The sequence below is a fragment of the Telluria sp. ZT3P39 genome (genome assembly GCF_059685935.1).
Genome location: NZ_JCASIH010000009.1, coordinates 111,198 through 160,273 on the forward strand (window position 1 = coordinate 111,198; position 49,076 = coordinate 160,273).

Annotated in this window: 50 protein-coding genes; 35 read left to right on the plus strand and 15 right to left on the minus strand. The window is 65.0% G+C overall.

Translation table 11 applies throughout. The features are described from left to right. Positions 1–80 precede the first annotated feature (80 nt). Positions 81–1,730 (plus strand): response regulator, encoded by a 1,650-nt coding sequence (locus tag AC56LR_RS11485; RefSeq protein ID WP_497130422.1) that lies wholly within the window; start codon positions 81–83, stop codon positions 1,728–1,730. On the opposite strand, the gene AC56LR_RS11490 is transcribed toward AC56LR_RS11485, so the two are convergent. Both AC56LR_RS11490 and AC56LR_RS11495 read right to left on the minus strand, forming a co-directional pair. Further along, positions 1,712–2,167, minus strand: a complete 456-nt coding sequence (locus AC56LR_RS11490; protein ID WP_497130424.1) for a response regulator — start codon at positions 2,165–2,167, stop codon at positions 1,712–1,714. The two genes, AC56LR_RS11485 and AC56LR_RS11490, sit on opposite strands and share 19 nt — an antisense overlap. A 7-nt stretch (positions 2,168–2,174) precedes the next feature. Further along, on the minus strand, positions 2,175–4,436 hold the full coding sequence (locus AC56LR_RS11495) for an ATP-binding protein (protein ID WP_497130426.1): 2,262 nt from the start codon (positions 4,434–4,436) through the stop codon (positions 2,175–2,177). A 183-nt stretch (positions 4,437–4,619) separates the two neighbouring features. Here AC56LR_RS11495 and AC56LR_RS11500 point away from each other — a divergent pair, with 183 nt between their 5' ends. Beyond that, positions 4,620–6,530: a hybrid sensor histidine kinase/response regulator gene (locus tag AC56LR_RS11500; protein ID WP_497130428.1), complete on the plus strand. Its 1,911-nt coding sequence runs from the start codon at positions 4,620–4,622 to the stop codon at positions 6,528–6,530. 29 nt (positions 6,531–6,559) lie between these two features. Here AC56LR_RS11500 and AC56LR_RS11505 read toward each other — a convergent pair whose 3' ends face one another. Next, positions 6,560–7,744 (minus strand): esterase/lipase family protein, encoded by a 1,185-nt coding sequence (locus tag AC56LR_RS11505; protein ID WP_497130430.1) that lies wholly within the window; start codon positions 7,742–7,744, stop codon positions 6,560–6,562. A 201-nt stretch (positions 7,745–7,945) separates the two neighbouring features. Beyond that, complete coding sequence (locus AC56LR_RS11510) at positions 7,946–9,199, minus strand: dienelactone hydrolase family protein (RefSeq protein ID WP_497130432.1); 1,254 nt, start codon at positions 9,197–9,199, stop codon at positions 7,946–7,948. Between the two features lie 222 nt (positions 9,200–9,421). Between AC56LR_RS11510 and AC56LR_RS11515 the strand changes: the two genes are divergently transcribed. After that, positions 9,422–10,063: a tRNA-uridine aminocarboxypropyltransferase gene (locus tag AC56LR_RS11515; RefSeq protein ID WP_497130433.1), complete on the plus strand. Its 642-nt coding sequence runs from the start codon at positions 9,422–9,424 to the stop codon at positions 10,061–10,063. Positions 10,064–10,168: 105 nt separating this feature from the next. Continuing rightward, a complete protein-coding gene (locus AC56LR_RS11520; RefSeq protein WP_497130500.1) occupies positions 10,169–11,290 on the plus strand; it encodes a PA0069 family radical SAM protein in 1,122 nt (373 codons plus the stop codon). A gap of 42 nt (positions 11,291–11,332) precedes the next feature. Here the strand turns inward: AC56LR_RS11520 and AC56LR_RS11525 are convergent, their stop codons facing one another. From AC56LR_RS11525 to AC56LR_RS11535, 3 genes are all read right to left on the minus strand, one after another. Continuing rightward, a complete protein-coding gene (locus tag AC56LR_RS11525; protein WP_497130434.1) occupies positions 11,333–11,806 on the minus strand; it encodes a YciI family protein in 474 nt (157 codons plus the stop codon). A gap of 116 nt (positions 11,807–11,922) precedes the next feature. Beyond that, a complete protein-coding gene (locus AC56LR_RS11530; protein ID WP_497130436.1) occupies positions 11,923–12,501 on the minus strand; it encodes a gamma-glutamylcyclotransferase in 579 nt (192 codons plus the stop codon). A 45-nt stretch (positions 12,502–12,546) separates the two neighbouring features. Further along, positions 12,547–13,446, minus strand: a complete 900-nt coding sequence (locus AC56LR_RS11535; protein ID WP_497130437.1) for a LysR family transcriptional regulator — start codon at positions 13,444–13,446, stop codon at positions 12,547–12,549. A 95-nt stretch (positions 13,447–13,541) separates the two neighbouring features. Between AC56LR_RS11535 and AC56LR_RS11540 the strand changes: the two genes are divergently transcribed. Together AC56LR_RS11540 and maiA are read left to right on the plus strand one after the other, a co-directional pair. Continuing rightward, a complete protein-coding gene (locus tag AC56LR_RS11540; RefSeq protein WP_497130439.1) occupies positions 13,542–14,561 on the plus strand; it encodes a fumarylacetoacetate hydrolase family protein in 1,020 nt (339 codons plus the stop codon). Between the two features lie 11 nt (positions 14,562–14,572). Continuing rightward, complete coding sequence (gene maiA, locus AC56LR_RS11545) at positions 14,573–15,217, plus strand: maleylacetoacetate isomerase (protein ID WP_497130441.1); 645 nt, start codon at positions 14,573–14,575, stop codon at positions 15,215–15,217. A 50-nt stretch (positions 15,218–15,267) separates the two neighbouring features. Here maiA and AC56LR_RS11550 read toward each other — a convergent pair whose 3' ends face one another. Continuing rightward, positions 15,268–15,702, minus strand: a complete 435-nt coding sequence (locus AC56LR_RS11550; RefSeq protein ID WP_497130442.1) for a CBS domain-containing protein — start codon at positions 15,700–15,702, stop codon at positions 15,268–15,270. 162 nt (positions 15,703–15,864) lie between these two features. On the opposite strand from AC56LR_RS11550, the gene AC56LR_RS11555 reads away from it, so the two are divergent. The 12 genes from AC56LR_RS11555 (at position 15,865) to AC56LR_RS11610 (ending at position 25,112) form a co-directional block, all read left to right on the plus strand. After that, a complete protein-coding gene (locus AC56LR_RS11555) occupies positions 15,865–16,635 on the plus strand; it encodes a uracil-DNA glycosylase family protein (RefSeq protein WP_497130444.1) in 771 nt (256 codons plus the stop codon). 200 nt (positions 16,636–16,835) lie between these two features. Beyond that, a complete protein-coding gene (iscR, locus tag AC56LR_RS11560) occupies positions 16,836–17,327 on the plus strand; it encodes a Fe-S cluster assembly transcriptional regulator IscR (protein ID WP_497130446.1) in 492 nt (163 codons plus the stop codon). Beyond that, entirely contained in the window at positions 17,327–18,583 is a 1,257-nt protein-coding gene (locus AC56LR_RS11565; protein ID WP_497130448.1) for an IscS subfamily cysteine desulfurase, read from the plus strand. The genes iscR and AC56LR_RS11565 overlap by 1 nt, the downstream gene beginning before the upstream one ends. A gap of 24 nt (positions 18,584–18,607) precedes the next feature. Beyond that, positions 18,608–18,997 (plus strand): Fe-S cluster assembly scaffold IscU, encoded by a 390-nt coding sequence (iscU, locus tag AC56LR_RS11570; RefSeq protein WP_497130450.1) that lies wholly within the window; start codon positions 18,608–18,610, stop codon positions 18,995–18,997. Positions 18,998–19,023: 26 nt separating this feature from the next. Beyond that, on the plus strand, positions 19,024–19,347 hold the full coding sequence (gene iscA / locus AC56LR_RS11575) for an iron-sulfur cluster assembly protein IscA (protein WP_497130452.1): 324 nt from the start codon (positions 19,024–19,026) through the stop codon (positions 19,345–19,347). A 6-nt stretch (positions 19,348–19,353) separates the two neighbouring features. Continuing rightward, a complete protein-coding gene (gene hscB, locus AC56LR_RS11580) occupies positions 19,354–19,869 on the plus strand; it encodes a Fe-S protein assembly co-chaperone HscB (RefSeq protein WP_497130501.1) in 516 nt (171 codons plus the stop codon). A gap of 55 nt (positions 19,870–19,924) precedes the next feature. After that, a complete protein-coding gene (hscA, locus tag AC56LR_RS11585) occupies positions 19,925–21,814 on the plus strand; it encodes a Fe-S protein assembly chaperone HscA (protein ID WP_497130454.1) in 1,890 nt (629 codons plus the stop codon). A gap of 68 nt (positions 21,815–21,882) precedes the next feature. Beyond that, positions 21,883–22,224 (plus strand): ISC system 2Fe-2S type ferredoxin, encoded by a 342-nt coding sequence (gene fdx, locus AC56LR_RS11590; RefSeq protein WP_489873244.1) that lies wholly within the window; start codon positions 21,883–21,885, stop codon positions 22,222–22,224. Between the two features lie 25 nt (positions 22,225–22,249). Then, positions 22,250–22,444: a Fe-S cluster assembly protein IscX gene (iscX, locus tag AC56LR_RS11595; protein ID WP_497130455.1), complete on the plus strand. Its 195-nt coding sequence runs from the start codon at positions 22,250–22,252 to the stop codon at positions 22,442–22,444. Then, complete coding sequence (locus AC56LR_RS11600; protein WP_497130457.1) at positions 22,431–23,324, plus strand: class I SAM-dependent methyltransferase; 894 nt, start codon at positions 22,431–22,433, stop codon at positions 23,322–23,324. Before iscX ends, AC56LR_RS11600 begins: the two co-directional genes overlap by 14 nt. Positions 23,325–23,331: 7 nt before the next feature. Beyond that, complete coding sequence (ltaE, locus tag AC56LR_RS11605) at positions 23,332–24,363, plus strand: low-specificity L-threonine aldolase (protein ID WP_497130458.1); 1,032 nt, start codon at positions 23,332–23,334, stop codon at positions 24,361–24,363. Then, entirely contained in the window at positions 24,360–25,112 is a 753-nt protein-coding gene (locus tag AC56LR_RS11610; RefSeq protein ID WP_497130460.1) for an rRNA pseudouridine synthase, read from the plus strand. The genes ltaE and AC56LR_RS11610 overlap by 4 nt, the downstream gene beginning before the upstream one ends. 47 nt (positions 25,113–25,159) lie before the next feature. Here the strand turns inward: AC56LR_RS11610 and AC56LR_RS11615 are convergent, their stop codons facing one another. The 4 genes from AC56LR_RS11615 to AC56LR_RS11630 are packed head-to-tail and all read right to left on the minus strand — an operon-like array spanning position 25,160 to position 27,399. After that, on the minus strand, positions 25,160–25,672 hold the full coding sequence (locus AC56LR_RS11615) for an RDD family protein (protein ID WP_497130462.1): 513 nt from the start codon (positions 25,670–25,672) through the stop codon (positions 25,160–25,162). Continuing rightward, positions 25,659–26,345 (minus strand): DUF3106 domain-containing protein, encoded by a 687-nt coding sequence (locus AC56LR_RS11620; protein WP_497130463.1) that lies wholly within the window; start codon positions 26,343–26,345, stop codon positions 25,659–25,661. The genes AC56LR_RS11615 and AC56LR_RS11620 overlap by 14 nt, the downstream gene beginning before the upstream one ends. Before the next feature lie 53 nt (positions 26,346–26,398). Next, positions 26,399–26,833, minus strand: a complete 435-nt coding sequence (locus AC56LR_RS11625; protein ID WP_497130464.1) for a DUF3619 family protein — start codon at positions 26,831–26,833, stop codon at positions 26,399–26,401. Then, positions 26,830–27,399, minus strand: coding sequence for an RNA polymerase sigma factor (locus AC56LR_RS11630; RefSeq protein WP_171081391.1), 570 nt, complete (start codon positions 27,397–27,399; stop codon positions 26,830–26,832). Before AC56LR_RS11630 ends, AC56LR_RS11625 begins: the two co-directional genes overlap by 4 nt. 474 nt (positions 27,400–27,873) lie before the next feature. Between AC56LR_RS11630 and AC56LR_RS11635 the strand changes: the two genes are divergently transcribed. The 6 genes from AC56LR_RS11635 (at position 27,874) to AC56LR_RS11660 (ending at position 34,122) form a co-directional block, all read left to right on the plus strand. Next, the gene (locus tag AC56LR_RS11635) at positions 27,874–29,601 is read left to right on the plus strand and encodes an acetolactate synthase 3 catalytic subunit (protein WP_497130466.1); all 1,728 of its coding nucleotides are present in this window, start codon (positions 27,874–27,876) and stop codon (positions 29,599–29,601) included. Continuing rightward, complete coding sequence (gene ilvN / locus AC56LR_RS11640) at positions 29,601–30,092, plus strand: acetolactate synthase small subunit (protein WP_171081384.1); 492 nt, start codon at positions 29,601–29,603, stop codon at positions 30,090–30,092. Before AC56LR_RS11635 ends, ilvN begins: the two co-directional genes overlap by 1 nt. 73 nt (positions 30,093–30,165) lie before the next feature. Continuing rightward, entirely contained in the window at positions 30,166–31,182 is a 1,017-nt protein-coding gene (ilvC, locus tag AC56LR_RS11645) for a ketol-acid reductoisomerase (protein WP_497130468.1), read from the plus strand. A gap of 242 nt (positions 31,183–31,424) precedes the next feature. Then, positions 31,425–32,195, plus strand: a complete 771-nt coding sequence (locus tag AC56LR_RS11650) for an SIMPL domain-containing protein (protein ID WP_497130469.1) — start codon at positions 31,425–31,427, stop codon at positions 32,193–32,195. Positions 32,196–32,268: 73 nt separating this feature from the next. Beyond that, on the plus strand, positions 32,269–33,132 hold the full coding sequence (gene pssA / locus AC56LR_RS11655) for a CDP-diacylglycerol--serine O-phosphatidyltransferase (protein ID WP_497130470.1): 864 nt from the start codon (positions 32,269–32,271) through the stop codon (positions 33,130–33,132). Positions 33,133–33,216: 84 nt separating this feature from the next. Then, positions 33,217–34,122: an alpha/beta hydrolase gene (locus AC56LR_RS11660; RefSeq protein WP_497130471.1), complete on the plus strand. Its 906-nt coding sequence runs from the start codon at positions 33,217–33,219 to the stop codon at positions 34,120–34,122. On the opposite strand, the gene AC56LR_RS11665 is transcribed toward AC56LR_RS11660, so the two are convergent. Next, positions 34,123–34,623 (minus strand): hypothetical protein, encoded by a 501-nt coding sequence (locus tag AC56LR_RS11665; RefSeq protein ID WP_497130472.1) that lies wholly within the window; start codon positions 34,621–34,623, stop codon positions 34,123–34,125. 176 nt (positions 34,624–34,799) lie between these two features. On the opposite strand from AC56LR_RS11665, the gene rpsO reads away from it, so the two are divergent. The 9 genes from rpsO (at position 34,800) to AC56LR_RS11710 (ending at position 44,058) form a co-directional block, all read left to right on the plus strand. Further along, positions 34,800–35,069, plus strand: coding sequence for a 30S ribosomal protein S15 (gene rpsO, locus AC56LR_RS11670; protein ID WP_171081371.1), 270 nt, complete (start codon positions 34,800–34,802; stop codon positions 35,067–35,069). A gap of 181 nt (positions 35,070–35,250) precedes the next feature. After that, positions 35,251–37,353, plus strand: a complete 2,103-nt coding sequence (pnp, locus tag AC56LR_RS11675; protein WP_497130474.1) for a polyribonucleotide nucleotidyltransferase — start codon at positions 35,251–35,253, stop codon at positions 37,351–37,353. Between the two features lie 301 nt (positions 37,354–37,654). Then, positions 37,655–38,518: an STAS domain-containing protein gene (locus AC56LR_RS11680; RefSeq protein WP_497130476.1), complete on the plus strand. Its 864-nt coding sequence runs from the start codon at positions 37,655–37,657 to the stop codon at positions 38,516–38,518. A 9-nt stretch (positions 38,519–38,527) separates the two neighbouring features. Further along, the gene (locus AC56LR_RS11685; protein WP_497130478.1) at positions 38,528–38,884 is read left to right on the plus strand and encodes an STAS domain-containing protein; all 357 of its coding nucleotides are present in this window, start codon (positions 38,528–38,530) and stop codon (positions 38,882–38,884) included. Next, complete coding sequence (locus AC56LR_RS11690; protein WP_497130480.1) at positions 38,884–39,351, plus strand: anti-sigma regulatory factor; 468 nt, start codon at positions 38,884–38,886, stop codon at positions 39,349–39,351. Before AC56LR_RS11685 ends, AC56LR_RS11690 begins: the two co-directional genes overlap by 1 nt. Further along, a complete protein-coding gene (locus tag AC56LR_RS11695) occupies positions 39,348–40,385 on the plus strand; it encodes a SpoIIE family protein phosphatase (RefSeq protein ID WP_497130482.1) in 1,038 nt (345 codons plus the stop codon). Before AC56LR_RS11690 ends, AC56LR_RS11695 begins: the two co-directional genes overlap by 4 nt. Then, complete coding sequence (locus AC56LR_RS11700) at positions 40,382–41,761, plus strand: ATP-binding protein (protein ID WP_497130483.1); 1,380 nt, start codon at positions 40,382–40,384, stop codon at positions 41,759–41,761. The genes AC56LR_RS11695 and AC56LR_RS11700 overlap by 4 nt, the downstream gene beginning before the upstream one ends. Further along, positions 41,758–43,659, plus strand: coding sequence for a hybrid sensor histidine kinase/response regulator (locus tag AC56LR_RS11705; protein ID WP_497130485.1), 1,902 nt, complete (start codon positions 41,758–41,760; stop codon positions 43,657–43,659). Before AC56LR_RS11700 ends, AC56LR_RS11705 begins: the two co-directional genes overlap by 4 nt. A gap of 81 nt (positions 43,660–43,740) precedes the next feature. Then, entirely contained in the window at positions 43,741–44,058 is a 318-nt protein-coding gene (locus AC56LR_RS11710) for a DMT family transporter (RefSeq protein ID WP_497130486.1), read from the plus strand. Positions 44,059–44,180: 122 nt separating this feature from the next. On the opposite strand, the gene AC56LR_RS11715 is transcribed toward AC56LR_RS11710, so the two are convergent. Together AC56LR_RS11715 and AC56LR_RS11720 are read right to left on the minus strand one after the other, a co-directional pair. Beyond that, the gene (locus AC56LR_RS11715; protein WP_497130488.1) at positions 44,181–45,593 is read right to left on the minus strand and encodes a M16 family metallopeptidase; all 1,413 of its coding nucleotides are present in this window, start codon (positions 45,591–45,593) and stop codon (positions 44,181–44,183) included. Between the two features lie 10 nt (positions 45,594–45,603). Next, entirely contained in the window at positions 45,604–46,998 is a 1,395-nt protein-coding gene (locus tag AC56LR_RS11720; RefSeq protein ID WP_497130490.1) for a M16 family metallopeptidase, read from the minus strand. 373 nt (positions 46,999–47,371) lie between these two features. Here AC56LR_RS11720 and AC56LR_RS11725 point away from each other — a divergent pair, with 373 nt between their 5' ends. Both AC56LR_RS11725 and AC56LR_RS11730 read left to right on the plus strand, forming a co-directional pair. Next, entirely contained in the window at positions 47,372–48,157 is a 786-nt protein-coding gene (locus AC56LR_RS11725) for a GIN domain-containing protein (protein WP_497130492.1), read from the plus strand. 115 nt (positions 48,158–48,272) lie between these two features. Continuing rightward, complete coding sequence (locus AC56LR_RS11730; RefSeq protein WP_497130494.1) at positions 48,273–48,884, plus strand: tetratricopeptide repeat protein; 612 nt, start codon at positions 48,273–48,275, stop codon at positions 48,882–48,884. Positions 48,885–49,076: the final 192 nt, after the last annotated feature.

Genomic DNA, 49,076 nt, shown 5'->3' on the forward strand with positions numbered 1-49,076 from the left:
GTGTCGTAAATCACGAGACATGTTGTAGAATTAATGCTTACCCTTTTGCAATTTCGTGTTCCATTCCTGACCATGACGCAATGATAGACGATCGTCCTGACTGCTCCATTCTCCTCATCGACGATGAGCCCTTCGCGCAGGACATCATTGCTCACGGACTGAAGGGATGCGTCAGGCATTCCCTCTGCTATGAATCGAGTGCCGCGCGCGCCGTCGAGGTAGCGCGCATGGCAGGCGCCACCGTCGTGCTGGTCGACCTGCGCATGCCCGACCTGGACGGCTTCGAAGTCACCGCGCTGCTGCGCGCCCATCCCGACACCGCGGACGTCGCGGTCATCATGCTGTCGTCCGAAGACGATGCCGACGTCAAGGCGCGTGCCTTTGCCGCGGGCGCCAACGATTACCTGGTCAAGTGGCCGGACCCGCGCGAGCTGGTGGCGCGCGTGCGCTACCACAGCGATGCCTGCATTGCGCGGCGCGAGCGCGACGCCGCGTTTGCCTCGCTGCGCGTGAGCCAGGAGCAGCTGGCGGCCAGCCAGTCGGCGCTGCACCAGGCGCAGAAGATGGAAGCGATCGGCCAGCTTACCGGCGGCGTCGCCCACGACTTTAACAACGTCCTGCAGATCATCGGCGGCAACCTGCAGCTGCTCAAGCTGGTCGGCAACCTGAACGAGAGCGCCCGCACTCGCGTGGACATGGCCCTCACCGGCGTCGAGCGCGGCGCCAAGCTGGCCGCGCACCTGCTGGCCTTCGCGCGCCGCCAGCCGCTGCAGTCGGTGGTGGTCGATCCGGCCCACCTGCTGCGCCAGATGGACGACATGATGCGCCGCGTGCTGGGGCCGAGCGCGCGCGTGGTCACCGAGATCGAGCCGGGACTGGGCAGCACCACGGTCGATCCGGACCAGCTCAATAACGTCTTGCTGAACCTGGCCATCAATGCGCGCGACGCCATGGCCGGCAGCGGCACCCTGACCATCCGTGCCGCGAACGCGAATGGCGGCGCCGCGCTGCCGCCGGAAGTGCCGCCGGGCGACTATGTGATGCTCGAAGTGGCCGATACCGGCAAGGGCATGCCGCGCGAGGTGCTGCTGCGGGCCTTCGAGCCCTTCTTCACCACCAAGCCGACCGGGCAGGGCACGGGACTGGGCCTGTCGATGGCCTATGGTTTTGTCAAGCAATCGGGCGGCGAGATCGTGCTCGAGAGCGAAATCGGCGAAGGCACCAGCGTGCGCATCTACCTGCCGCGCAGCGATGCCGCGCCCGCCGATATCGAACAGGTGGCCAGCCAGCCGCTGGCCGGCGGCCTGGAAACCATCCTGGTGGTCGAGGACGAAGACGCCGTGCGCGATTGCACCTCGGCCATCCTGTCGGCGCTGGGCTACGAAGTGCTGGAAGCGCCGGATGCGGCGGCGGCGATCGACATCATCGAAAGCGGCCGCCACGTCGACCTGGTGTTCTCCGACGTGATCATGCCGGGTCCCGTGACCAGCCTGCAGCTGGGCGAGGTGGTGCGCGAGCGCCTGCCCGGCGCCAAGCTGCTCTACACCTCGGGCTATGCCGAGGGCCTGCTGTCGCACGAAGGCAAGGTGGATGCCTCGGTGCACCTGCTGCAGAAACCCTATCATCCGGACGCGCTCAGCGCCCGCATCCGCCACCTGCTGCGCAGTCCGCGCCCCCAGCGCGAGGGCGCCGGCAAATCAGGCGGCCAGGCTCACTTGGGCTTGATGTAGCGGCGCGAGCCCGGGGGCGGTTCGTTCAGGACCGCCCAGAAGATGCCAAGGTCGGCGATCGCGCGCACGAATTCACCGAAATCCACCGGCTTGACCACATAGGCATTCACGCCCAGTTCGTAGCTGCGCAAGACATCCTGTTCTTCCTTCGACGAGGTCAGCATGACCACGGGGACGCTCCTGAGCGCCTCGGTATTGCGGATTTCCTTGAGCACCTCGAGCCCGTCCACCTTCGGCAGTTTCAGGTCGAGCAGGATGACGGCCGGATTACCGACCGCACGCTGGGTGAATTCGCCACGGCGGTGCAGGTAGTCGAGCGCCTCGGCGCCGTCGCGTACGACCACGACTTCGTTAGCCAGCTGGCTCTTGGCCAGCGCGATCAGCGTCAGTTCCAGGTCGTGCGGGTTGTCTTCGACGAGAAGAATGGGTTTGAGCATCTGGGCCTCAAATAATTGGGTGTTTCGGGATACTGAACGAGAAGGTCGCGCCTTCTCCCTGCACGGAGTTGGCCCAGACACGGCCGTTGTGGCGCTCGATGATGCGGCGCACGTTGGCAAGACCAATGCCGGTGCCCTGGAAGTCTTCCATCCGGTGCAGGCGCTGGAAGACGCCGAACAGCTTGTGCACGTAGTCCATGTTGAAGCCGGCGCCGTTGTCGGCGATGTGGAACACGGTCTCGTTGCCCGCGTCTTCGGAGGTGATGGTGATGATCGCCGGGTCGCGCGCGCCGGTGAATTTCACCGCGTTCGAGAGCAGGTTGAACACGGCCAGGTGCAGGAAGGTCGGGTCGGCGCAGACCGAAGGAAGCCGCTCGATGTGCCAGTCGACGTTACGGTTCGCCATCTCGACGCCGAGCTTGTCGATGCAGCCGGCCACCAGGTCGTTCATGTCGACCCTGGTCGGGCGCAGTGCGGCACGGCCCATCTGCGAGAACGACAGCAGGTCGTCCACCAGCTTGCCGGCCAGGCGCGCCGATTCCTTGATGTTCTTCAGGAAGCGCTGGCGCCGCACCGGGTCTTCCACGCCGCTTGATTCGATCAGGAGGTCGGAGAATCCGACGATGTGGCGCAGCGGCGCGCGCAAATCGTGCGAGACCGAGTACGAGAAGGCCTCGAGCTCCTTGTTGGCGCGGCCCAGCTCCTCGGCCAGTTCGGCCATCTGCTCGGCGCGCTCGAGCGCAATGCCCAGCAGCGCGGTGCGGAATTCTTCGGTCAGCTCGACTTCGGCCACATGCCACGGCTGGCTGCGGCCATGGATGGTCTCGCGCCAGGAGTGGAAGCTCAGGCGCGGCGTCAGCTGGGCAGGGCTGCCGGCAGTCGCCGCCGTCGCGGTGGCCTCCTTTTCATACGGGTTGCCGGCCCATTCGATGGTCTGCACCACTTCCGGGCGGAACCACAGCAGGTAGTGCTGGTGGATGCGCGAGATCGGCAGCGCCAGCAGGCCGCTGGCGTTGCGGACCATGCTTGCCGCCGGCGGATACTCGCCCATCAGGTGATCGGTATGGAACACCCCGGAATGGCCCTGCGCCGCCAGCCAGCCGGCCAGCGCACGAATCTGCGGCTCGGCCGGGGTGTCACCATAGCTCAGTACGCGGTCGTCGACCACGATGGCCACGCCGCCGGCGCGCCCGAAGCGCAGCAGCTCGGGAAACACGGAGCTCATGTTCTCGAGGAAGTCGGCGCCTTTGGTGAGGTGGCCGAGCACCTCGACCATGATCCGGCGTACCTCGAGGCGGAACTGCAGTTCGCTGGCGTCTTCACGCGACTCGATGCACAGCGCCAGGATCTGTCCCAGCTGCTCGCAGGCGGTGCGCTCCTCGACCGGGACCGGGCAAGGCGTGGCGTTATGGCAGGAAATCAGGCCCCACAGCTTGCCCTTGACGATCAGCGAGACCGACATCGAGGCCAGCGTGCCCATGTTGCGCATGTATTGCAGGTGCACCGGCGAGACGCTGCGCAGCGCCGCGAACGACAGGTCGTTGCGCTCGCCGCTGGTGGGGTTCAGTTCGGGCACCAGCGGCGCGGCGACGTAGTTGGCGTCCTGGATCACGCGGATCGGCGAGAGCGTGTACAGCGCGCGCGCCTGGCCCGGGATGTCGCTGGCCGGGAAGTGCTGGCCCATGTACGAATCGTAATCGTCTTCTTTTGATTCGGCCACCACATGGCCATGGCCATCCGGGTCGAACTGGTAGACCATCACGCGGCCGTAGCCGGTCACTGCGCGCACGTGGCGCGCGGCCAGTTCGGACAGGGACGGAATCGATGCCGACTGGTTCACCTTGAGCAGGAAGTCGCCGATCAGCGGATACAGGTGGCGGAAGTCGGCTGCGCCGGGACGTCCCACATGTTCGAACTCGAGGATGACCAGGCCGTCCCAGGCATGCGCCAGCACGTCGAAATGGACGCCATTGGCGCCATCGACCGTGCCGATATAGGCCGGGCGCGAAGCCAGTTTGCCGGCGTCGAGTGCGGACCTGAGCAGGGCGGCGGTCGCCTCGCCCACCACCTGCGCGAGCGCGGCGCCCGCGGCGTCGTCTGCGGCCATTCCGGTCCAGTGCCCGAGGTTGGCGCTGGCTTGCAGCACCGTCAGGGCGGGGCCGGGCGAGAGCGTCAGCATGAAGCCGTGCGGCTGGATGCTTCCGGGCGTGCGGATCGGCTCGTTGGCGCAGGAGCGGAGGTCGAGGATGTCGGGGGAGGCCTGGGTCATATGCGAACGAAAAGGGCGTGGGCGTTACAGTTTGGCATTGTAGCGTCAATTCCGGCGAATCCACCGGCAAGCTGGCCGCTTGTCCAATAATTTCTTGCATAGACGAGCCAGGCGTGCGGAGAATATTGCCCAAGAGCGATATGATAAGACATTTGCTGCAATAAATATGGAAGTGCCCGGCACATGAACACGCACCAACCTGCCAAGCCCTCTCTGACAGAGGAGCAACGGTTCCAGTACCTGATCGCCGGCATCAGCGATTACGCGATCTACATGATCGACCCGGCCGGCCACGTCAACAGCTGGAATGCGGGCGCCCAGCGCTTCAAGGGCTACAAGCCGCACGAGATCCTCAACGAGCACTTCTCGCGCTTCTACACCCCCGAAGACCGTGCCAGCGGCCTCCCGGCGCGCGCGCTTGCGCAGGCCCTCCAGCACGGCAAGTACGAAGCCGAGGGCTGGCGCGTGCGCAAGGACGGCACCCGCTTCTGGGCCCACGTGGTGATCGACCCGATCTACGACGAGCACCAGGACCTGCTGGGCTTTGCCAAGATCACGCGCGACGTCACCCAGCGCAAGCTGGCCGAGGACGCGCTGCGCGAGAGCGAGCAGCGCTTCCGCCTGCTGGTGCAGGGCGTGACCGACTACGCGATCTACATGCTCTCGCCCGAAGGCGTGGTCTCGAACTGGAACGTCGGGGCCGAGCGCATCAAGGGCTACAGCTACGATGAAGCCGTGGGCAGCCATTTCTCGCGTTTCTATACCCCCGAAGACCGCGGGGCCGGCATGCCGGTGCGCGCGCTGTCGACCGCCGCCACGGTCGGGCGCTACGAGGCCGAAGGCTGGCGCGTGCGCAAGGACGGCACCCGTTTCTGGGCCCACGTCATCATCGACGCCATCCACGGCGACGACGGCCAGTTGATGGGCTTTGCCAAGATCACGCGCGACCTGACCGAAAAGAAGCTGGCCGCCGAAGCGCTGGAACAGGCCCAGCTCGCACTGTTCCAGTCGCAGAAGATGGAATCGATCGGCCAGCTCACCGGCGGCATCGCGCACGACTTCAACAACCTGCTGTCGGTGCTCTCCAGCGGCCTCGAAGTGCTGGGCATGAGCCGCCACAGCGGCGCCGAGGCCAAGACCCTCGACAGCATGCGCCGCGCGATCGACCGCGGCGCCACCCTGACCCAGCAGCTGCTGGCCTTCGCGCGCCAGCAGCCGCTGCAGCCGGAGACGCGCAGCATCAACCGCGTCATCTCCGGTTTCGAATCGGTGCTGCGCCGCGCCGCGCATTCGGGCATGGAGTTCGAGCTGAACCTCGACCCGCAGGCCGGCAGCGCGGTGGTGGACGCCGCCCGCTTCGAATCGGCGCTGCTCAACCTGGTGGTGAATGCGCGCGACGCCATGCCCGAGGGCGGCCGGCTGACCCTGGACACGGCGCCGGTCACCTTGTGCGAGGGCGAAGTCCCGGGGCTGGAGCCCGGCTCCTACGTCTGCATTTCGGTCACCGATACCGGCACCGGCATGTCGCCCGAAACCGTGCAGCGCGCCTTCGAGCCCTTCTACACGACCAAGGAAATGGGCAAGGGCACGGGCCTGGGGCTGTCGCAGGTGTACGGCTTCATCAAGCAGTCGGGCGGCGAGGTGGTCATCCAGAGCACCGAAGGCCGCGGTACCTCGATCACGATCTACCTGCCGGCCGTCGCCACGCTCGAGCGCGAACAGGCGGCGCATGGCGACTCCGAAACGGTGCTGATCGTCGAGGACGAGATCGATTTGCTGGACGTGGCCTCGGCCCTCTTCATGAGCATGGGCTACGAGGTGATGACCGCGGCCAACGGCCAGGACGCGATGAACCTGCTGGCCAGCCGCGACGTCGACATTTTATTTACCGACATCGTCATGCCGGGTGGCCCGAACGGTATCGAGCTGGCCGAATACACGCGCGAGAACTACCCAAGCGTCAAGGTGATGCTGGCCTCGGGCTACCCGCAACCGGCGCTCAAGCTGGACCAGCACAAGCTGGGGGATTTCACGTTCGTGAGCAAGCCGTATCGCTTGTCGGATCTGGCGCGCAGTTTGCGCAGTGTGCACTGACCACGGAAGCAGGCGCCCGTCCAGCCCGGTCACAAGCCAAAAATGATATCGCTCACCCGCTCATACAAGGGGTTGGCCGACGGCCCGCCGTTAGGCCAGTTGAGAATATCGAAGTGGTCATACCCCCGGTACTCCCCCAGGTAATTCCACGCCCCCTTCACCGAGCGCCCGTCGTAGTCGCGCACCGGGTGCCCGAAGGGCGCGCGCATGCTCACCGTATTGACCACCCCATCGTTCGGGAACCACTCGCTGCCGATCTGCACCCGGCCCGGCGCGGCCTGGGTATAGCCGCCCAGGCCATGCTGGAAGTTCGACGGCACGATCCATTCGCCGGCCGTGCCCTTGAAGACGGGGATCATGTCCTGGCGCGCATACTGGTTCGAGACCGTCTGCACCGGCGCCACGGCGCGGTCGGTGCCGTTGCAGCACCAGCTGCCGGCTTCGGTCGCCACCGTGCCCACCGAGTAGTAATAGATATCGGGCGAAGTGCGCGCCCACAGGTTGAAGCCGCGCGCGCCGTCGGGCGAGAGCTCCCACTGCGCCCAGCGGTGCCGCAAGGCCTCCTGCAAGGGCGTGCTCAGGGCGGGATTGGCGCTCATTACCGCGTCGGCATAGGTGGTGCCGTTGTGCGGCGCCGCGATCGTCGTCACGCTGCGCACCCAGCCGGTCTTGCCGCCTGCGTAGAGCGTGTGGCCGCCCTCGATCTCGGGCGAGCCGTGTTCCAGCAATTCGACCAGCGCGCGGATCGTGGTGCCGCCCTGGCTGTGGCCGATCAGGTGGATCGGATGCTGCTCGTCCCAGGCCGGATAGAGCGCCAGCGGGTAGCCCTGCGGGTTGTTCCTGGGGTCGGCGGCCCAGCATTTTCCGGCGGGCCGCTGCTGCTGGCCGGGCGTGCCGTAGCGGCGCACATGGGCCGCGCCATAGTCGACGCAGCCGCCCTTGATCTGCGCGTACAGGTCGGCCGCGCGGTCCCAGTTCGAGCTGACCGGCCCGACCACCGCCGCGAACACCGTGCGCGGGCCGCGGTAGACCTGCATGTGCGAGGCGATGTCGCCATAGCCGCCCCAGTAATTGAAGCCGCTGTGCTCGAAGGTGTCGGGGCCGAAGCCGAGGAAGCCGTGGACCAGGATCACGGGATAGTTGTTGGCCGCGGTCGCCGGCGCGCAGGCGCCGATTGCGGCCAGTGCAAGCAGGGCATGAACGATGCGAACCATGACATTCTCCGGAAATGGCGTCAGGGCCATTGTCGGATCTCGGGGAGGGGGGCGGTTTGCGCTTTGTCGCAAACGCTGCTGCCCTTCGTAGGGTGGGCGGGTTCTCCGCCCGCGCGTTCAACGCACGTCAACAAACCACGGCGCGTATTAGTTTAGGTAATTTGAACGCGCGGGCGGGAAGACCCGCCCACCCTACAACACCTAATTCGTGGCCTTGTTGCTGCCAATCGAGGTGCTCGGCGCCGAGCTGGCCGCGTCCAGTTTCTGCGCCGGCGTCACCGATGCCGTGACCGCCGCTTCGGCAGCCTGGTCGAGATCCCCATTCCACACCACGTAATCGTCGATCGAATACAGCCTGCAAGGCTCGGTGCTCTTGGCGGTGCAAGTGGCCAGCGCGCGGCCGTCCGGGTCTTCGCCTTCCTCGGCCCAGGTCCAGGCGCCGCTCGGCGACACGGCAAACGCCCGCGGCGTCATCTTGCCCAGGTATTCCTGGTAGGCGCGGCGGCCGTTCTCGGACAGGAAGGGCACGGCATCGACGTCGTCGACCCGGGCGAAGCCGGTGCGGGCCGGGGTAGGGGGCGGGGGCACCTCGTGCAGCACTTTAGTCGGCATGCCGACCTGCTGCAGGAAGTTCATGGTGTCGGCCAGCCAGATCTTTTCGCCGTCGCGGCTGGCCAGCATGCCGTGCGAATCGCGCTTGAAGGACGGGAATTCGACCAGGCGGCCACGCCCGCCGGCCGACTCGAAGGCGGCGTGCATGCGCTGCGCCAGCTCGGGGCCGAACAGGGAATCGTTCCGGCCATACATCCACAGGGTCGGCAGGGTCGCCTTGGAGCCATAGTCGGCGAAGGCCGACACCAGCGCGGAGCGCCATGCGCAGCGGTTGCTGTCGTCGCGCAGGCCGCCGGCGAAGTTGATCAGGCCGCGCACGCCCTGCAGCTCGCGGGTGCCGAGGGCAATGGTCGCCAGGCCGCCGTAGGATTGGCCGGCGACCACGATGCGGCCGGCGTCGACCCAGGGCTGCCGGCGCGCATAGGCGAGGGTGGCGGCGATGTCGTCGGCCTGGGCATAACCGTTGGCCGTCATGTTGCAGCCATGGTCGCGGTAACGGCCGGTGGAACTGGCGAAGCCCTGGCGCATCGGCACCATCACCGCATAGCCGCGTTTCACGAAGGCGGTGGCCATGTGATAGAAGCGGTCGCGCGGCTGCATGCTCGGGCGGCCGGGATCCTTGCCGTGGTTGATGATGATGAGCGGGAAGGGGCCCGGGCCGTTCGGCTGGAACACCGTGGTCTCGAGCATCGCGCGCTGCTCTGCGCCGGCCGGCACCTGGACGATGTGCTCGTTCATCCTGTGGTCAAGTTGCAACTCCTGCTGCACGGCGATACCGGGGAGCAGGCCTAAGGCGAGGAGGGCGGTGGCCGCGAAATTGCGAAGCGTGAGGCGTGGGTGCATGGTGACTCTGTCTCGACTGCGTGCGAATGAATATGCGATCCGGAATAATTTCCGTAAGGCATAAATTGATTCTAGGTACGCATAGAGACCAGAGCAATATCCGTTTAGCCAACTCTTGAGCTAAATTTTTGCGTCGTGCAAAGTTGATCATGTTTGGACGGGGCCGTCGCAGCTGGTCGCGGGCGGTTATGATGCGAAGCTGTCTACAACAGAAGGAACAGGATGAGCAAGGAGCCGCCCGGGCCCGCCACGGCGCGCCAACGCTGCGCCACCTGCCTGCGCGCGCAATCGGCCTGCATCTGCCGCTGGATCACGCGCGTCGAGGCGCGGGCGGCGCTGCTGGTGCTGCAGCATCCGCTGGAAGTGGCCAATGCGAAGAACAGCGCACGCCTGCTGCACCTGAGTGTCGCGGGCAGCACGCTGGCGGTGGGCGAGGCCTTCGGCCCGGCGGACCTTGGCGCGCTGCTGCATGCGGATGGCCGGGTGCCGGTGCTGTTGTATCCGGAAACGCCGGGCGATACCAACCTGCCGGCGCCGCCACCCTTCGTGCCGCTCGACGCGGACCGGGCGCGGCTGGTCGTGCTGGATGCGACCTGGCGCAAGAGCCGCAAGATGCTCTACCTGAACCCGGCCCTGCAGCGCTTGCCCCGGCTGGCGCTGGTGGACGTGGCGCCGTCGAACTACCGCATCCGCAAGGCGCATGCGCCGCACCAGTTGTCGTCGCTGGAAGCGGCGGCCCTGGCGCTGGGGCAGCTGGAGGGCGACGGTAGCGCGTTCCGGCCGCTGCTCGATGCCTTCGAGAGCTTCGTGCAGCAGCAGGCCGCGTACGTGGCGGATGCACACCACAACACGCGCCCCGCTTGAGTTCTGAATGGCCTGGGCGTAAAATACTGTATAAATACACAGTATGGAGCCGACGTGCCCGACCGCGACCAACCCACCCAACGCCAGCCTGTGGACGAGCAGCCGATGCTCGGCCCGCGCCCGCTCGCGGCGCGCAAGGGGCGGGGCGCCGTGTCGAACATGCAGGGCCGGTACGAGGTCAATGACCGTGAAGAATTCGACGACGGCTGGGAGCGCGACGACGACGGTCCCACCGTCTTCCGCACCGTCGTCACCGACGAACACGCCAAGACCATCCTGTCGCGCAATGCCTCGCCGGACATCCCCTTCAACGTCTCGCTCAACCCCTACCGGGGTTGCGAGCACGGCTGCATCTATTGCTTCGCGCGCCCGACGCACAGCTATCTCGGCCTGTCGCCCGGACTCGATTTCGAAACCCGCCTGTTCGCCAAGGTCAATGCCGCCGAGCTGCTGCGGCGCGAGCTGGCCAAGCCTGGCTATGTACCCGAGCACATCGCCCTCGGCGTCAACACCGACGCCTACCAGCCCTGCGAGCGCGAGCTGCGCCTGACGCGCCAGGTGCTCGAAGTGCTGAGCGAGTGCCAGCATCCGGTCGGGCTCATCACCAAGTCCGCACTGATCGAACGCGACATCGACCTGCTCGCTCCGATGGCCGCGCGCGGCCAGGCCTGCGCCGCCATCACCCTGACCACGCTCGACCCGCAGATCGCGCGCACGCTCGAGCCGCGCGCGGCCGCCCCGGCGCGCCGCCTGCGCGCGATCCGCACGCTCACCGATGCCGGCATCCCGGTCAGCGTGAGCGTGGCGCCGATCATCCCCTTCGTCACCGAGCCGGAGATCGAAAAGATCCTGGAGGCGGCGCGCGACGCCGGCGCGGTCGGCGCGCATTACGTGGTGCTGAGGCTGCCGAACGAGGTCAATCCGCTGTTCCAGGAATGGCTGCAAGCCCATTTCCCCGACCGGGCCCAGCGCGTGATGAACCGCGTGCGCGACCTGCGCGGCGGCAAGGACTACGACAGCGATTTCGGCAAGCGCATGCACGGCGAGGGTATCTGGGCCGACCTGATACGGCAGCGCTTTACCAAGGCGGTGGAGCGGTTGGGGATGGGGGAGTTTCGCGGGCGTTTCGGCAGGCTCGATGGCTCGCAGTTCCGCAAGCCGCTGGTGGTGCCGGCCAGGCCAGTCAAGCAGGGTGGGAATGGGGCGGGGCAGCTGGATTTGTTCTAGGTCCCCTTGCGCCAATGGGGGCAGCCAGCCCCCCAGCCAGCCTTATTTTTTCTTTTGAATCTTGTTGTGAATGTCGTTCACCGCCATCAGCCCGGCCGAGCCGTAGAACTTGTGGTACTCGGCCACCATCACACCGCTGATGATGACGGGGTCGGTCTCGACATAGCTCCTGGCCTGGTCGATGTCGGGCGTGGCGATCACGAAGATCCCCCTGCGGCCCTCCTTGCCGTCCAGCGGACCGGCGACGGCCAACTTCTTCTCGCTCGCCAGCCGCCCCATGTTGGCGAAGTGGCCCGCAAAGATCTTCTCGCGCTCGGCCTTGTCCTCGACCTTCTTCGGACCGGTCTTGAGGATGACCAGCACATAGCTGCGCATGCCCTGGTCGTCGCCGCCGAGGGACTTGGCCAGCTCGGCGTCATACTGCACCGCCGGCTCGGCAGCCCTGGTCTGCGCCGCAACCGGTTGCATCGCAGCCAGCATCCATCCACACAGCACGATCAGCATCTTTTTCGACATTCCCTGTTCTCCTGTTATGGCGCGTGGCCTGCACGCGCGTGTTGTCAAGACAGGCTGCGGGCGCAACCTGTCGCGCACACAATTCTAGCGGAGTCCACCGCGCCCGCCGGGCAAAATCAGCCGTTTTTCGGCTGCCGGAACTCGGCGAGGTGGCGCTCGATCTCGAACACATGCGCATCCGGCTTGCCCAGCTCGCGCAAGGCCTGCGCCAGCGCGACCAGGTAGTCGATGTTTGGCCCGCTCGGTCCGCGCGCGCTGGCGATCTGGCGCGCGATATCGCGTTCGCTGGCCGGGCCGAGGAAGGCTGCATTCTCATGCGTGGCGATGTAGACGATGCCTTCCGCCGCGCCGCCATCGTCGAAGCTGATCCCGGTGGCCAGGCGCAGGTAGCCGTTCTTTTCGCGGTGGTCGAGGTGGGCGAATTCCTCGGGTGTGACGAGATAGGCCATGCCGTGGCAGGTCGCGTCCTCGATCGGCACGAGCGTGACCACGCGCCCGGGTGCGGCCTCGGTGCCGCGGTGGTCGTGCGAGCCTTGCCAGAAGCGGCGGCTCCAGCCCGCGATGCTGGCGGGCCGGCGTTCGATGAAGGGGAAGTCGGCCTTGAAGATCAGCGAGCCGTAGCCGAACAGCCAGACGCTGGCGTGGCTGTCGAAGCGGTCCATCCGGCGGTTGATGGCGATGGTGTCGAGGGACATGGGAGCAGTATGCGGGAAACGATGCCGCCCATTGTAGCCTGCCGCCTAAGCCCGCGTTCGCCCGACGAACTCATGCAGGAAGCCGATGAAACTGTCGGCTGCGGGCGACAGCGAACGCCCCGGACGCGTATAGACGAGGAAGCGCCGGCTTAATACGGGATCTTCCAGCGGGCGCATCACCAGCCCGTAGAGCGTTGCCAGCGGCTGCGCATACGGCAGGCAGACCGTCACGCCCAGGCCCGCGCTGGCCATGGCCAGGGCGGTGGTCATGAAGGTCACTTCATTGGCCGGCTTGACCGGCACCTCGCGCAAGGAGGCATGGACGTCGTCCAGCAGGCGCTCGGTGAACTGGCCCTGCAGGGAAATCAGGGGATAGCGGGCCACGTCCTTCCAGGTCACGCGCGCCGAGGCCTCGAGCTCGTGCCCCTTGGGGAACACCAGCGCGAAGGGCATCTCGAACAGTTCCCGCGCATCGAGCGGCGGCGCCGGTTCGCGCTCGGGTCCAACGCCCACATCCGCCTCGCCCGACAGCACCCGCGCGATCACGCTTTCCACCCCGGTGTCGCCCAGGCGCACTTCGATATCGGGGTTCACCCTGCGGTAGGCGGCGATGACTTCGGGCAGCAGGGTGCAGGACAGCAGCTGCGGCGCGGCGATGCGCACGATGCCTTTTTTCAGGCGCGTGTGGTCGGCCACGTTGGCCAGTGCGCCGTCGAGGTCGTCGATCATCTGGCTGAACAGCGGATACAGCTCGCGGCCAATGTCGGTCAGGACGATGCGCCGCGTGCTGCGGTCGACCACCCTGGCCTCCAGCGTCTGCTCGAGCTCCTTGATCAAACCCGAGAGCGCGGACTGCGTGACGTGCATGCTTTGGGCGGCAAGCGTAAAGTTACCCGTCTTGGCCAAGGCTACGAAGGCGCGCATCTGGCGCAAGGTCGGATTCATAAGATAGTCTGATAAATCAGGTGAAAAATACTGATTGAATGATAGTTCGTTTTGAATTGTAATGGCGAAATGCAATCAATCCTGAAGGAAGCGCAATGAAACTCGCCACACTCAAGACGGGCGGCCGCGACGGCACGCTGGTCGTCGTCAGCCGCGACCTGGTCACCTGCCAGGCCGTCCCCAGGATCGCCCACACGCTGCAGGCGGCGCTGGACAACTGGGATGCCGCTGCGCCGCAGCTGGAAAAAGTCTACGAGCGCCTCAATGCCGGCACCGCCGACAGGGCCGAGTCCTTCATCGAAGAGCAATGCCATTCGCCGCTGCCGCGCGCCTACCAGTGGTGCGACGGCTCGGCCTATATCAACCACGTCGAGCTGGTGCGCAAGGCGCGCAATGCCGAGGTGCCGGCATCCTTCTACAGCGACCCGCTGATGTATCAGGGCGGCTCGGATAACTTCGTCGGTCCCTGCGACCCGATCGCGGTGCTGTCCGAAGAATGGGGCGTCGACCTCGAGGCCGAAGTGGCCGTGGTCACCGGCGACGTGCCGATGGGCGCCAGCGTCGAAGAAGCGGCCGGCGCGATCCGCCTGGTCATGCTGGTCAACGACGTCTCGCTGCGCAACCTGATCCCGAACGAGCTGGCCAAGGGCTTCGGCTTCTACCAGTCCAAGCCGGCCAGCGCCTTCTCGCCGGTGGCGGTCACGCCCGACGAACTGGGCGAGGCCTGGGTCGATTCCAAGCTGCACCTGCCGATCCTGGTCACGCTCAACGACCAGCCTTTCGGCCGCCCGAACGCCGGCGAAGACATGACCTTCAGCTTCGCCCGCCTGGTCGCCCACGCGGCCATGACGCGCGAGCTGGGCGCGGGCAGCATCATCGGTTCGGGCACGGTGTCGAACAAGCAGGGCGGCCTGCACGGTTCCAGCATCGAGAACGGCGGCGTCGGCTACTGCTGCCTGGCCGAAGTGCGCATGTACGAGACCATCGAAGGCGGCAAGCCGCAGACGCCTTACCTGGGCTTTGGCGACACCGTGCGCATCGAAATGGTGGACGCCCTGGGGGCCAGCATCTTCGGCGCCATCGACCAGGAAGTGGTTCGCTATCACCGCAAATGACAGGAGGGGGCATGAAACTCTACACTTACTTTCGCAGCTCGGCCGCGTACCGGGTACGCATCGCGCTGGGCCTGAAGGGGCTGGACTACGACGCCATACCGGTGCACCTGGTGCGCGGCGGCGGCGAGCACCTGTCGGACGACTACCGCGCCGTCAACCCGAGCGCGCTGGTGCCTTCCTTCCAGGACCATGCGATCGTCTTGAGCCAGTCGATGGCGATCCTGGAATACCTGGAAGACGCGTATCCGTTGGTGCCCCTGCTGCCGAAGGATGCGATCGGCCGGGCGCGCGTGCGCGAACTGGCGCAGATCGTCGCCTGCGACATCCACCCGCTGAATAATTTACGTGTGCTGAACTACCTGAAGAACCACCTCGGCCAGCCAGACGAAGCGAGGAACGACTGGTACCGGCACTGGATCATCGAAGGCTTCCGCTCGCTCGAAGCCCACCTGGCGCGCAATCCGTGCACCGGCAGCTTCTGCTACGGCGACAGTCCGACCATGGCCGACTGCTACCTGGTGCCCCAGGTATTCAATGCGCAGCGCTTCAATGTCGACCTCGCGGCCTACCCGACGATCGAACGCATCAACGGCATGTGCCTGGACGTGCCTGCGTTCAAGGCGGCGCATCCCTCAAGGCAGGCGGACGCCGAATAAACGCCTCGGCGGGAGGGGCAACTGACCGTCCCCGCCCGCCCGAAGCCCGGTCAGGTGCGGTCCGGCTGCGACGGCGACGAAATCTCATCCAGCGCCCCCTCGGTATTGCCGCGCGACTTGGTCGCGATATCCCCGAGCGACACGATCCCCACCAGCTGCTTCGAATCCTGGTCGATCACCGGCACGCGGCGGATCTGGACGTCGCCCATGGTGGCCAGCACGTCTTCCACGGTCTGGCTGGCGAAGCAGGTGCGCACGTCCTTGCTCATCACGCTATCCACGCGGGTCTCGCCTGGCGCCTTGCCCGCGGCGGTCGAACGCACGGTGATGTCGCGGTCGGTGACCATGCCGATCAGGCGCTCGCCGTCGCAGACGGGAATGGCGCCCACGTTCAGCTCGTGCATCAGCTGGGCGGCGCGCTGGACGGTGTCTTGCGGGGTGACCGTTTTCACATCGGCAGTCATTACTTCGCGAATCGTTTGCATGGTATCTCCTGGGTAATTGGTCGAAACGCCCTGAGCGGGCAGCAGGGGAATCATGCCCTGAATTGTCAAAATCAGGTGTTAGATTGACCACCTAATCGACAAACTGATGCGCACATCTCCCTGCGCTACAATCCGCCCCTCTCCGCGACCGCTCCCTCAGCCATGCCATCCCATCCTATTCCCGCCCCGATCCTCGACGCCCTCGGCCTGGCCGACGCGTCCTGGCGCCCCATCCTCGAAGCCGGCCTGCAGGCCGTCGCCGCCGCCGATCCCGCCTACCTGCCGGCGCTGGCGATCGATGACTACCTGCCCACCGGGGGGCGCATCTTCGCCGCGTTTGCCCAGCCGCTGGACAAGGTGCGCTACGTGCTGGTGGGGGAGGGGCCGTACCCGCGCGCCGAGAGCGCGACCGGTTTTTGCTTCATGGACGGCGCCGTGAATGCGCTGTGGAGCGACACCGGCCTGTCCAAGCCGGTCAACCGCGCCACCTCGCTGAGGAATTTCATGAAGATGCTGCTGGTGGCGGGCGGGCAGCTGCAGGCGGACGATACGGGCGGCGGCGCGATGGCGCCGGTGGCGCTGGCCGCGCGCAGCAATGGCTCGATCCAGACCCTGCCGCAGCTGCAGGACAAGCTGACGCGCGAAGGCTTCCTGCTGCTGAACGCGGCGCTGGTGTTCCGCAAGCATGTGGCGCCCGTGGCCGATGCGCGCGCCTGGCTGCCTTTCCTGCAGACCGTGCTGGCCGCGCTGGGGCGCCAGGCGCAGCCGCCGACGCTGGTCTTGTGGGGGAAGATTGCGGAACAGCTAAGGAAATTGCCGGAGACGGGGGGCTTGCCGCAGATCGTGGCGGAGCATCCTTACAACCTCTCGTTTATCCAGAACAAGGAGATGCAGGAGCTGTTTGGGGCGATGGAATTGTTGCGGCTGCGCTAGGGCTGGTTGGAAGCGCGGGCAAGGGACTTGCGCACCCTACGGGAATCGAGGGCTCCGAGACAAGCAGGGCAAGATTTGCTATACTTGACTAAATCGTTCAACTAATCGGGTTATTCCGCAAGCATCAACCAGAGTTTGATTGCTGCAGCGCACCGATAGGTTGAAAAGAGGCAATATTTTAACATTAACCGGGGTTGTGGATGCGTCTGACCACCAAAGGCCGTTTTGCTGTTACCGCGATGATCGATCTCGCCCTGCGCCAGGGGAATGGTCCGGTCACGCTGTCGGGCATCAGCCAGCGCCAGGCCATTTCGCTTTCATACCTCGAGCAGCTGTTCGGCAAGCTGCGCCGCCACGCCATCGTCGAATCGATCCGTGGCCCGGGCGGCGGCTACAGCTTGGCGCGCTCTGCTTCCAAGGTGACGGTGGCCGACATCATCATCGCGGTCGACGAGCCGCTCGACGCCACCCAGTGCGGCGGCAAAGAGAATTGTCATGGCGCCGACGCTGCTTCCGGCACCCGTTGCATGACCCACGAACTGTGGACCACGCTCAACGCCAAGATGGTCGACTACCTCGATTCGGTGTCGCTGCAAGACCTGGTCGACCAGCAGAAGCAAAAAGAACAAAACGTCGTGGTGCTGCACCGACCCGCCGCCGCCGTACAGAAAATTGAAACCGGAGTGAACTGATGAACGCGCCTTTGGACAAAAAAACCGAGCAGAGCTTCGTGACTGCGCCGCATTTCCCGATCTACATGGACTACTCGGCCACCACGCCGATCGATCCGCGCGTAGCCGACAAGATGATTCCCTTCCTGCGCGAGCAGTTCGGCAATCCGGCTTCGCGCAGCCACATGTACGGCTGGACCGCGGAAGCGGCAGTCGAGGAAGCGCGCGCCCACGTGGCCGCCCTGGTCGGCGCCGATCCGCGCGAGATCATCTGGACCTCGGGCGCGACCGAGTCGAACAATCTGGCGCTCAAGGGCGCGGCCCAGTTCTACAAGAGCAAGGGCAAGCACATCATCACGGTGAAAACCGAGCACAAGGCCGTGCTGGACACCGTGCGCGAACTCGAACGCGTCGGCTTCGATGCGACCTACCTCGAGCCGCAGGACAACGGCCTGATCACCGTCGAGCAGCTGGCCGCGGCGATCCGCCCGGACACCATCCTGGTCTCGGTCATGCTGGTCAATAACGAGATCGGCGTCATTCAACCGATCGACGAGATCGGCGAATTGTGCCGCTCGAAGGGCATCATCTTCCACTGCGACGCCGCGCAAGCGACCGGCAAGGTCCACATCGACCTGGAAAAAACCAAGTGCGACCTGATGACCTTCACCGCGCACAAGACCTATGGCCCGAAGGGCATCGGCGCCCTGTACGTGCGCCGCAAGCCGCGCGTGCGCCTGGAAGCGCAGATGCACGGCGGCGGCCATGAGCGCGGCCTGCGTTCGGGCACGCTGCCGACCCACCAGATCGCCGGCATGGGCGAAGCCTTCCGCATCGCCCGTGAAGAGATGGACACGGAAATCGTGCGCATCACCGCGCTGCGCGACCGCCTGGCCAAGGGCCTGATGGAGATCGAAGAAGCCTACATCAACGGCGACATGGCGCACCGCGTGCCGCACAACCTGAACGTCTCGTTCAACTACGTCGAGGGCGAGTCGCTGATCATGGCGATCAAGGACATCGCCGTGTCGTCCGGTTCGGCCTGCACCTCGGCCAGCCTGGAGCCATCGTATGTGCTGCGCGCCCTGGGCCGCAGCGACGAGCTGGCGCACAGCTCGATCCGCTTTACCATCGGCCGCTTCACGACCGAAGAAGACATCGACTTCACCATCAACCTGCTGAAGTCGAAGGTCGGCAAACTGCGCGAACTGTCGCCGCTGTGGGACATGTTCAAGGAAGGGATCGACTTGAATTCGATCCAATGGGCAGCCCACTAATTACAGAATTTTAGGAGCACTACCATGGCATATTCGGACAAAGTACTGGACCACTACGAGAACCCGCGCAACGTCGGCGCCTTCGACAAGGGTGACGACGCGATCGGCACCGGCATGGTCGGCGCGCCGGCCTGCGGCGACGTGATGAAGCTGCAGATCAAGGTCAACGACCAGGGCCTGATCGAAGACGCGAAGTTCAAGACCTATGGCTGCGGTTCGGCCATCGCATCGAGCTCGCTCGTGACCGAATGGGTCAAGGGCAAGTCGCTCGACGAAGCGCTGTCGATCAAGAACACCCAGATCGCGGAAGAACTGGCGCTGCCGCCAGTCAAGATCCACTGCTCGATCCTGGCAGAAGACGCGATCAAGGCCGCCGTGGCCGATTACAAGAGCAAGCACGCCGCGAAGGCGTAACACGTTAGATATTGGAGCGAAGCCCTATGGCCATCACCCTGACCGAAAAAGCCGCGAAGCACGTCAACCGTTACCTCGAACGCCGGGGCAAGGGCATCGGCTTGCGTTTCGGTGTGCGCACGACCGGCTGCTCCGGCCTGGCGTACAAGCTCGAGTACGTCGATGAGATGACGCCCGAAGACTCGGTCTTCGAGTCGCACGGCGTGAAGGTCTTCGTCGACCCGAAAAGCCTGGCCTATATCGACGGCACGGAGCTCGACTTCGCGCGCGAAGGCCTGAATGAAGGCTTCCGCTTCAACAACCCGAACGTCAAGGACAACTGCGGCTGCGGCGAAAGCTTCCGTATCTAACCGATGATGCAGAATCACTTCGAGCTGTTCCAGCTCCCGGCGCAATTTACGGTCGATGCCGACGCGCTGGACAGGGCCTTTCGCGAAGTGCAGGGCCGCGTGCACCCGGACCGCTTCGTGAACGCAACCGACGCCGAAAAGCGCGTCGCCATGCAGTGGGCGACCCGCGCCAACGAGGCCTATGCAACCCTTCGCAGCCCGCAAAAGCGCGCGCAATACCTGTGCGAGCTGGGTGGCGTCGATCTGCAGACCGAGTCGAACACCTCGATGCCGGCCGCCTTCCTGATGCAGCAGATGGAATGGCGCGAGGAACTGGACGATGCGCGCTCGTCGAAGGACGCCGGCGCGCTCGACGCGCTCGATGCGCAGGTGCGGCGCGAGCGCAAGGCAATGCTGGAGCAGGTGGGCCGGCAGCTCGATGCCGGGGACTATCATGCCGCGGCGCAGGGCGTGCGCGCGATGATGTTCCTCGATAAGTTCGGGGATGAAGTGCAATACGCGTTCGAGGCCATCGAATCGTAGGGTGGCCGGGGAGCCCGACCACCCCACAATAAAAACAAACAGGTAATTCGACACAATGGCACTACTCCAAATCGCCGAACCCGGCATGTCCACCGCCCCGCACCAGCACCGCCTGGCGGTCGGCATCGACCTGGGCACCACCAATTCGCTCGTCGCCACCGTCCGCAGCGGCATCCCGGAAGTGCTGAGCGACGAGGACGGCCGCCAGTTGCTGCCATCGGTCGTGCGTTACCTGGCCAACGGCAATGCCAACATCGGCCACAAGGCACAGGCGCACCAGACCACCGACCCGAAGAACACGGTAGTGTCGGTCAAGCGCTTCATGGGCCGCGGCCTCAAGGACATCGCCCACGCCGAGAACCTGCCCTACGACTTCGTCGACAGCCCCGGCATGGTGCAGATCAACACGGTCGCCGGCATCAAGAGCCCGGTCGAGACCTCGGCCCAGATCCTGGCCACGCTGCGCCAGCGCGCCGAAGATTCGCTCGGCGACGAGCTGGTGGGCGCGGTCATCACCGTGCCGGCCTATTTCGACGACGCCCAGCGCCAGGCCACCAAGGATGCCGCCCAGCTGGCCGGCATCAACGTCCTGCGCCTGCTGTCGGAGCCGACCGCCGCCGCCATCGCCTATGGCCTGGACCACGCCAGGGAAGGCGTCTACGCCGTGTACGACCTTGGCGGCGGCACCTTCGACATCTCGATCCTCAAGCTCTCGAAAGGCGTGTTCGAAGTGCTGTCCACCGGCGGCGACTCGGCCCTGGGCGGCGACGACTTCGACCACCGCCTGTTCTGCTGGATCAACGAGCAGGCCAAGCTGGCGCCGCTGTCGGACCAGGACACCGCCACCCTGATGGTGAAAGCGCGCCAGGCCAAGGAACTGCTGTCGACCAGCGACGAAACCGTCATCGAGGCGATCCTGAAATCCGGCGAGCTGGTACAGGTGCGAATCACCGCCCAGACCTTCGCCGAGATCACCAGGCACCTGGTCGGCAAGACCATGAACGCGATCCGCAAGGCCATGCGCGATGCCGACGTCAGCGTGGAAGACGTGGATGGCGTCGTGATGGTCGGCGGCGCCACCCGCATGCCGCACGTGCGTCGCGCGGTGTCCGAGTTCTTCCACACCATCCCGCACGCGAACATCGACCCGGACAAGGTGGTGGCGCTGGGCGCCGCCATCCAGGCCAATCTGCTGGCCGGTAACCGCGCCGAAGGCGACGACTGGCTGCTGCTGGACGTCACGCCTCTCTCGCTCGGCATCGAGACGATGGGCGGCCTGGTGGAAAAAATCATCCCGCGCAATTCGACCATTCCCTGCGCACGTGCGCAGGAATTCACCACCTTCAAGGATGGCCAGACCGCGCTGGCGGTGCACGTGGTGCAGGGCGAGCGTGAGCTGGTGTCGGACTGCCGCTCGCTGGCGCGCTTCGAGCTGCGCGGCATCCCGCCGATGGCAGCCGGCGCCGCGCGCATCCGCGTCACGTATCAAGTCGACGCCGACGGCCTGCTGTCGGTGTCGGCCCGCGAGACCCGTTCGGGCGTGGAAGCCTCGATCACCGTCAAGCCGTCCTACGGTTTGGGCGACGACGAGGTGGCGCGCATGCTGCAGGATTCCTACTCTTCGGCCCAGGGCGACATGCAGATGCGCGCATTGCGCGAAGAGCAGGTCGAGGCCGAGCGCATTTTGCTGGCGACGCAGTCGGCGCTGGGCACCGATGCCGACCTGCTGGGTGAAACCGAGCAGGCGGCGCTGGCGGTTCTGCTACAGGGCGTGCGCGAAGCGATCGCGCGCTCGAACGACACGGCACTGGAGCCGGGCGCACGCCAGGACGCGCTGCATGCAGCCGTGCAGGCGCTGGCCAAAGGCACCGAAGAATTCGCCGCCCGCCGCATGGACAAGAGCGTGCGCAAGGCGCTCGCGGGCAAGTCGCTGGACGAGGTATAAGCATCATCTGTGCGTGGGGTGGGCGGGTTCCCCGCAACCCCACGAAAAACAAATCAACGAGGTATCAAGTGCCACAAATCGTCATCCTCCCCCATCCAGTCCTGTGCCCGGAAGGCGCCGTGCTGGAATCTCCGGCCGGCAAGTCGGTCTGCGACGTGCTGCTGGAAAACGACATCGAGATCGAGCACGCCTGTGACCGCGTCTGCGCCTGCACCACCTGCCACATCATCGTGCGCGAAGGTTTCGCCTCGCTGAACGAGCAGGAAGAAAAAGAAGAAGACATGCTGGACAAGGCCTGGGGCCTGGAGCCGAATTCGCGCCTGTCCTGCCAGGCGATCGTCGCCGACGAAGACCTGGTCGTCGAAATCCCGAAGTACACCATCAACCACGCAGCCGAAAAAAACCACTGACATTCCTGGTGGGCGGGAGCCGAACATGAAGTGGACTGACGTCAGCGCCATCGCCGAATCCCTGCTTGAAAAGTATCCCGAGGTCGACCCCGCCACCGTGCGCTTCGTCGACCTCCACAATTGGGTCGTCGGCCTCGACGGCTTCGACGACGACCGCACGCGCGGCGGCGAACGCGTACTGGAAGCCATACAGGCAGCATGGATCGATGAAGCACATTAAACCACCCCCCACCAAATCCGCGGCAGTCATCGAACTGCCGCCGGAAGTCCGTCCAGGGCAGTCGATCGAACTGCTCAAGGAACTGCACATCCTCACGCGCGACGGCAAACTGAACCAGGACAGCCGCCGCAAGCTCAAGCAGGTCTACCACCTGTACAACTTCATCGAGCCGCTGCTGCGCGATGTGCAGTCCGAGAAGCAGGGCGTCTCGCTGGTCGACCACGGCGCCGGCAAGTCCTACCTCGGCTTCATCCTCTACGACCTGTTCTTCAAGGGGCTGGATGACGGTTCGCACATCTACGGCATCGAGACGCGCGAAGAGCTGGTGCAGAAGTCCGCCGAGCTGGCCGCGCGCCTGGGATTTGGCGGCATGTCCTTCCTGCCGCTGTCGGTCGCCGAGTCGACCACCTCGAGCAAACTGCCGGAAACCATCGACATCGTTACCGCGCTGCACGCCTGTAACACGGCCACCGACGACGCCATCGACTTCGCGCTCAAGAAGAAAGCCAAGCACATGGTGCTGGTGCCGTGCTGCCAGGCCGAGATCGCGACCGTGCTGCGCAAGAACAAGGGCAAGGACCTGGGCCGCAGCGCGCTGACCGAGATCTGGCGCCACCCGATCCACACCCGCGAATTCGGCAGCCAGCTGACCAACGTGCTGCGCTGCCTGCAGCTGGAAAGCCACGGCTACCAGGTCACCGTAACGGAGCTGGTGGGCTGGGAGCATTCGATGAAGAACGAGCTGATCGTCGCTACCTACAAGAACCTGCCGCGCCGCCGCCCGGCCGAACGCCTGCACGAAGTGCTGGCCGAGCTGGGACTGGATGAAATGAAGGCGCGTTTCTACACCTCGCAAGCTGAGACTTCGACTACGGATTGAGAACGAGATGAGCGACAAGAACAACTGGATCGACCTGCGCAGCGACACCGTCACCCAGCCCTCCAGCGCGATGCTGGCGGCCATGGGACGCGCCGAGGTCGGCGACGACGTCTACGGCGACGACCCGGCGGTCAACCGCCTGCAGGAATACGCGGCCGATCTGTTCGGTTACGAAGCCGGCCTGTTCGCGCCCTCGGGCACGCAGACCAACCTGATCGCCTTGATGACCCACTGCGGGCGCGGCGACGAATACCTGGTTGGCCAGGAAGCGCACACCTACAAATACGAAGGCGGCGGCGCCGCGGTGCTGGGCAGTATCCAGCCGCAGCCGATCGCGAACCAGCCGGACGGCAGCATCGCCTTGACGGACATCGAGGCCTGTATCAAGCCCGACGACATCCACTTCGCGCGCACCCGTTTGCTGGCGCTGGAAAACACCATCGGCGGGCGCGTGCTGCCGCGCGACTACGTGGCGGCTGCCACCAAGCTGGCCCACGACAAGGGCCTGGCGACCCACCTGGACGGTGCGCGCATCTGCAATGCGGCCGTGGAGCAGGCCATCAGCCTGCGCGCCGTCGTCGCCGGTTTCGACACCGTCTCGGTCTGCCTGTCGAAAGGCCTGGGCGCGCCGGTCGGCTCCTTGCTGCTGGGCCCCAAGGCCTTCATCGAGCAGGGCAAGCGCTGGCGCAAGATGCTGGGCGGCGGCATGCGCCAGGCCGGCGTGATCGCGGCGGCCGGCCAGTACGCGCTCGAGCACAACGTGCAGCGTCTGGCCGAGGACCATGACAATGCCGCGCTTCTTGCGCGCGGCCTGTCGGAGATCGAGGCACTGAAGGTAGGCACGCCACAGACCAACATCTTCTGGATGGACGTTCCAGCAAGCGCCTGCGAGCCGCTGAAGCAGGCCTTGACCCGCGAGGGTATCCGCGCCACGGTCGGCCCGCGCATGCGCCTGGTGACCCACCTGGACGTCTCCAGGGCCGATGTCGAACGCACGGTCGACGTCTTCAAGAACTTCTTCGCGGGATGGCAGGCATGACTGAACAATTGAAGCCCGTCGATGACGGCATCCGCCTGGCCAAGCGCGTGGCCGCCCAGCTGGGCTGCTCGCGCGCCGAGGCGGAGCGCTATATCGCCGGCGGCGGCGTCAGCGTCGACGGCGAGGTCAATGAAGACCCGGCCAGCCGCGTGCTCCCGGGCCAGGAAGTGCACGTGAAACCGGGCGCATCAAGCGAGGAAGCGCCGCCCGTCACCATCCTGCTGTACAAGCCGGCCGGAGCGAATTCCGGCGTCGGCGCGCGCGGCGAGCCGGCACTTGGCTGCCTCACGCCCGAGAAGCATGCCGCGCAGGGCCACGGCCAGCAGCGCTTCCTCAAGCGCCACCTGAACAAGCTCACCCTGTGCACGCCGCTCGAAACCGATGCGAGCGGCCTGGTGATCTATTCGCAGGACTTCCGCGTGGTGCGCAAACTCGTGGACGACGCGGCCAAGGTGGAGCAGGAATACATCGTCGAAGTGTCGGGCACGATCAAGGAAGGCGGCCTGGCGCTGCTCAACCACGGCCTGAAGTTCAGCGGCAAGCCGATCGCGCCGATGAAGGTGAGCTGGCAGAACGAATGCCGGCTGCGCTTCGCGCTGAAGGATGTGAAGCCGGGGCTGATCAACCACATGTGTGGCGAGGTCGGGCTGGAGATCGTCGACATGCGCCGGATTCGCATCGGACGCGTGCCGCTGGCGGGGCTGGCGGTGGGGGAGTGGAGGTATTTGCTGGATTACGAGCGGTTCTAAAATTCGCCACGTTTTTCGGGCAATTGCGGCGCGGTGCGCGAACCTGGCTACTTCCGCACCACCTTCGGCAACGCAATCAGGCGCGTCCCCGCCAGCCGGTCGTGCAGGAACTGCCGGTCCTTGTCCAGGAACGCCGTCAGCGCCCACGCCGCCATCCCCGCCATCAAGGCAAACGCCACCTGCTTGCCGCGCAATCCGAACGCCCAGCACACCAGCAGCGCCGGCAGGAACCACCCCCACGCGAACAGGAAGCGCAGCGCCGCCGTCTTGATCGGCACCTTCGCGTAGCCCAGTTTCACCAGCTTGATGCGCCAGGTCTTCATGGCCAGGGTATGCCCGCTCCCGGTCCAGCAGTAGATGAAGTACACGGCCGTCACCAGCAGCACGAACAGGTTGCGGCCCTGTTCGGCCACCGGATGCTGGCTGTTCAGCGTCACCAGCAGGTAGAGCGCCACGGCCAGGATCTGGACCGACAGCAGCAGGAAGAATTCGTACAGCATGGAAAAGAGACGACGGCGGATGGTCGGCGTGGCGACGATGACAGGATTAGTTGCTTGCATTCGGTGAGGGCGGGGCGGCGGAAGTGGAAGTCGCGGGTGCGGGCGCGGCGGCTGGCGGCATCGATGTGGTCACGGTCGGCACGGTGGCCGGACCCGGAGCCGCGGACGGCGCAGGAGCGGTCGGCAGGATGCAGGCGGTGCCGCGGCGCATGGCGCCCGGCGGGCAGGGAGTCGGCATGTCGATGACCGGCGCCTGCGGCACGGCGGGCATGCCTTGCGGGCGGGACGTGCCGGATCGCGCGAGCTTGCGCCGTTCTTCGGGAGACAGCTGCTTGTAGCTTTCCCAGTTGGCGGCCTTTTCGCCGGGCGCGAGCTTGCGGGTCTTGCTGTAGTTCTCGCGCGCGAGGTTGCGCTGGGCTGGCGTCAGGCGCATCCACTGGCGCATGCGCTCGTGCACGCGGCTTTGCTCGGACGGGTTCATCGAGGCGAAGCGGTGCGACAGCTCGAGCCAGCGGCGCTTGCGCATGCCGTCCATGCCGTCCCATTCGGCCTGCAGCGGCTTGAGCGCGGCCTGCTGGCTGCGCGAGAGTTCGCGCCAGAGCGGCTTGTCGAGGGTCTTGGCGGCCGGCTTGGCGCCGGCGGAGGTGGTGGCAGGGTTGCCGGCGCCGCGCGCGGCGGGCGCCGTCGATTCGGACCGGTTGTATACCGCCCAGGTCGCGGCCCCGGCAATCAAGACCGCTGCCGCAGTTGCAACAACGGCGATGCGAGGCTGTCGAGCGGACTTCGTCATTGCTGGCGCTGTTGCGACTCCATGTAGGCGTTGAAGCCCTGGTCGAGGTAGGCCGTCAGGGGCAGTTCGTCGGCCAGCACGGCGGCGTCGATCTCGGCCATCGCGGCCACGCGCTGCTGTTGCTCGTATTGATAGACGCCACCCATGCCGAAGACCAGCGCCAGCATCGGCGCCGCGACCGCCAGGCGCGCCAGCGCCGGACCGGTGAACAGGGCCTGGATGTCGAACCAAGGGCGCCTGGCCGGACGCACGGCTGCGCGCGACGTAGCGACGCCCGGCGTAGCGACGCCCGGCACATCGGCCTTCTTGCGCGACAGGGCGCGCGCACGCGCGGCAGCCAGGCGCTCGCCGGTTGCAGCCGGCAGCGCGTCGAGGCTCTCGTTCAGGGCATGGCGTACCTTGTACGCCAGATTGATGTCGTCCGTGTTCATAGCTTGATTCCCTTGGCCTTGAGCGCCGCGGCGAGAGCGTGAGTAGCGCGGGAGCAGTGCGTCTTGACGCTCCCCTCGGAACAACCCATCGCTTCGGCCGTCTCGGCCACGTCCATATCCTGCCAGTAACGCATGAGGAAGGCTTCCCGTTGACGCGTCGGGAGCTTTTCTACTTCCTGTTCGATGATACGCAAGGTTTGCGCGCGCTCAAACTGGTCCGCGCTCGATTCGGCGGCGGCCGTTCCAGCCTCGGCTTCGTAGGAGGAAAGTATATCAAATTCCTCATCATCACTATCCGGCCGGCTGAAGCCCGAGAACAAACTCACCCAGGTATTGCGCACCTTTTCGCGGCGGAAGTAGTCGAGGATGGTCGTCTGCAAAATACGCTGGAACAGCATCGGCAGCTCGGCAGCCGGTTTGTCGCCGTATTTCTCGGCCAGCTTGATCATCGCGTCCTGCACGATGTCGAGCGCCGACTCGTCCTTGCGTACCGCATAGACCGCCTGCTTGAACGCGCGCCGTTCGACATTCTCGAGGAAGTCGTTGAGTTCTTTATCTGTGGCCATGCGTCGTGAAAGGGGCGGTCAAGCGGTGCCGTGAGGAAAACTCACGAATCGTAGCAAAAATCCCACGAAGGTGCATCGAAATTGCGCAGCAGCGTCCTCCGGCCCGGGCGGCGAATATTTTTTCTTGAAGTCTTGACCAAAATGGTGCAACGCAGTAATGTGATTGAACGCTTTGCACCCTCGAAGCTCTCCGGTCATCCTGCACGGCACATAAGGCCTTGCCTGGATCGACGCGCTTTCATTTGTAGGCAGTTTGCTCCGACCCGCGCCAAAAGCGCGAGAGATGCACAAAAACGCCACAAACACTCAAGCCGAACGAGTTGCGCCCAGCGCCCGTGCGTAAGGACCCTACGGCGTCCTGAACCACCCGCGTGACCGCAGAGAGAAGGGACGCATGAGGGTTGTTGCGCATTTTGCACCTCGTTAGGAACGGGCATCCGATCAAAACACCCTCCGGGTCTTGAAAGGAATGACATGAATAACGAAGCATCAGTCCCCATCACGGGCGCTGAAATAGTGGTGCGTTGTCTCGCGGAAGAGGGCGTCAAGCACGTCTTCGGTTATCCGGGCGGGGCAGTCCTCTACATCTACGACGCCATCTTCAAACAGGACAAATTCCAGCACGTCCTCGTCCGCCACGAACAGGCCGCGGTGCATGCCGCCGACGCCTATTCGCGCAGCTCGAACACCGTGGGCGTCGCCCTGGTCACCTCGGGCCCCGGCGTGACCAATGCCGTCACGGGTCTCTCGACGGCCTACATGGATTCGATCCCGATGGTCGTCATCACGGGCCAGGTGCCGAGCCATGCGATCGGCCAGGACGCCTTCCAGGAATGCGATACCGTCGGCATCACGCGTCCGGTGGTCAAGCACAACTTCCTGGTCAAGGACGTCAAGGACCTGGCCACCACCATCAAGAAAGCCTTCTTCATCGCCCGCACCGGCCGTCCCGGCCCCGTGCTGGTCGATATCCCGAAGGACATCAGCATGCACAAGTGTGTGTACGACTACCCTCGCGAGATCGAGATGCGTTCCTACAAGCCGGTCGACAAGGGCCATGCGGGCCAGATCCGCAAGGCCGTGCAACTGTTGCTGCAGGCCGAGCGCCCGATGATCTATGCGGGCGGCGGCGTGATCCTGGCGAATGCGTCGAATGAACTGAACCGCATGGTCGACAAGCTCGGCTTCCCGGTGACGAATACGCTGATGGGCCTGGGCGGCTCGCGCGCCAGCAGCCCGCACTATGTCGGCATGCCGGGCATGCACGGCACGTATGAGGCCAACATGGCGATGCAGAACTGCGACGTCCTGATTGCCATCGGCGCCCGTTTCGACGACCGCGTGATCGGCAACCCCAAGCACTTCGCCTCGCACCCGCGCAAGATCATCCACATCGACATCGACCCTTCGTCGATTTCCAAGCGCGTCAAGGTCGACATCCCGATCGTCGGCAACGTCAAGGACGTGCTGGTCGAACTGCTGGCGCAGTTGGATGCGAATGCCGCTTCCCCGAATACCAACGCGCTGCAGGGCTGGTGGAAGCAGATCGCCGAATGGCGCGGCAAGGATTGCCTGGCCTATGCTCCGTCGAATGAGCTGATCAAGCCGCAGGCGGTGATCGAGCAGCTGCACCGGGTCACCAACGGCGACGCCTTCATCACCTCGGACGTCGGCCAGCACCAGATGTGGGCCGCGCAGTACTACGGCTTCGACAAGCCGCGCCGCTGGATCAATTCCGGCGGCCTGGGCACGATGGGCGTAGGCCTGCCGTACGCGATGGGCGTGCAGATGGCCAACCCCGGCGCGACGGTGGCCTGCGTCACCGGCGAGGGCTCGATCCAGATGTGCATCCAGGAGCTCGCAACCTGCAAGCAGTATCACCTGACGCCGAAGATCATCCTGCTGAACAACCGCTTCCTGGGCATGGTCCGCCAGTGGCAGCAGATCGACTACGGCTCGCGCTACTCCGAGTCCTATATGGACTCTTTACCGGACTTCGAAAAGCTGGCCGAGGCCTATGGCCACGTGGGCATGCGCATCGAGAAGCCGGGCGACGTCGAGGGTTCGCTGCGTGAAGCCTTCGCGATGAAGGACCGCCTGGTATTCATGAACTTCCTGACCGACCAGAGCGAGAACGTCTGGCCGATGGTGAAGGCCGGCGCCGGCTTGAGTGAAATGCTGCTCGGATCGGAGGACCTGTAATGCGACACATCATCTCCGTCCTCCTCGAGAACGAAGCCGGCGCGCTGTCGCGCGTGGTCGGGCTGTTTTCGGCACGCGGCTACAACATCGAAACCCTGACCGTGGCGCCGACCGAAGACGCGACCCTGTCGCGCATGACCATCGTCACCAGCGGCTCGGACGACATCATCGAGCAGATCACCAAGCACCTGAACCGCCTGATCGAAGTGGTGAAAGTGGTGGACCTGACCGAGGGCGAACACATCGAGCGCGAGCTCATGCTCATCAAGGTGCGGGCGGTCGGCAAGGAGCGCGAGGAAGTCAAGCGCACCGCCGACATCTTCCGCGGCCGGATCATCGACGTGACCGAGAAGACTTACACGATCGAACTGACCGGCGCCAAGAGCAAGCTCGATGCCTTCATCGGCGCCCTCGACCGCGCCTCGATCCTGGAGACCGTCCGTACCGGCGGCTCCGGCATCGGCCGCGGCGAACGTATTCTAAAAGTGTAGGGTGGCCGGCTCCGCCGACCGCGCGTTCAACTTGAATCTGCATACCACCACAAACATATACTGGACCTGACAAATGAACGTTTTTTACGACAAAGACTGCGACCTCTCCCTCATCAAAGGCAAGAACGTCGCCATCATCGGCTACGGCTCCCAGGGCCACGCGCACGCACAGAACCTGAGCGAATCGGGCGTCAACGTCACCGTCGGCCTGCGCCGCGGCGGCGCTTCGTGGAACAAGGTCGAGCAGGCCGGCCTGAAGGTGCTTGACGTCGATGAAGCGGTCAAGGCTGCCGACATCATCATGATCCTGCTGCCGGACGAGAACATCGCCGAAGTCTACAAGCAGAACGTCGAACCGAACGCGAAGCAGGGTGCGGTGCTGGCCTTTGCCCACGGCTTCAACGTGCATTATGGCCAGGTGGTGCCGCGCGCCGACCTGGATGTGATCATGATCGCGCCGAAGGCCCCGGGCCACACCGTGCGCAACACCTACAAGCAGGGCGGCGGCGTGCCGCACCTGATCGCGGTCTACCAGGATAAATCCGGCTCGGCGCGCGACATCGCGCTGTCGTACGCGATGGCCAATGGGGGCGGGCGCGCCGGCATCATCGAGACCAACTTCCGCGAAGAGACCGAGACCGACCTGTTCGGCGAGCAGGCCGTGCTGTGCGGCGGTGCGGTGGAACTGATCAAGGCGGGCTTCGAGACCCTGACCGAAGCGGGCTACGCGCCGGAGATGGCCTACTTCGAATGCCTGCACGAACTGAAGCTGATCGTCGACCTGATCTACGAAGGCGGCATCGCCAACATGAACTACTCGATCTCGAACAACGCGGAATACGGCGAGTACGTCACCGGCCCGAAGGTCGTCACCTCGGCGACCAAGGAAGCGATGCGCCAGTGTCTGAAGGACATCCAGACCGGCGAGTACGCGAAGAGCTTCATCCTCGAGAACAAGGCTGGTGCGCCGACCCTGATCTCGCGCCGCCGCTTGACGGCCGAGCATCCGATCGAAGAGGTTGGTGCGAAGCTGCGCGCGATGATGCCGTGGATTGCGAAGAACAAGCTGGTGGATCAGTCGAAGAACTGAGTGTGATTCCCCGGTGATTCGTTTTGCGTATCACCGGGATGCAAATATCGGGTCATACGTATCACCGTAGGGTGGGCAGATTCTGCCCGCGCGTTCAAATCACGTATGCGAGCCCCGTCCGGACAAGACACCTGTTTCTCCAGCGAGTCAGTTGCAACTTTCCATTACAAAAACACGATGGAAGTTGTGAAGACAGTATCGTATAAGTGATGCGGACACCCGCAACTCACAGGAGAACAACAATGAAGCTTTCCACAACCCTCGTCGCCGCTGCGCTCGTCTTTGCCTTCCAGGCCCAGGCGCAGACCCTCGCTGCGCCATCCACCAGCGGCACGCTGGTCGTGGTGCCGGCCTTCGGCGAGGTCAAGGCTGCCAACGACCAGGCCGTGGTCACCTTTGCCGTCGAAGAGCACGACAAGGACAAGAACGCCGCTGCCGCGCGCGTGAACCGCAAGATGAAGGAAGGCACCGACATCGTGCGCCGCGCCGACCCAAAGGCCGAGCTCAAGACCATGGGCTATTACACCTACCCGGTCTACCCGGAAGTGCCGCCGATGCCGCAGCCTGCCACGCGACTCCCGGCCAGGCCGGTGCCGATCGCCTGGCGCGTCGGGCAATACCTGGAAGTGACCACGAAGAACCTGGCCAGCCTGCCGAAGACCGCCGCTGCTGCGCAACAAGTTCTGCAAATCAATGGCGTGAACTTTGGCCTGAGCCCGGAAACCGAAAAGAAGCTCGATGACCAGCGCATTGCCGCCACCTACCGCAACCTGAATGCGCGCATCGCTTCGATCGCCGGCGCCATGGGACGCAACCCGGCCGAAGCCGTGCTCGATACGGTCGATTTCGAGGGCTCCGGCAACTATGCGGGCGACGCGCAGGCAGCCGCCGCCCCGAGGATGATGCAAATGAGCGCCAAGCGCGAAATGGCCGACCAGATGCCGGAACCGAGTTTTGAGCCAGGAGAAACGACTCTCCAGATGCGCCTGGTAGGCAAGGTGCGATTCAAGTAAAGCTTGGCGATTCGCTAAGGGACTGTTTCCGCCTCTATAATGCGGAAACAGCATTACTTGAATATGGAACCTTATGCCAAATTTTCCACGCCGTAGGCCACCTGGCTCAGCGCCCAAAGCGCCACGATTTTCCCGTCTGAAAAACTTTGGACGCCGGAAAGACCGCATCCAGGGCGAACGCGGCCGCGGCATCTACCTGCTGCCAAACGCGTTCACGACCGGCGCGCTGTTCTGCGGCTTCTACGCGATCGTCATGGCGATGAACCAGCGCTTCGAGCATGCCTGCTGGGCCGTGTTCATCGCGATGATCCTCGATGGCCTGGACGGGCGCATTGCGCGCCTGACCAACACCCAGTCGGAATTCGGCGCGCAGTACGACTCGCTGTCGGACATGGTGTCCTTCGGGGCCGCGCCGGCCCTGGTGATCTACGAATGGTCGCTGCGCGGCCTGGGTAAGCTCGGCTGGATCGCGGCCTTCATCTATTGCGCCGGCGCCGCGCTGCGCCTGGCCCGCTTCAATACCAATATCGAGGTGGTCGACAAGCGCTTCTTCCAGGGCTTGCCCAGCCCGGCGGCGGCGGCGCTGGTGGTCGGCTTCATCATGATGATGACCGACCCCGACATCAACATCAGCTCGCGCCAGGTGGACTGGGTGAGCTGGGCCATCGCGGTGTTCGCGGGCCTGACGATGGTGTCGAACGTGCCCTTCTACAGCTTCAAGGACGTGAATTTCCGCAAGTCGGTGCCCTTCATCGTGGTGTTCCTGATTGCCCTGGCCCTCGCGCTGCTGGCGATCGACCCGCCGAAAGTGCTGTGGCCGATCTTCGTGATCTACGGCTTGTCGGGCTATGCGGTGTTCATCTGGCGCTTCGCCAAGGGCAAACCGGTGAGCATCATTCCGAGCGACGACGAGACGGATCACAGCGTTCGGCGCTAGGTGGGATGGGGCAGGGCGCTCGGGTGCGCGCCTTTCCCTCGCCTCACCCCTATACTCGGGCCGTCCCCATCAACGGCCCGCCTGATGACCATATCCGCCATCGCGGCCTTCGCCGCTACCCTGTTTCTAGCCGCATCGCTCTCCGCCTGCTCGCCGCTCTCCGTCGTCAACGCGGTATCGCCCCAAGGGGAAGCCCGCGCCACCACCGGCCTGCGCTACGCCGCCGGAAATCGGCGCCTGCTGGACATCTACCAGCCAGCCCCTGGCTCCACGAATGCCCCCGTCATCGTCTTTTTCTACGGCGGCAACTGGGTCAGCGGCGAGCGCAAGGACTACGCCTTCGTCGGCCGCGCCCTGGCCGCACGCGGCTTCGTGGTGGTGATACCCGATTACCGGCTGTACCCCGAAGTGCGCTACCCGGACTTCCTCGACGATTCGGCGCAGGCCGTGGCCTGGACCCGGCGCGAGATCGCAGCGCATGGCGGCGACCCTGCGAAGATCTTCCTGATGGGGCACAGCGCCGGAGCATATAACGCCGCGATGCTGGCGCTGGATGCGCGCTGGCTGGAAAAGCAGGGGAGCACGCCGCAGGCGCTGCGCGGCTGGATTGGCCTGGCCGGTCCGTACGACTTCCTGCCGGTGACGAACCGCACCACGCGTCCGGTCTTTTTATACCCCGACACGCCGCTGGATTCGCAGCCGGCCAGCCACGTAACAAACAAGGCGCCGCCCGCGCTGCTGGTTGCCGCCAATTCGGATAATCTCGTCAACCCGGCGCGCAATACCGGCGGCCTGGCTGCGCGCCTGCGCACTGCCCAGGTGCCGGTGCAGGAGCTGTATTACGACGGCGTCAATCACGTCACGCTGGTCGCGTCCTTGTCGACGCCGCTGCGCCGGCTGGCGCCGACGCTCGATGTGGTGGAGGCCTTCGTGCGCAGCGACGGCGGGCGAGAGCCGGCCAGCAGCAAGGACGCAGCAGCAGGGCGCTGATCAGGGTCCCTGCCGGTCGCGCGGCTCATACAGCGGATCCGGCCCGTTCATCATCTGCCGCACGATGCCCTGGCGGTCGAAGTGCACATGCATCAGCGAGTTCCACACGCCGGCTTCCTTGTAGCGGTAGGACCAGACTTCGTAGTCGTGCATCGCCACGCGCGAGACCTCGGCCGGGCGCCCAAACGTGCGCAGCATGTCGTCCTTGGTCGCCGTATCGATCTTCACGGTGGCGAACTTTTCGCTGGTGAGCACCTGCTCCCAGGACGCGAGATGGCCGTCGGACCCAATGCGCGCCATGAAGGTCTGCTGGCCCATCGGGCCGGTCGCGTACTCGAAGACCTGGTCGGCGCCAATCCGGTAGACGGCAGTCGGCGTCCCCATCTTCTGCTGCACCACGGCCGCCGGATCGCCCGGGCTCGGCGCCTGCCGGATCATCCCGGCGCAGCCACCGAGCAGGACGAGGGCGGCAAGTGTTGTCATCCTGACTAATGATTTCATCGCTTACCTCCGTCAAATGGCCATGCAAGGCCATGATGCCCCATCCGGCCGCCGCAAATAGTGGCCGCACGCCCGGTTTTCCCCTATACTGGCGGGTCTGCCCGTTTTGGGCAGGATTTTTGTTAATCACGGTGCGCTGGGTTTCGACTCATGCACCGCATGTGAAAGGTAACATCATGTCCGTAGAACACATCAACAAAGCCGCGATCATCGCGGACAACGCACGTGGCCAGAACGATACCGGCTCGCCGGAAGTCCAGGTCGCACTGCTGACCGCACGCATCAACGAACTGAACGGCCACTTCAAGGCACACCAGAAGGATCACCACTCGCGTCGTGGTCTGATCATGATGGTCAACCGCCGCAAGAGCCTGCTGTCCTACCTGAAAAGCAAGGACGCTACCCGTTACCGCGACCTGATCGCCAAACTCGGCCTGCGTAAGTAATCGCTTGGGTCTGACGATTTAGTCAGGAAATGCCTGCGCCAGCTAGCTGTCGCGGGCATTTTTTGTTTTAGTAGTGTGCAGTTTTGTTGTTGGTAGTAAATGGCGGCGCCTAGCGCTTCGCCCTGTGGTGAGGTGAACGACAGCTCCTGAAAATCTGTCGGCAAAATGAAAGGGATTACCCATGTTTAACAAAGTTTCGAAAACCTTCCAGTACGGTCAACACTCGGTCACCCTGGAGACGGGCGAGATCGCCCGCCAGGCTAGCGGCGCCGTCCTGGTGTCGGTTGAAGATACCGTCGTGCTGGCAACCGTGGTCGCACGCAAGGACGCCAAGCCGGGCCAGGATTTCTTCCCGCTGACCGTCGACTACATCGAGAAAACCTATGCTGCGGGTAAGATCCCTGGCGGTTTCTTCAAGCGTGAAGGCCGTCCGTCCGAAAAGGAAACGCTGACCTCGCGCCTGATCGACCGTCCGATCCGCCCGCTGTTCCCGGAAGGCTACCTGAACGAAGTCCAGGTCATCATCCACGTCCTGTCGGTCAATCCTGAAATCGATCCGGACATCCCTGCCATGATCGGCGCCTCGGCTGCGCTGTGCATCGCCGGCATCCCGTTCAGCGGCCCGATCGGCGCAGCGCGCGTCGGCTACGCGAACGGCCAGTACATCCTGAACCCGACCACCACCGAGCTGAAGACCTCGCAGATGGACCTGGTCGTGGCAGGCACCGAAACCGCCGTCCTGATGGTGGAATCGGAAGCCCAGCAACTGTCGGAAGAAGTCATGCTCGGCGCGGTCGTCTTCGGCCACGACCAGATGCGTGTCGTCATCGACGCGATCCACGACCTGGTGGCCGAAGGCGGCAAGCCGGAAGTCGAGTGGAACCCGGCGCCGAAGAACGAAGAACTGATCGCCCGCGTGACCGACCTGGCCGCCGAGAAGATCCGCGACGCCTACCAGACCCGCGAAAAGTCGGCGCGCCAGCAAAAGCTGAAGTCGCTGTCGTCGGAAGTCATGGCTGCCCTGGCAACCCAGGGCGTCAGCGCCGAGGCTGGCGATGTCGGCAACATCCTGTTCGACATGGAAGCCAAGGTCGTGCGTTCGCAGATCCTGAACGGCGAGCCACGCATCGACGGCCGCGACACCCGCACCGTGCGTCCTATCGAAATCCGCACCAGCGTCCTGCCACGTACCCACGGTTCGGCCCTGTTCACCCGCGGCGAAACCCAGGCGCTGGTCATCGCGACCCTCGGCACCGCCCGCGACAGCCAGAAGATCGATGCGCTGATGGGCGAGTACACCGACGACTTCATGATGCACTACAACATGCCTCCGTTCGCCACCGGCGAAACCGGCCGTGTAGGCACCCCGAAGCGCCGCGAAATCGGCCACGGCCGCCTGGCCAAGCGCGCGCTGGTCGCTGCGCTGCCCAACCCTGAAGATTTCAGCTACTCGGTGCGCCTGGTCTCGGAAATCACCGAGTCGAACGGCTCCTCGTCGATGGCTTCGGTCTGCGGCGGCTGCCTGGCGCTGATGGATGCGGGCGTCCCGATGAAGGCGCACGTCGCCGGTATCGCGATGGGCCTGATCAAGGAAGGCGGCAAGTTCGCCGTCCTGACCGACATCCTGGGTGACGAAGACCACCTCGGCGACATGGACTTCAAGGTCGCAGGTACCCCAGCCGGCATCACCGCGCTGCAGATGGACATCAAGATCCAGGGCATCACCAAGGAAATCATGCAGGTGGCACTGGCGCAAGCCAAGGAAGCGCGCCACCACATCCTGGGCGAAATGCAGAAGGCCATGCCGACCGTGAAGACCGAGCTGTCGGACTTCGCACCGCGCCTGATCACCATCCGCATCAACCCGGAAAAGATCCGTGACGTCATCGGCAAGGGCGGCGCCGTCATCCGCGCGCTGACCGAAGAAACCGGCACCCAGATCGACATCAGCGACGAAGGCGTGGTCACGATCGCGTCGGTCGACGCCGCCGCCGGCCAGGAAGCCAAGCGCCGCATCGAAGAGCTGACCGCATCGGTCGAAGTGGGCAAGACCTACGACGGCACCGTGCTCAAGCTGCTGGACTTCGGCGCCATCGTCCAGGTCATGCCAGGCAAGGACGGCCTGCTGCACATCTCGCAGATCGCCAACGAGCGCGTCAACGCCGTCGCCGACTACCTGAAAGAAGGCCAGCAAGTGCGCGTGAAGGTCCTCGAGACCGACGAGCGCGGCCGTCTGAAGCTGTCGATGAAGGCTGCTGATCCGGTCGAAGGCGCGGCGCAGTAATTTGCGCTGAGCCGGAGCGGTTCGCCGCTTCGATCGAAAAAACCGCCAGTGCGTGAGCCTGGCGGTTTTTTCATGGGCAAACCCGCCCGGCATGACCCGGAAATGCACCGTTGTGGTACATCTCACCAAATTCCTCAGCCACTTTTCGTCCGGAAGCAAATTTGTCCTGCAATCAATTCAACAGTGCCATCTATCTAACACTCCAAATGGTATAGTTGGCCGTTTAACAGAATTCCAATGACGTCTGGCCATATCGAGCACAGGCGTCACCAAAATCCAATATTCGACAAGGGAAATAACGATGACGACGACGGATCTCGCGAACCAAATCAGCCAGTTGCTCCAGCAGGAGCAGGGCGCAATCGGCGCCGAATGGCTGGCGCAACTCGAATCGCTCATGGTCCGCGGTACGACCGCATCGCGCGAACAACTGCGCATGCACACCCAGCAGTTCCTGGCGGCGTTCATCGCGGCTACCCGTAGCGGCGAGCTGGAAAACATCGAGCACCGCTCGTGGGACGAAGTGCGCGACCTGCTGGCGGACATTTCGTCCTCGCGCGCCAAGGCGGGCTCCACCCCAAGCGATACCGCGACCTTCGTGTTCTCGTTCAAGCAGCCGGTGTTCGCCCGCCTGCGCGACGGCCTTGCCGCCGACCAGCAGGGCCTGGCCCGTGCCTCGTGGCTGGTGAGCACCCTGCTGGACCAGCTGGGCCTGTACACCATCGAAGTGTTCCAGAAGACCAAGGACCAGATCATCGTGCGCCAGCAGCAGGAACTGCTGGAGCTGTCGACGCCGGTCGTCAAGCTGTGGAACGGCATCCTGGCGCTGCCGCTGATCGGCACCCTGGACTCGGCGCGCACCCAGGTGGTGATGGAAAACATCCTGCAAAAGATCGTCGACACCGGCGCGATCATCGCCATCATCGACATCACCGGCGTGCCGACCGTCGACACCCTGGTGGCGCAGCACCTGATGAAGACCATTGCGGCGGCCCGCCTGATGGGCGCGGACTGCATCATCAGCGGCATCCGCCCGCAGATCGCCCAAACCATCGTGCATCTCGGCGTGAACCTGGAAGACGTGATCACCAAGGCCACGCTGGCCGACGCCTTCCTGGTGGCGCTGGAACGCACCGGCACCACCATCACCCTCAACAGGGCCTAAGCGCACGACATGGAACGGATTCCTATCCTCCGCATGGGCGACCTGCTGCTGGTGACGATTCAGGTCGACATGCATGACCGCCTGGCCATGACGCTGCAGGACGACCTGACCGGGCGCATCGTCAGCGACGGCGCCAAGGGCGTGCTGATCGATATCTCGGCGCTCGACCTGGTCGACTCCTTCATCGGCCGCATGATCAGCAATACCGCCGCCATGGCGCGCGTGCTCGACGCCCAGACGGTCGTCGTCGGCATGCAGCCGGCGGTGGCCATTACCCTCGTCGAACTCGGCCTGACGCTGCATGGCGTCAAGACGGCGCTGAATGTCGAAAAAGGCATGGCGCTGTTAGGAAAGAGCTTCAGCTAATGAGCGACGCGCAAACCAATGCAGTCCCGTTCGATACCGAGTTGCTGGAACTGCACCGCCAGCAACGCACCGCGCGGGTCACCCTGCGCCTGCGCTCGGACGAGGATGTCGTGGGACTGCGCAAACAGGTGCGCGAACGCGCGGTGGGAATCGCGCTGTCGCTGGTCGACCAGACCAAGCTGGTGACGGCCGCCAGCGAACTGGCGCGCAATACCATCAAGTACGGCGGCGGCGGCGAAGTCCATCTCGATGCACTCGACGACGGCGTGCGCCATGGCGTCGGCCTGATTTTCGTCGATGCCGGCCCGGGCATCGCCGACATCGACAGCGCGCTGCGCGACGGCTTCACCACCGGCGGGGGCCTCGGCCTCGGGTTCGGCGGCTCCAAGCGCCTGGTCGACGAGTTCGAGGTCGAAAGCCGCCCCGGCGAAGGGACAGCAGTGCTGATAGTGAAATGGAAACGATGATAAGTTCGTTGACGCCGCAACTGGTGTGTTCGATCGAACACGCCAGCGATGTCGCGGCGGCGCGCAGGGAAGGGCAGAAGCTGGCAGACAGCCTGGGTTTCAGTGAAACCCGGGCCGGCAAGCTGGCCCTGATCGTGACCGAAGCAGCCACCAATATCCTCAAGCACGCCGACCGCGGCGTGATCCACATCGGGCCGGCCCAGTCGACCGCCGGCGTCGGCGTCGACGTGCTGGCGCTCGACGAGGGGCCCGGTATCTCGGACCTGTCGGCCAGCCTGGTCGACGGGATGTCGACCGCCGGTACGGCCGGCACGGGCCTGGGCGCCATGCGGCGCCAGGCCGATGAATTCGATGTCTATTCGCAGCCGGGGAAGGGGACGATCTTCTTCATGCGGCTGTGGCGCGACGAGCCGCCGCCGGACGCCTGCGGGCTCGAGGTCGCGGCGCTGCTGACGCCACTGGCCGGCGAGGACGAATGCGGCGACGGCTGGGGTGTGCGCTGCGAGCCGGGAGGGGCCACGCTGATCGCCTCCGATGGGCTCGGGCATGGACCGCATGCGGCGAGCGCGTCGGCGGCCGCAATCAGCGTGCTGGACAATCCGGCCCGTACCCTGGCCACCGCCTCGGACGTCGTCCACGCCGCGCACGACGCGCTGCGCGGCACCCGCGGCGCCGCGCTGGCCGCTGCCCGTATCGATTACGCGGCGTCGGAACTGCGCTTTGCAGGCATCGGCAACATCGCCGGCTACGTATTCGACGATACCCGGCGCGCGCTGGTCTCGCACAACGGCATCGTCGGCCACAACATGCGCAAGGTGCAGGAGTTCTCCGTGCCGTTTCCGCCGGGCGCCACCTGCATCCTGCATTCGGACGGCATCCAGACCCAATGGGACCTGGACAAGTATCCCGGCCTGCTCGGCCACAGTCCGGCGCTGATCGCCTCGGTGCTGATGCGCGACTTCATCCGCCGCCGCGACGATGCGATGGTGCTGGTGGTGCGCCGCTCGGACCTGCCGCACGGAGTGGCCGGGTGAGCACGCAGCGCATCCTGAATGTCGCCCTCGACGACGACGAGGACGTGGTGCAGGTGCGCCAGCGCGCGCGCCAGCTGTCGGCGCTGCTGGGCTTTTCGCAGCAGGACCAGGTGCGCATCGGCACCGCGGTCTCGGAAGTGGCGCGCAGCGCCTGCCACCAGGGTTCCGGCGGGCGCGCCAGCTTCACTTTCGACGACGAAGGCCGCCACCAGAAGCTCGAGGTGACGATCGCCGCCGGAACGGGCCCGCGCGAGGCAATGCGCCAGATGCTGCCGCCCGATGCCGACCCGTTGTCGGTGCCCGAACTGGCGCTGGTCACGGCGCACCGCCTGATGGACGAGTGCGAATCCGAACCCGCCGGCGCCGGCGGCGGCATGGGCAAGGTCACGATGCGCAAGATCCTGCCGCGCGGGGCCGCGATCACCCGGGCCAGGCTGCTGGAGATCAGCGCGCGCCTGGCCGAGACGCCGGTGGCCAATCCCCTGCACGAACTGCAGCTGCAGAACCAGGAACTGGCCGCCACGCTGTCGGAGCTGCGCGAGCGCCAGGAAGACCTGATGTCGCTCACGCGCGAGCTGGAAGACACCAACCGCGGCATCGTCGCGCTGTACGCCGAGATCGAGGACAAGGCCGAGCGTTTGCGCCGCGCCGACGAAATGAAGTCGCGCTTCCTGTCCAATACCAGCCACGAGCTGCGCACGCCGCTGTCTTCGATCCGGGCACTGGCCCAGCTGCTGCTCAACCGCATGGACGGCGACCTGACCGTCGAGCAGGAGCGCCAGGTGCAGTTCATCGCCAGCGCAGCCAACGATTTGTCCGAACTGGTCAACGACCTGCTCGACCTGGCCAAGATCGAGGCCGGCAAGGTCGAGGTGCATTTCGATCCGGTGGTGGTCGACAACCTGTTCCGCGCCCTCAAGGGCATGCTGCGCCCGCTGGTGGATGAAGCGCGGGTGGAACTGGTGTTCGAACCGGACGACATCCCGGAAGCCTTCGAGTCCGACGAAGGCATGATTTCCCAGATCCTGCGCAATTTCATCTCGAACGCGCTGAAATTTACCGAGAGCGGTTCGGTGCGGGTAGCGGCGACCCTCGACCCCGTCACCGACACGATCCGCTTCGACGTGACCGACACCGGGATCGGCATCAGCGCCGAGAACCTGCAACTGATTTTCGAAGAGTTCAGCCAGATCGAACACCCGCTGCAGCGCCGCAGCAAGGGTACCGGCCTCGGGCTGCCGCTTTGCCGTAAACTGGCCGACCTGCTCGGCGGGCGGGTCCTGGTCACCAGCGCGGTGGGTGCCGGATCGACCTTTTCACTGGAACTGCCGCGCCGCCACCCATCCAGGGATGGCAATCATGGAACGAACGAATGAATTCCCACCCGACCAAGACCCCCACGATCCTGAACGTCGACGACAACGACGGCGCGCGCTATGCCAAGACCCGCATCCTGCAAAGCGCGGGCTTCGAGGTCATCGAGGCGGCCAACGGCACCGACGCGCTCGAGATCGTGCGCGCGCAGCACCCGACGCTGGTGCTGCTGGACGTCAAGCTGCCCGACATTAACGGCATCGAGGTATGCCGGCGCATCAAGGCCAACCCGGACAGCAGCATGGTGCTGGTGCTGCAGACTTCCGCGGCCCTGACCGGGCGCGCCGACAAGATCCGCGGCCTGGAAGGCGGCGCCGACAACTACCTGGCCGCGCCGATCGAGGCCGATGAGCTGATCGCGAACGTCAATGCGCTGGTGCGCATGCGCCAGACCCAGGTCGATTTGCGCGACAGCGAAGAGCGCTTCCGCCAGATCACCGACAACATCGACGACGTGTTCTGGATGTTCTCCGTGCCGGACGGCGCGCTGGTCTACGTCAGCCCGGCCTATCCGGCCCTGTGGGGACGCAGTGTCGATGCCTTGCGCGGAAAACCGGCTTCATGGCTCGACGCGGTCCATCCGGACGACCGCACGCGCATGGCGCAGCGCTGGGAGCAGCTGGCTTTGATGCCGCACTACGACGAGGAATTCCGCCTGTCCGGAACGGACGGCAAGACGCGCTGGGTGCGCGACCGCCTGTTCCCGGTACGCGGCCAGCGCGGCGACGTCTACCGCGTGGCGCGCGTGACCAGCGATATCACCGCGCGCAAGGAAATGGAAGCGCTGCTGCGCGCGGCCGACCGCAACAAGAACCAGTTCCTGGCCACGCTGGCCCATGAGCTGCGCAATCCGCTCAGCCCGATCCGCAATGCCGCGGCGCTGCTCGGCACCGCCGGCGACAGCACGGGCGAGCGCCAGGCGCGCGCGCGCGAAGTCATCACGCGCCAGGTCGACCACCTGGCCCACCTGGTCGACGACCTGCTGGACGTGGCGCGCATCTCGGAAGGCAAGATCGTGCTGCGGCGCGAGGACGTCAACCTCGGCACCGTGGTCCACCAGGCCATCGAGACCGCGGGACCCCTGATCACTGCGCGCCGCCACCGCCTCCAGGTGAAACTGCCGGAGCAGCAGGTCTGGGTGTCCGGCGACCCGGTACGCCTGGCCCAGTCGATCGGCAACCTGCTGCACAACGCCGCCAAGTTCACCCCGCAGGGCGGCGACATCACCGTCACCGCCAGCCTGCGCGGCGAGCACCACGTGCGCATCTCGGTGCACGATAACGGCATCGGCATCGCGGAAGACAACCTGCCGCGCATCTTCGGCATGTTCGCCCAGGTCGACGTGCCGCCCGACCGCGCGCCGGAAGGGCTGGGCATCGGGCTGTCGCTGGTGTCGCACCTGTTGGAGTTGCATGGCGGGCGCCTGATGGCCGAGAGCCCCGGCATCGGCATGGGCAGCACCTTCACGGTCGAACTGCCTCTGCTGCGCGTGGCGTCGAGCGAGCCGGCGATGGAATGCATTCCTGCCGCCGACTCGGGCGGCAGCGGCATGCGCGTGCTGCTGGTGGACGACAATGTCGACGCGATGGAGATGATGGGCTTCCTGCTGGCCGAAATGGGCTACGAGACCTGCGCCACTTCGGACGCTTCGCAGATCGAGGGGCTGGCGCTGCACCACCGGCCGCAGGTGATCGTGCTCGACATCGGCCTGCCGGGCATCGACGGCTACGAGGTCGCGCGCCGCATCAAGAAGAACCCGGCGCTCGCCGGCATCCGCCTGGTGGCCCACACCGGCTACGGCTCGCCCGAAGACCGCAAGCGCGCCCTGGAAGCCGGCTTCGACGCCCACCTGGTCAAGCCGGCCGAGCTGGACGACCTGGAAAAGGCGCTGAAGGGGTAAAACCCGCCTGGAGGAACGGCCTCCCCCATATCGGGAATCAATGACCGGGACGGCCCGGCTTTTCGAAAGGAGAGCCGGGATATGGCCTGGATCATGTTGCTGGTAGCGGGAATCTTCGAGGTGGTGTGGGCGGTTGCGATGAAACAGTCGCATGGCTTCAGCCGTTTGTGGCCCACCGTGCTTACCCTGGCCGCGATGGCGGCCAGTTTTGTTTTGCTGGCCGCGGCGATGCGGACCATTCCACTGGGGACGGCGTACACCATCTGGACCGGGATCGGGGCGGTGGGGGCGTTCGTGGTGGGGGTAACGCTGCTGGGGGAGCAGCTCAATCTCATGCGTGTGATTGCTGCGGTGTTGATTGTGTGCGGGCTGGTGTTGATGAAGCTGTCGGCTTCTTGAGGCGCTAGCGGTCTTCGCAAAACTTGGGTTCCGGCGCAGGCCGGAACCCAAGTTCGTCGCACACCGCAAAAATAAAAAAAGCCCCGCAACCGCGGGGCTTTCTCACTTCAGCGCAAAGAGAATTACTTCTCCTGCACCGTAAACTCCCCGAACGCCTTCAACTGCTCGCCCACCGCAGCCTGGTCACCCACGACCACGATCGACTGGTTCTCCGGCGCGAAATACTTTTTCGCCACCTCGCGCACCTGCTCCGGCGTGACCTTCTGGATGCGCGGCACGTACTCGCCCAGGAACTCGGGCGGCAGGCCGACCAGCCAGTTCTGCGCCAGGGTGCCGGCAACGGCACGCTGCAGCTGGTTGTTGATCATGTAGCCGCCGGCGACGTAGCGCTTGTTCATCTCCATTTCCTTCGGCTGCACGAGCTCAAGGCCGATGCGCTTGTACTCGCTGAAGTATTCGTTCAGCGCCGCACCGGTCACCTCGTTGCGCACGTCGGCGCCGCCGACGATTGCGCCGCCCGCACGGTTCATGCGGGCGCCGGCCGAGGCGCCGTAGGTGTAACCCTTTTCTTCGCGCAGCTTGATGTTCACGCGGCTCGAGAAGCCGCCGCCGAGGATGGTGCTGGTCAGGCGCAGCGGGATCTGGTCCTGGGCGCTGGCCGCGATGCCGGGGCTGCCCAGGCGCAGGGTCGACTGCACGCTGCCGTTACGCTGCAGCAGGATGCGCGCCGGCTTGGCCGTTGCCGGCGCCGCCGCGGTGTCCGGCGCCGCCGGGCCGCTGCCTTTCCAGTCGCCGAATGCTTGCTGCGCCAGCTTCAGTCCCTCGGCTTCGGTGATGCGGCCGGTAATCACGAGCAGGGCGCGGTCCGGACGCACGCGGCGGGCGTGTTCCGTGCGCAGCATGTCCTGGGTCACGGCGTTGATCGCTTCCGCGGTCGGGGTGGTGCGGCTGTACGGGTGGTCGCCGTAGATGGCCTTGCTGACCGCGCGCTCGGCGCGGAAGGTCGGCTGGGTCTCGGATACGCGCAGCGCCTGCAGCGCGTTGGTCTTGGCCAGCTGCACTTCGTTTTGCGGGAAGGATGGCGTGCGGGCGACTTCGGCCAGCAACTGGGCCATCTGGCCGGCCTGCGAAGCCAGCGCATTGCCCGAGACGACGATGCCGTCGGCGTTGGCGCTGGCGCCGATTTCACCGCCCATGCCTTGCGCCGCTTCGGCGATGGCGCGCGAGTCGCGCTTGGCCGTGCCTTCGCTGAGCAGGCCGGCCATCATGTTGGCGAAGGCCGGGGTGGCAGGCGCGTCGGCGGCGAAGCCGGCGTTGCGCACGGCCAGCACGAAGTCCACGCGCGGCAGGCCCTTGCGCGGCACGACCCAGACGCTCAGGCCGTTGGCCAGCGTCTTCTTGGCGATCTTCGGCACGGGGATCGGCTTGTCCTTGCCATAGGCAGGCATGGCCATGTCTTTTTCCGCGGCTGGCGCGGCGAAGGCTGCCGGCGCGAACGCCAGGGATACAGCCATTGCGAGCATCAGTTTTTTCATGATGCGCTCCTTATTTGTTCGCGCCGGCTGGCGCAGTGGTGGTCGCAGGAGCCGCGAGCATGGCGGCCGGCTTGCGGTCGATGACGGTACGGTTGGTCGGCACCAGGTAGGTGCGCACCGCGCGCTGGATGTCGCTTGACGTCACGCCTTCGATCCAGCCCGGGATCTTGTTGACCACGTTGGCGTCGCCCCACAGCACCTGCATCTTGGCCATCATGTCGGCGCGGTTGATGAAGCTTTCCATCTGGTTGTTCCAGTCGGCCAGCATGCGGGTCTTAACGCGCTTGAGGGTGGCGGCGTCGACGCCGTTCTGGGCGACCTTGGCGATCTCCTCGTCCATCGCCTTGAGCAGCGCGTCGGCGCTGCTGTTGGGCTTGTACAGCGCGAACACGGTCAGCAGGGTCGGGCCGTCGTATTCGAACGGGCCGGTAAGGCCGAACAGGGTATCGACGTTGAGCGCGATCTCGCGGCCCTTGACCAGACCCTGGTAGAACAGCGACGCGTCGCCGCCGGCCAGCACTTCGGCCAGCACGGCAACCGCGGCCTGATCCTTGTGGCCGCGCGGCGGGATCTTCCACGCCGCGGCCACTGCCGGCACCTGGGCCAGCGCGTCGCTCTGCACGATGCGTTTTTCGACCGTGTTCAGGCCTTCGCTGAAGTCGGTGGCTTTCGGGGTCGGGCGGGCCGGGATCTTGCCGAAGTATTTCTGCGCCAGCGCGAAGCCCTGCGCCGGGGTGATGTCGCCGGCGATCGCGATCACGGCGTTGTTCGGGCCGTAGTAGTCGCGGTGGAAGGCGCGCACGTCGTCCAGGCTGGCGTTCTCGAGGTCCTCGAAGCTGCCGTAGCCGTCATGGTTGTTTTCCCATTTCTGGAAGGCCTGCTGGCTGATGTCGATCCACATGAAGCCGCCGTAAGGCTGGTTCTTCACGTTCACGCGGATCTCTTCCTTGACCACGTCCTGCTGGTTCTTCAGGGTGGCGGCGTTGAAGTCGAGCGTCTTCATGCGGTCCGCTTCCAGCCACAGGATCGGTTCCAGCGCCGACACCGGCGCGGTCTCGATGTAGTTGGTGAAGTCGGGACGGGTCGAGCCGTTGTTGCGGCCACCGCCGCCGGTGATGGTCGTGTCGAACACGCCCTTCCTGGCGTTCGGCGTGCCCTGGAACATCAGGTGTTCGAACAGGTGCGCGAAGCCGGTGCGGTTCTTCGGTTCCAGGCGCATGCCCACATGGTAGACGACCGATACGCCGACGGTCGGCGAGCTGTGGTCTTCGGTGACGATGACCGTCAGGCCGTTCTCTAACTTCTTGACGTTGACCGGCAAAGTCCACTGGTCCGCGCTGGCGGCGAAGGCCGACAGCGAGAAAGTGAGCCCGGCCAGCAAAACAGGTAATTGGCGCATGCGCATGGGTGACCTCGAAAATGTACTCGGGAAGGTGAGCTTTACTGATGAATCCATTGACGGCCTCGGCCATCATGCGCTGCATATTAGCGCAAAGACATGCCAATAATTAATCTTTTTTTGATGGAAAGTTTGCTCTATGTCCAAGGAATGTTTCAGGACGATTAGGGACTTCCATCCCGCCATATGCCGCCCTGGGCCGCGTTTTATGCAGTTCATCGCAGGGCGGTAGGACGCGCATGAAGGAATCGATATAGTTGCAGCATGCTAAGACCGCGACCTGGGCATCCCGGGTCGCTGGTAAGGTTGCGGCAGGGCAGGCCTATCCGGCCGGCATCAGCCGACGCTCAAGACTATCTATATGTATGTGGAGAATTCGATGAAACACTTGTTCAAGCTCGGCGCCGCTTTCGCCGCATTGTGCGCCGCGCTGTTCACCTTCATGGGCATGGCCGTCGCCGCGCCCGAGCGGGTGACCGAAACCCGTCCGGTCGACGCGCGCGTGGTGCGCGTCAAGCTCGATGGGGTGGTGGACCTCAAGATCCGCCAGGGCGCGACCCCGATGCTGGTGCTCACGGGCGACCCGCGCCTGCTGGGCAAGACCACCACGCTGCAAAGCGGCGACACCCTCAACATCGGCACCGAAACCCGCGGCGTGAGCATCAACCTGGGCCGCAGCATGGGCCTGCACGCCGAGCTGACCTTGCCGAATCTGCGCGAGGTGAGTTCGGAAAGCGTCGGCGGCACGACGGTCAGCGGCTTTTCGGGCGAGGAGCTCGAGCTCAACCTCGATGGGGCCGGCTCAATGAATGTATCATGTAATTACAGGGTCCTCAGCGCCAGCCTGGGCGGTGTCGGCAGCATGAAAATCCATGGCATCGACAGCGATAGCGTCGAGCTGAACCTGAGCGGCGCCGGCTATGTGACGCTGTCGGGACGCAGCAAGCAGCTCAAGGCGGAACTCGGCGGATTGGGCGGGCTCGACGCCCAGTCCTTCTCGGCCGAGAAGGTGACGCTGGAGCTGTCCGGGCTGGGCAACGCCACCGTCACCGCCCGCGACAGCGCCAACCTGAGCCTGTCGGGCATGGGTTCGGTCACGGTGTACGGCAAGCCGGCCAACCGCAAGGTGAGCGTCGACGGCCTGGGCAAGGTCAACTGGAAGTAAGGCAGCTGGGCACGGACGAACGAGAACAAGCACAAGCGAGCACCAGCCGACAAGAACAATGGGAGTCCTCACGGGCACCAAGGGTACGCAGAGATCCTGATCCGATGTACGAGACATGAAAAAACTATTCGTAGCGATCGTCTTCGCGCTCGGCCTGCAGGCCGGCGCGCAGGCGGGCTTCGCGGAAGGGGCGAGCGCTTATAACGCGCGCAACTACGCGACGGCACTGAAAGAGATCGTCCCGCTCGCCCGCTCCGGCCACGCGGATGCCCAGCATTTGCTGGGCCTGATGTATTACATGGGCCGCGGCGTCGCGCGCGACTACAAGCAGGCGTTCACCTGGCACCACAAGGCCGCCCAGCAGGGCAAGGCCGATGCGCAATACGTGGTCGGCGCCATGTACTACACCGGCAACGCCGTGCCCCAGGACCAGCGCCATGCGGTGTCGTGGTTCCGCAAGGCGGCCGAGCAGGGCCATGGCGAGGCCCAGCATGCGCTGGGCCTGATGTACCGCTACCACCAGGCCGGCATGCCGCAGGATATGGTGCTGGCCTACATGCTGTGGAACCTGGCCGCCGCCAGCGGCAACCACAACGCGGTCGAGCAGCGCGCAGCGATTTCGCGCCAGATGACGCAGGAGCAGATCGAGGAGGCGCAGTCGCTGTCGCGCACATGGAAGCCGGGCAGGCCGCTGCCGACGGCGTCAAGGACGGGGAATAATTCGTGACATGAACCGCCGGCGATGCCGGCGTTTTATTGTGTTGGTTTGCACCAGCCGACGACATGCGTTCAACGAGCAAAATCGGGGTCAGGTCCTGACCCTTCCCCACATATTTTCCTTGTAGGCGGGCCGGGTTGCTGCTAGCTTCCCTGTCAAAAAAGCGGTGCATGCATGGCTGTGTTAGCCCTCTCTTTCGTA

Bases quoted from the DNA above. Each gene is read 5' to 3' on its own strand.
- AC56LR_RS11710 (WP_497130486.1), top strand. From the start codon at position 43,741: ATGGCCTGGATCATGTTGCTGGTAGCGGGAATCTTCGAGGTGGTGTGG.
- AC56LR_RS11495 (WP_497130426.1), bottom strand. From the start codon at position 4,436: ATGACCCAGGCCTCCCCCGACATCCTCGACCTCCGCTCCTGCGCCAAC.
- AC56LR_RS11535 (WP_497130437.1), bottom strand. From the start codon at position 13,446: ATGAATCCGACCTTGCGCCAGATGCGCGCCTTCGTAGCCTTGGCCAAG.
- AC56LR_RS11660 (WP_497130471.1), top strand. From the start codon at position 33,217: ATGACCATATCCGCCATCGCGGCCTTCGCCGCTACCCTGTTTCTAGCC.
- iscA (WP_497130452.1), top strand. From the start codon at position 19,024: ATGGCCATCACCCTGACCGAAAAAGCCGCGAAGCACGTCAACCGTTAC.
- AC56LR_RS11720 (WP_497130490.1), bottom strand. From the start codon at position 46,998: ATGCGCATGCGCCAATTACCTGTTTTGCTGGCCGGGCTCACTTTCTCG.
- AC56LR_RS11610 (WP_497130460.1), top strand. From the start codon at position 24,360: ATGACTGAACAATTGAAGCCCGTCGATGACGGCATCCGCCTGGCCAAG.
- iscX (WP_497130455.1), top strand. From the start codon at position 22,250: ATGAAGTGGACTGACGTCAGCGCCATCGCCGAATCCCTGCTTGAAAAG.
- AC56LR_RS11630 (WP_171081391.1), bottom strand. From the start codon at position 27,399: ATGGCCACAGATAAAGAACTCAACGACTTCCTCGAGAATGTCGAACGG.
- AC56LR_RS11550 (WP_497130442.1), bottom strand. From the start codon at position 15,702: ATGCAAACGATTCGCGAAGTAATGACTGCCGATGTGAAAACGGTCACC.
- AC56LR_RS11665 (WP_497130472.1), bottom strand. From the start codon at position 34,623: ATGAAATCATTAGTCAGGATGACAACACTTGCCGCCCTCGTCCTGCTC.
- AC56LR_RS11715 (WP_497130488.1), bottom strand. From the start codon at position 45,593: ATGAAAAAACTGATGCTCGCAATGGCTGTATCCCTGGCGTTCGCGCCG.
- AC56LR_RS11520 (WP_497130500.1), top strand. From the start codon at position 10,169: ATGCTCGGCCCGCGCCCGCTCGCGGCGCGCAAGGGGCGGGGCGCCGTG.
- AC56LR_RS11730 (WP_497130494.1), top strand. From the start codon at position 48,273: ATGAAAAAACTATTCGTAGCGATCGTCTTCGCGCTCGGCCTGCAGGCC.
- AC56LR_RS11485 (WP_497130422.1), top strand. From the start codon at position 81: ATGATAGACGATCGTCCTGACTGCTCCATTCTCCTCATCGACGATGAG.
- AC56LR_RS11505 (WP_497130430.1), bottom strand. From the start codon at position 7,744: ATGGTTCGCATCGTTCATGCCCTGCTTGCACTGGCCGCAATCGGCGCC.
- AC56LR_RS11725 (WP_497130492.1), top strand. From the start codon at position 47,372: ATGAAACACTTGTTCAAGCTCGGCGCCGCTTTCGCCGCATTGTGCGCC.
- pnp (WP_497130474.1), top strand. From the start codon at position 35,251: ATGTTTAACAAAGTTTCGAAAACCTTCCAGTACGGTCAACACTCGGTC.
- AC56LR_RS11565 (WP_497130448.1), top strand. From the start codon at position 17,327: ATGAACGCGCCTTTGGACAAAAAAACCGAGCAGAGCTTCGTGACTGCG.
- AC56LR_RS11695 (WP_497130482.1), top strand. From the start codon at position 39,348: ATGATAAGTTCGTTGACGCCGCAACTGGTGTGTTCGATCGAACACGCC.
- AC56LR_RS11530 (WP_497130436.1), bottom strand. From the start codon at position 12,501: ATGTCCCTCGACACCATCGCCATCAACCGCCGGATGGACCGCTTCGAC.
- maiA (WP_497130441.1), top strand. From the start codon at position 14,573: ATGAAACTCTACACTTACTTTCGCAGCTCGGCCGCGTACCGGGTACGC.
- AC56LR_RS11540 (WP_497130439.1), top strand. From the start codon at position 13,542: ATGAAACTCGCCACACTCAAGACGGGCGGCCGCGACGGCACGCTGGTC.
- AC56LR_RS11515 (WP_497130433.1), top strand. From the start codon at position 9,422: ATGAGCAAGGAGCCGCCCGGGCCCGCCACGGCGCGCCAACGCTGCGCC.
- AC56LR_RS11600 (WP_497130457.1), top strand. From the start codon at position 22,431: ATGAAGCACATTAAACCACCCCCCACCAAATCCGCGGCAGTCATCGAA.
- AC56LR_RS11705 (WP_497130485.1), top strand. From the start codon at position 41,758: ATGAATTCCCACCCGACCAAGACCCCCACGATCCTGAACGTCGACGAC.
- AC56LR_RS11650 (WP_497130469.1), top strand. From the start codon at position 31,425: ATGAAGCTTTCCACAACCCTCGTCGCCGCTGCGCTCGTCTTTGCCTTC.
- ltaE (WP_497130458.1), top strand. From the start codon at position 23,332: ATGAGCGACAAGAACAACTGGATCGACCTGCGCAGCGACACCGTCACC.
- pssA (WP_497130470.1), top strand. From the start codon at position 32,269: ATGCCAAATTTTCCACGCCGTAGGCCACCTGGCTCAGCGCCCAAAGCG.
- AC56LR_RS11625 (WP_497130464.1), bottom strand. From the start codon at position 26,833: ATGAACACGGACGACATCAATCTGGCGTACAAGGTACGCCATGCCCTG.
- ilvC (WP_497130468.1), top strand. From the start codon at position 30,166: ATGAACGTTTTTTACGACAAAGACTGCGACCTCTCCCTCATCAAAGGC.
- AC56LR_RS11680 (WP_497130476.1), top strand. From the start codon at position 37,655: ATGACGACGACGGATCTCGCGAACCAAATCAGCCAGTTGCTCCAGCAG.
- hscB (WP_497130501.1), top strand. From the start codon at position 19,354: ATGCAGAATCACTTCGAGCTGTTCCAGCTCCCGGCGCAATTTACGGTC.
- AC56LR_RS11555 (WP_497130444.1), top strand. From the start codon at position 15,865: ATGCCATCCCATCCTATTCCCGCCCCGATCCTCGACGCCCTCGGCCTG.
- iscR (WP_497130446.1), top strand. From the start codon at position 16,836: ATGCGTCTGACCACCAAAGGCCGTTTTGCTGTTACCGCGATGATCGAT.
- AC56LR_RS11690 (WP_497130480.1), top strand. From the start codon at position 38,884: ATGAGCGACGCGCAAACCAATGCAGTCCCGTTCGATACCGAGTTGCTG.
- AC56LR_RS11635 (WP_497130466.1), top strand. From the start codon at position 27,874: ATGAATAACGAAGCATCAGTCCCCATCACGGGCGCTGAAATAGTGGTG.
- rpsO (WP_171081371.1), top strand. From the start codon at position 34,800: ATGTCCGTAGAACACATCAACAAAGCCGCGATCATCGCGGACAACGCA.
- AC56LR_RS11490 (WP_497130424.1), bottom strand. From the start codon at position 2,167: ATGCTCAAACCCATTCTTCTCGTCGAAGACAACCCGCACGACCTGGAA.
- ilvN (WP_171081384.1), top strand. From the start codon at position 29,601: ATGCGACACATCATCTCCGTCCTCCTCGAGAACGAAGCCGGCGCGCTG.
- AC56LR_RS11510 (WP_497130432.1), bottom strand. From the start codon at position 9,199: ATGCACCCACGCCTCACGCTTCGCAATTTCGCGGCCACCGCCCTCCTC.
- AC56LR_RS11500 (WP_497130428.1), top strand. From the start codon at position 4,620: ATGAACACGCACCAACCTGCCAAGCCCTCTCTGACAGAGGAGCAACGG.
- iscU (WP_497130450.1), top strand. From the start codon at position 18,608: ATGGCATATTCGGACAAAGTACTGGACCACTACGAGAACCCGCGCAAC.
- AC56LR_RS11685 (WP_497130478.1), top strand. From the start codon at position 38,528: ATGGAACGGATTCCTATCCTCCGCATGGGCGACCTGCTGCTGGTGACG.
- hscA (WP_497130454.1), top strand. From the start codon at position 19,925: ATGGCACTACTCCAAATCGCCGAACCCGGCATGTCCACCGCCCCGCAC.
- AC56LR_RS11615 (WP_497130462.1), bottom strand. From the start codon at position 25,672: ATGCAAGCAACTAATCCTGTCATCGTCGCCACGCCGACCATCCGCCGT.
- AC56LR_RS11525 (WP_497130434.1), bottom strand. From the start codon at position 11,806: ATGTCGAAAAAGATGCTGATCGTGCTGTGTGGATGGATGCTGGCTGCG.